At 64.7% G+C, this 57,671-nt stretch carries 38 protein-coding genes, 2 tRNA genes and 4 pseudogenes (2 of these 44 cut by a window edge); 32 read left to right on the top strand and 12 right to left on the bottom strand.

The window, feature by feature from the left end; all coding sequences use genetic code 11:
- Positions 1 to 2,272, bottom strand: the 5' portion of a protein-coding gene (locus tag F6S87_RS02785; RefSeq protein ID WP_163227111.1) for a nitrilase-related carbon-nitrogen hydrolase. The gene continues 74 nt to the left of window position 1, outside the view; 2,272 of the gene's 2,346 nt are visible here — the first part of the coding sequence; its start codon is at positions 2,270 to 2,272; its stop codon lies beyond the left edge, outside the window.
- Positions 2,273 to 2,598: 326 nt separating this feature from the next.
- Here F6S87_RS02785 and F6S87_RS02780 point away from each other — a divergent pair, with 326 nt between their 5' ends.
- From F6S87_RS02780 to F6S87_RS02760, 5 genes are all read left to right on the top strand, one after another.
- Positions 2,599 to 3,282, top strand: coding sequence for a nitroreductase family protein (locus F6S87_RS02780; RefSeq protein ID WP_163227110.1), 684 nt, complete (start codon positions 2,599 to 2,601; stop codon positions 3,280 to 3,282).
- A gap of 632 nt (positions 3,283 to 3,914) precedes the next feature.
- On the top strand, positions 3,915 to 4,529 hold the full coding sequence (locus tag F6S87_RS02775) for an MptD family putative ECF transporter S component (protein WP_163227109.1): 615 nt from the start codon (positions 3,915 to 3,917) through the stop codon (positions 4,527 to 4,529).
- Positions 4,526 to 5,383, top strand: coding sequence for an energy-coupling factor transporter transmembrane component T (locus F6S87_RS02770; protein WP_163227108.1), 858 nt, complete (start codon positions 4,526 to 4,528; stop codon positions 5,381 to 5,383). The genes F6S87_RS02775 and F6S87_RS02770 overlap by 4 nt, the downstream gene beginning before the upstream one ends.
- A gap of 111 nt (positions 5,384 to 5,494) precedes the next feature.
- A complete protein-coding gene (locus tag F6S87_RS02765) occupies positions 5,495 to 7,000 on the top strand; it encodes an ABC transporter ATP-binding protein (RefSeq protein ID WP_163227107.1) in 1,506 nt (501 codons plus the stop codon).
- 103 nt (positions 7,001 to 7,103) lie between these two features.
- The gene (locus F6S87_RS02760) at positions 7,104 to 8,045 is read left to right on the top strand and encodes a helix-turn-helix domain-containing protein (protein WP_163227106.1); all 942 of its coding nucleotides are present in this window, start codon (positions 7,104 to 7,106) and stop codon (positions 8,043 to 8,045) included.
- Positions 8,046 to 8,072: 27 nt separating this feature from the next.
- Here F6S87_RS02760 and F6S87_RS02755 read toward each other — a convergent pair whose 3' ends face one another.
- Positions 8,073 to 8,807, bottom strand: coding sequence for a hypothetical protein (locus F6S87_RS02755; protein WP_163227105.1), 735 nt, complete (start codon positions 8,805 to 8,807; stop codon positions 8,073 to 8,075).
- 487 nt (positions 8,808 to 9,294) lie between these two features.
- On the opposite strand from F6S87_RS02755, the gene F6S87_RS02750 reads away from it, so the two are divergent.
- The 15 genes and pseudogenes from F6S87_RS02750 (at position 9,295) to F6S87_RS02680 (ending at position 26,544) form a co-directional block, all read left to right on the top strand.
- Positions 9,295 to 10,209 carry a DUF4190 domain-containing protein gene (locus tag F6S87_RS02750; RefSeq protein ID WP_163227104.1) on the top strand — a complete coding sequence of 305 codons (915 nt, stop codon included), beginning with the start codon at positions 9,295 to 9,297 and terminating at the stop codon, positions 10,207 to 10,209.
- 128 nt (positions 10,210 to 10,337) lie between these two features.
- Positions 10,338 to 10,411 (top strand) — tRNA-Asp (locus F6S87_RS02745).
- 33 nt (positions 10,412 to 10,444) lie between these two features.
- Positions 10,445 to 10,520: transfer RNA gene (locus tag F6S87_RS02740), tRNA-Phe, on the top strand.
- 414 nt (positions 10,521 to 10,934) lie between these two features.
- Complete coding sequence (locus F6S87_RS02735; protein WP_231129310.1) at positions 10,935 to 12,347, top strand: sugar porter family MFS transporter; 1,413 nt, start codon at positions 10,935 to 10,937, stop codon at positions 12,345 to 12,347.
- A 138-nt stretch (positions 12,348 to 12,485) separates the two neighbouring features.
- Positions 12,486 to 13,406, top strand: a pseudogene (locus F6S87_RS02730) (glycosyltransferase); the annotation flags it as partial.
- 263 nt (positions 13,407 to 13,669) lie between these two features.
- On the top strand, positions 13,670 to 15,331 hold the full coding sequence (locus tag F6S87_RS02725) for an AI-2E family transporter (protein WP_163227103.1): 1,662 nt from the start codon (positions 13,670 to 13,672) through the stop codon (positions 15,329 to 15,331).
- Position 15,332: 1 nt separating this feature from the next.
- Positions 15,333 to 16,553 (top strand): annotated as a pseudogene (locus tag F6S87_RS02720) (glycosyltransferase family 2 protein); the annotation flags it as partial.
- A gap of 255 nt (positions 16,554 to 16,808) precedes the next feature.
- A complete protein-coding gene (locus F6S87_RS02715) occupies positions 16,809 to 17,630 on the top strand; it encodes an ABC transporter ATP-binding protein (protein WP_163227559.1) in 822 nt (273 codons plus the stop codon).
- Positions 17,627 to 19,363: a hypothetical protein gene (locus F6S87_RS02710; protein ID WP_163227102.1), complete on the top strand. Its 1,737-nt coding sequence runs from the start codon at positions 17,627 to 17,629 to the stop codon at positions 19,361 to 19,363. The genes F6S87_RS02715 and F6S87_RS02710 overlap by 4 nt, the downstream gene beginning before the upstream one ends.
- A 216-nt stretch (positions 19,364 to 19,579) precedes the next feature.
- Positions 19,580 to 21,001 carry a D-alanyl-D-alanine carboxypeptidase/D-alanyl-D-alanine endopeptidase gene (gene dacB, locus F6S87_RS02705; RefSeq protein WP_163227558.1) on the top strand — a complete coding sequence of 474 codons (1,422 nt, stop codon included), beginning with the start codon at positions 19,580 to 19,582 and terminating at the stop codon, positions 20,999 to 21,001.
- Positions 21,002 to 21,064: 63 nt separating this feature from the next.
- Positions 21,065 to 22,242 (top strand): annotated as a pseudogene (gene tilS, locus F6S87_RS02700) (tRNA lysidine(34) synthetase TilS).
- Positions 22,205 to 22,768, top strand: a complete 564-nt coding sequence (hpt, locus tag F6S87_RS02695) for a hypoxanthine phosphoribosyltransferase (protein ID WP_163227101.1) — start codon at positions 22,205 to 22,207, stop codon at positions 22,766 to 22,768. Before tilS ends, hpt begins: the two are co-directional and overlap by 38 nt.
- Complete coding sequence (ftsH, locus tag F6S87_RS02690) at positions 22,765 to 24,897, top strand: ATP-dependent zinc metalloprotease FtsH (RefSeq protein ID WP_163227100.1); 2,133 nt, start codon at positions 22,765 to 22,767, stop codon at positions 24,895 to 24,897. Before hpt ends, ftsH begins: the two co-directional genes overlap by 4 nt.
- 80 nt (positions 24,898 to 24,977) lie before the next feature.
- Complete coding sequence (locus tag F6S87_RS02685) at positions 24,978 to 25,925, top strand: hypothetical protein (RefSeq protein WP_163227099.1); 948 nt, start codon at positions 24,978 to 24,980, stop codon at positions 25,923 to 25,925.
- A gap of 100 nt (positions 25,926 to 26,025) precedes the next feature.
- Positions 26,026 to 26,544 (top strand): DUF3180 domain-containing protein, encoded by a 519-nt coding sequence (locus F6S87_RS02680; RefSeq protein WP_163227098.1) that lies wholly within the window; start codon positions 26,026 to 26,028, stop codon positions 26,542 to 26,544.
- A 143-nt stretch (positions 26,545 to 26,687) separates the two neighbouring features.
- Here the strand turns inward: F6S87_RS02680 and F6S87_RS02675 are convergent, their stop codons facing one another.
- The gene (locus F6S87_RS02675) at positions 26,688 to 27,632 is read right to left on the bottom strand and encodes an acyl-CoA thioesterase (RefSeq protein ID WP_163227097.1); all 945 of its coding nucleotides are present in this window, start codon (positions 27,630 to 27,632) and stop codon (positions 26,688 to 26,690) included.
- Between the two features lie 509 nt (positions 27,633 to 28,141).
- Between F6S87_RS02675 and ettA the strand changes: the two genes are divergently transcribed.
- Entirely contained in the window at positions 28,142 to 29,818 is a 1,677-nt protein-coding gene (gene ettA, locus F6S87_RS02670) for an energy-dependent translational throttle protein EttA (protein ID WP_163227096.1), read from the top strand.
- 279 nt (positions 29,819 to 30,097) lie between these two features.
- Here the strand turns inward: ettA and F6S87_RS02665 are convergent, their stop codons facing one another.
- The gene (locus F6S87_RS02665; RefSeq protein ID WP_163227095.1) at positions 30,098 to 30,526 is read right to left on the bottom strand and encodes a peptide deformylase; all 429 of its coding nucleotides are present in this window, start codon (positions 30,524 to 30,526) and stop codon (positions 30,098 to 30,100) included.
- Positions 30,527 to 30,541: 15 nt separating this feature from the next.
- Positions 30,542 to 31,882, bottom strand: a complete 1,341-nt coding sequence (locus tag F6S87_RS02660) for an O-acetylhomoserine aminocarboxypropyltransferase/cysteine synthase family protein (RefSeq protein WP_163227094.1) — start codon at positions 31,880 to 31,882, stop codon at positions 30,542 to 30,544.
- Between the two features lie 833 nt (positions 31,883 to 32,715).
- Here F6S87_RS02660 and F6S87_RS02655 point away from each other — a divergent pair.
- The 3 genes from F6S87_RS02655 to F6S87_RS02645 all read left to right on the top strand — a co-directional run bounded on the left by F6S87_RS02655 (position 32,716) and on the right by F6S87_RS02645 (position 38,140).
- A complete protein-coding gene (locus F6S87_RS02655; RefSeq protein WP_163227093.1) occupies positions 32,716 to 34,191 on the top strand; it encodes a sugar porter family MFS transporter in 1,476 nt (491 codons plus the stop codon).
- A gap of 538 nt (positions 34,192 to 34,729) precedes the next feature.
- Positions 34,730 to 36,079 carry a xylose isomerase gene (xylA, locus tag F6S87_RS02650; protein WP_163227092.1) on the top strand — a complete coding sequence of 450 codons (1,350 nt, stop codon included), beginning with the start codon at positions 34,730 to 34,732 and terminating at the stop codon, positions 36,077 to 36,079.
- A 345-nt stretch (positions 36,080 to 36,424) separates the two neighbouring features.
- On the top strand, positions 36,425 to 38,140 hold the full coding sequence (locus F6S87_RS02645) for a glycoside hydrolase family 43 protein (protein WP_163227091.1): 1,716 nt from the start codon (positions 36,425 to 36,427) through the stop codon (positions 38,138 to 38,140).
- A gap of 80 nt (positions 38,141 to 38,220) precedes the next feature.
- Here the strand turns inward: F6S87_RS02645 and F6S87_RS02640 are convergent, their stop codons facing one another.
- Entirely contained in the window at positions 38,221 to 39,297 is a 1,077-nt protein-coding gene (locus F6S87_RS02640; RefSeq protein ID WP_163227090.1) for a LacI family DNA-binding transcriptional regulator, read from the bottom strand.
- 460 nt (positions 39,298 to 39,757) lie between these two features.
- Here F6S87_RS02640 and F6S87_RS02635 point away from each other — a divergent pair, with 460 nt between their 5' ends.
- The 6 genes from F6S87_RS02635 (at position 39,758) to F6S87_RS02610 (ending at position 47,755) form a co-directional block, all read left to right on the top strand.
- Entirely contained in the window at positions 39,758 to 41,035 is a 1,278-nt protein-coding gene (locus F6S87_RS02635) for an extracellular solute-binding protein (protein ID WP_163227089.1), read from the top strand.
- Between the two features lie 159 nt (positions 41,036 to 41,194).
- On the top strand, positions 41,195 to 42,253 hold the full coding sequence (locus tag F6S87_RS02630; protein ID WP_163227557.1) for a carbohydrate ABC transporter permease: 1,059 nt from the start codon (positions 41,195 to 41,197) through the stop codon (positions 42,251 to 42,253).
- Between the two features lies 1 nt (position 42,254).
- Positions 42,255 to 43,187 (top strand): carbohydrate ABC transporter permease, encoded by a 933-nt coding sequence (locus tag F6S87_RS02625; RefSeq protein ID WP_163227088.1) that lies wholly within the window; start codon positions 42,255 to 42,257, stop codon positions 43,185 to 43,187.
- A gap of 162 nt (positions 43,188 to 43,349) precedes the next feature.
- The gene (locus F6S87_RS02620; protein ID WP_163227087.1) at positions 43,350 to 45,002 is read left to right on the top strand and encodes a glycoside hydrolase family 43 protein; all 1,653 of its coding nucleotides are present in this window, start codon (positions 43,350 to 43,352) and stop codon (positions 45,000 to 45,002) included.
- A 3-nt stretch (positions 45,003 to 45,005) separates the two neighbouring features.
- The gene (locus tag F6S87_RS02615) at positions 45,006 to 46,955 is read left to right on the top strand and encodes a sialate O-acetylesterase (RefSeq protein ID WP_163227086.1); all 1,950 of its coding nucleotides are present in this window, start codon (positions 45,006 to 45,008) and stop codon (positions 46,953 to 46,955) included.
- A gap of 188 nt (positions 46,956 to 47,143) precedes the next feature.
- Entirely contained in the window at positions 47,144 to 47,755 is a 612-nt protein-coding gene (locus F6S87_RS02610) for a sugar O-acetyltransferase (protein ID WP_163227556.1), read from the top strand.
- 3 nt (positions 47,756 to 47,758) lie between these two features.
- Here F6S87_RS02610 and F6S87_RS02605 read toward each other — a convergent pair whose 3' ends face one another.
- Positions 47,759 to 48,982: an ROK family protein gene (locus tag F6S87_RS02605; protein WP_163227085.1), complete on the bottom strand. Its 1,224-nt coding sequence runs from the start codon at positions 48,980 to 48,982 to the stop codon at positions 47,759 to 47,761.
- 289 nt (positions 48,983 to 49,271) lie between these two features.
- On the opposite strand from F6S87_RS02605, the pseudogene F6S87_RS02600 reads away from it, so the two are divergent.
- A pseudogene (locus F6S87_RS02600) lies at positions 49,272 to 50,804 on the top strand (xylulokinase); the annotation flags it as partial.
- Between the two features lie 251 nt (positions 50,805 to 51,055).
- On the top strand, positions 51,056 to 51,706 hold the full coding sequence (locus F6S87_RS02595; RefSeq protein WP_163227083.1) for an ECF transporter S component: 651 nt from the start codon (positions 51,056 to 51,058) through the stop codon (positions 51,704 to 51,706).
- A gap of 214 nt (positions 51,707 to 51,920) precedes the next feature.
- Here F6S87_RS02595 and F6S87_RS02590 read toward each other — a convergent pair whose 3' ends face one another.
- From F6S87_RS02590 to deoC, 5 genes are all read right to left on the bottom strand, one after another.
- Positions 51,921 to 53,336, bottom strand: a complete 1,416-nt coding sequence (locus tag F6S87_RS02590) for an MFS transporter (protein ID WP_163227082.1) — start codon at positions 53,334 to 53,336, stop codon at positions 51,921 to 51,923.
- 242 nt (positions 53,337 to 53,578) lie between these two features.
- Complete coding sequence (locus F6S87_RS02585; protein ID WP_163227081.1) at positions 53,579 to 54,877, bottom strand: pyrimidine-nucleoside phosphorylase; 1,299 nt, start codon at positions 54,875 to 54,877, stop codon at positions 53,579 to 53,581.
- A gap of 87 nt (positions 54,878 to 54,964) precedes the next feature.
- Complete coding sequence (deoD, locus tag F6S87_RS02580) at positions 54,965 to 55,678, bottom strand: purine-nucleoside phosphorylase (RefSeq protein WP_163227080.1); 714 nt, start codon at positions 55,676 to 55,678, stop codon at positions 54,965 to 54,967.
- Positions 55,679 to 55,733: 55 nt separating this feature from the next.
- On the bottom strand, positions 55,734 to 56,948 hold the full coding sequence (locus tag F6S87_RS02575) for a phosphopentomutase (RefSeq protein WP_163227079.1): 1,215 nt from the start codon (positions 56,946 to 56,948) through the stop codon (positions 55,734 to 55,736).
- 76 nt (positions 56,949 to 57,024) lie between these two features.
- Positions 57,025 to 57,671, bottom strand: the 3' portion of a protein-coding gene (gene deoC / locus F6S87_RS02570; protein ID WP_163227078.1) for a deoxyribose-phosphate aldolase. 58 nt of this gene lie beyond the right edge of the window; the window shows 647 of its 705 coding nt (coding positions 59-705); its start codon lies beyond the right edge, outside the window — the gene reads right to left on this strand; the stop codon is at positions 57,025 to 57,027.

Genomic DNA, 57,671 nt, shown 5'->3' with positions numbered 1-57,671 from the left:
CGGCGGACGCGAGGCGCGGACCGTCGGGCAGGCTCGAGCGGCGGAACTGCGTGGCGAAGTAGCGGCGCAGGAACAGTCCGAGCCAGTCGCGCAGCTGGCCGGCGTCGTAGTCATCGCCGAACGCCGCCCGCGCGAGCCGCAGCGTCTTGCGTGGCCGGTAGTGGCCGCGCAACATCCCGTCGACGAAGAAGTCGGCGACTTCGACCGGCATCAGCGTGAACGATCCGTCCGCCATGGCGTTGCCGTCGTCGGGAATCTCGAGCATGCCGGCCGTGCAGTCGAGCGACTCGAGCAGCACGCGGACCGTGTGGTTGCCGTCGGTGACGGCGAGCCGCTGGACGACCGGGCCGACGAGCGTGCGCGCCATCTGGCTGTTGACCATGTACGCGAATTCGTTCGGCAGCGGCGGATGCGGCGTCGGGATGCCGAACGCGAGCTTCGTCATGTCGGCCGGCAACACGACGAGCGGATGGGTGCCGTCGAACGGCCCGTGGCCGGGACCGTGGCCCGGGCCGTGGTCCGGACCGTGACCGCCATGCGGAGCCGCGCCGTGCGCCGGGCACGTCGGCGGCTTTGGCGCGCCGGCGTCCCGGGCCCCGTGGTGGCCACCGTGTGGCATCGGGCCATGGCCCGGCTTCGGCAGCTCCCTGAAGCCGCAGCCGAGGGCGTGCGAGAAGCTCGCGAGGAACTTGGCGGCGTCGGTGTCGACCGAGTCGGCCGGAGCCGGCGGTTCGGGCGGGGCGAGCACCGTGACGGCGTCGGCGTCGAGGCCGGCGAGCGCGGCGGCCCTGACCGTCGCCAGCACTGCGAGCGCGATGCCGGGCAGGTACGAGTCGTGGCCGGCGCCGTCGACGACAATATGGTCCACCTTCTGGTTGCGGATGCGGGCGAGCAGACCGTGCACCTGCATCTGGAACGCGAGGTCGCACACGTCGGCGCGCACTGTCACGCTGCCGGTCACGCCGGTCGGATCGCCGGTGACCGGCGGCACGAACGGCGTGCGCGAGACCGGCCTGACGAGGCCGGCGCCGCGGGCCGGGGCAGTGGCGTGCGAATCGTCCGAGCCGCGCGAATTGTCCGAGCCGCGCGAATCGCCGGTGCCGGAAGAATCGTCCGAATCGTTCGAATTGCCGGCCGCGCCGCCGATCGTCATGTCGAAGTCGACGACGTGATAGCCGGCGTCTTCCGGCGTGCCGGCGACGTGGAACGACGACATGCCGCGGCGCGCGCCGACGAGCGACTCGACGTCGACGTCGGCGATCGCGTAGCCGGCGCCGAACGGCTTCGATTCGGCGAGGATCGTGCCGTTGTCGCAGATGAGTTCCTGGCCGCCGACGGTGACGTCGCCGGTCGAGTCCGCCTGGCCGGAGCTCACGTAGACGTAACTGGCGAGCAGGCGCGCCGACTGGCCGGAAATCAGGCCGCGGCGATAGATGTCCTTGTCGAGGCTCGCGTTCGACGCCGAACCGTTGACGAGCACCGTCGCGCCGGCCAGCGCGAGCCTGATCGACGGCGGCTCCGGCGACCAGATGTCCTCGCAGATTTCGTAGCCGACCGTCAGCGCCGGCTCGCCGGCGCAACGGAAGACCTGGTGCGAACCGAACGGCACGCCGCGCTGGCCGGCGACGTCGACCGGGCAGACGGCGGCCGGGCCGGACTGGAACCAGCGGCCCTCGAAGTCGACGCCGTACGTCGGGATGAACGTCTTCGGCACGATGCCGAGAATCCGTCCGCGGTGGCAGACGGCGAGCGTGTTGTAAGTCTTGCCGTTGACCGACAGCGGCAGGCCGACCGAGAACAGCACGTCGAGATCGGCCGTCTCGCCGGCGAGCCACGCCAGCGACCGTTCGGCCGACTCGAGCAGCAGCGGCTGGTAGAGCAGGTCGTCGGCAATGTACGACGTCATCGCCATCTCCGGAAACGCGACGATGTTCGCGCCGTCGCCGGCCGCGCGGCGCAATGTCTCCAGCATCAGCCGCGCGTTACGTGGCGGGTTCGCCACCCGCGACATCGGCGACGCTGTCGCGATCCTGACAAAGCCGTCGTTCATCGTCGCCGTCGAGAACGGGCCGCCGGTCGCCGTCTGCGGTTCCGCTGCCTGCGTCGCGGTTGCCTGTGTGGTCGTTGCCTGCGTGGCCGTCGCCTGCGGTTTCGTCTCCTGCGTGGCCGTCGCCTGCGGTTTCGTCTCCTGCGTGGCCGTCGCCGCCCGCGTGGCTGATTCCGCTTTCGTTTCCGTTTCCGTTGACTGTGCCGCTGTCTGCATCGTCGCCATTTGTCCGCACGATCCTTCCGCCGATTGCCGCTCGTATTCGCACACCAACGTAGGAGTCGATGCTCAAAAAGCGGCGGAAAGCGGGGCGATTTTACGACCTGCGAACACGGCGCGGCACCCCGGCGGCCAGCGGCGGCCGTCGGCGGCGGCGTTGGCCGTGCGGCCAGCGGAACATGCCGGTGCCCGTACCCAGTGTCCTCGCAGGAACCGGGCTATGATCGGGAACAGGATGACTTACGGAAGCGTAAGTTACGGAAGCGTACGGCCGCTGCCCGCGATGACTGGCCGGGCCGGCCGCACGTTTCCGGGAAAAGCGAGGGTTGCTGATGAATGAAGCATTGAAGACCATGGAACTTCGCCATTCTGTGCGCAAGTTCGCCGACGAGCCGCTGACGGCCGACGAGATCCGCGCCATCGAGACGATGATCGCCGACATCAACCGCGAGTCCGGACTCCATTTCCAGCTCATGGTCAACAGTCGCGTCTCGTTCCTGTCGGTCATCGGCGCGGCGACGTACGGCGCGTTCCGCAACGTGCGCAACTACATCGCGCTCGTCGCGCGGCCGGTCGGCGACCAGCTCGAGCGACTCGGCTACTACGGCGAACGGCTCGTGCTCAAGATGACGGAGATGGGACTGGGCACCTGCTGGGTCGGCGGTTCGTTGTCGAAACGGTTCACGCCGGCGGACGTGCGGCCGGGGGAGCGGCTCAACTGCATCGTCATGGTCGGGCACATCGGCGTGCCGGGCCGCCCGCACCGCTCGAAGACGATCGGCGAGATGTGCGAACTCAACGGCCGGCAGATGCCCGACTGGTTCCACCGCGGCATGATCGGCGTGCAGCTCGCGCCGTCGGCAATGAACCAGCAGCGCACCGTCTTCGAACTGCTCGACCTGAACCAGGTCCTCGTCCACAAGACCACGCGTCCGTTCGGCGCCGTCGACGCCGGCATTGCGAAGTGCCACTTCGAACAGCTTGCGGGCAAGGAGAACTTCGTCTTCGTGGGATGATCCGGCACCCTCCTTCCAGCAGGGGAGACGAACTGGAAGAAAAGTATCGTCCGGAGTGCCGAACGGAACACCTTTCTTCCAGCCGGGAGACCCAGCTGGAAGAAAGGTTCGGTTATGGACCGGAGAGACGGTACTTTTCTTCCAGTTGGGAGACTCGGCTGGAAGGAAGGTGCGGTTGTGCGCCGGGGAGACGGTACTTTTCTTCCAGTTGGGAGACTCGGCTGGAAGGAAGGTTCGGTTATGGGCCGGGCGGACGGTACTTTTCTTCCAGTGATGGGCGCGTGCTGGAAGGAAGGTGCGGTTGCGCGCCGGGCGGACGGTACTTTTCTTCCAGTGACGGGCGCGAGCTGGAAGAAAGGTGCGGTTATGGACCGGAGAGACGGCACCTTTCTTCCAGTGACGGGTGCAAGCTGGAAGAAAGGTGCGGTTGCGGGCCGGGGAAGTGATACTTTTCTTCCAGCTTTGTGACGAAACTGGAACGATTCGCGCGCCGCATCGGCCGCGGGGTTGCAATGAATCCGATTTATTGGTGAATTGGATTAGTCGGATGTGAAATGGAGCGGACGGACGAATCGTTCCGTCCTACAGTGACGACCGATGACCTCGACTTTCCAGACTTTCAGGAGCCTCGCATGACCGCGACCACCAACCCCACCGTTTCCGTCTTCGGGCGGCTCGGCGCCCGCGACTTCGTCACGACCGGCGTCTTCACGACGATCATGTTCCTCGTGACGGCGCTCGGCGCGCCGCTGAGCATCGTGCCGGTGCTGCTGCCGCTGATGGCCGTCGTCATGCCGATCTGCGGCGGCATTCCGTTCATGCTGTTCGCCGCTCGCGTGCGCCGCTTCGGCATGATCACGATCATGGGTACCGTGCTCGGCACGCTGCTCGCGCTGATGGGCCACGGCATCTTCGTCTTCGCGACAGGCATCGTGTTCGGCCTGCTCGGCGACCTCGTCGCCGCGGCCGGCCGCTACCGCTCGCTGAAATTCAACACGCTCGCCTACGGCGTCTTCTCGATCTGGCTGCTCGGCAACTTCATGCCGATCGTGCTCACGCGCGACGCCTACTACGCCAAGCTCGCCTCCGGCCGCCGCGGCGTCGGCTACGCGGACCGGCTGATGGCCGTCATGCCCGACTGGTCGCTCGCCCCGCTTGCCGTCGCCTGCTTCGTCTCCGGCCTGCTCGGCGCGTGGCTCGGCCGCGCCATGCTCAGGAAGCATTTCGAGCGCGCGGGACTGGCATGACGGCGACGATTCCCGCGACGGCACGCCGCCCGGGGACGGAATCCGGCGCGCCACCGACAGCGACGATAGCCGGCGCGAACACGACGCGCCGGCTACGGCTCGATCCGCGCACGAAAATCCTGCTCGTCGTGACGATCTCGACGATCGTCATCGCCGGCGGCGGACGTCCCGGCATGGAAATCGTCGCGCCGGCGCTCGCGGTGATCCCGTTCGTGCTGCTGCTCGCGGCTGGCCGGCGCCGGTTCGCGGCCGCCTACGCCGCGCTCTACGCCGGCACCTTCGCCGTCGACGCCGGCATCGGCTGGCTCGTCGGGCCGGCCGGTCCGCTGTCGGCGGCCTACGGTACGGCAACCGGCGGTGCGGCGGCCGGCACGGGCGTCGCCGTCGCCGTGCTCGACACGGTGCGCATGACCTACTGCGGCGTGTTCGCCGCCTGCATGCCCGGCATCGCCGCCGGCGTCGTCCTCGTCTCGACGACGACGGTCGGCGAGTTCATGGCGGCGATGGACCGCTGGCGGGTACCGTCCTCCGTCACGATCCCGCTCGCCGTCGTCTTCCGCTTCCTGCCGACCGTCGCCGAGGAACACGCCGCGATCGGCGATGCGATGCGCCAGCGCGGCATCATGCTCGGCGGCTCGCGCCCGTGGAAAATGCTCGAATACCGGCTCGTGCCGCTGATCGCCTCGTGCGTGAAGATCGGCGACGACCTGTCGGCCGCCGCGCTGACCCGCGGCCTCGGCGCGCCGGTACGCCGCACCTCGCTTGCCGACGTCGGCTTCCGCGCCGCCGACATCGTCCTGCTCGGGCTGTGCGCGGCGGCGTGGGCGGCATGGATCGTGCTGTTGCTGTCCTGACTTCCGGGAGACGAGAGAACACCGGAGGACGCCAAAGGACCGGGACAAGACCGGCAAGAAGGAACCTGAAGAAGAGCCCTGGAAGAACGGAAGAACGGAAAGGAGGACGCGATGATCCGGATGGACAACGTGAGCTTCACGTACGCCGGCGTGGACCGGCCGTCGGTGACGGGAATCGACCTCGAGATTCCGTCCGGCCAGACGGTGCTGCTGTGCGGCAGGTCCGGCTGTGGCAAGACGACGGTGACCAGGCTGGTCAACGGCCTGGCACCGCACTTCCACGACGGCGAGCTGAGCGGATCGGTGTCCGTCGCCGGCATCGACGTCGCCGCGACGCCGCTGTACGGGCTGGCCGGCACCGTCGGATCGGTCTTCCAGAATCCGCGCAGCCAGTTCTTCAACGTCGACACGACGTCGGAACTCGCGTTCGGCCCGGAAAACCTCGGCCGCTCCCGCACCGACATCGAGGCCGCCGTCGGGTCGGTCGCCGACGAACTCGACCTGCACCGGCTGCTCGGCCGCAGCATCTTCCAGCTCTCCGGCGGCGAAAAGCAGCGGATCGCCTGCGGCTCGGTCGCCGCGCTCCGGCCTCCCGTCATCGTCCTCGACGAGCCGACATCGAACCTCGACTTCGCCGGCATCGCGCTGCTGCGCCGCTGCCTCGAGCACTGGAAAGCCGCCGGCCGCACCGTCGTCGTCGCCGAGCACCGCCTCCACTTCCTCACCGGCCTCGCCGACCGCGCGATCGTCCTCGAAAACGGCCGGATCGCCGACGACATCGCCGGCGACGACTTCTTCTCGCGGCCGCCGGCCTGGTTCCGAGCCCGCGGCCTGCGCCAGCCATCGCTCGCGAAGCTGGACTGGCACGATTCGTCCGCCACGGTTCCGGTGCAGGAATCGCTGGGGCTGTCCGGACTGCGCTACCGCTACCGCGGATCGAAGCAACTCGCGCTCGATGTCGACGGACGCGGCCTGCCCGGGGGCGTGATCTGCGTCATCGGCGAGAACGGCGCCGGCAAGACGACGCTGGCGCGCACGCTGTGCGGACTCGACCGCCGCGGGCACGGCACCGTCGAATTCCGCGGCCGCCAGCTGACCCGCCGGCGCCGGCTGCGCGAGACGGCGCTCGTCATGCAGGACGTCGACCGCCAGCTGTTCACGGAAAGCGTGCTCGACGAGGTCGTGCTGTCGATGACGGACGGATCGTCCAAATACCTTGACGGTGCGGCCGCCGGCGACGTCGAGGGCCGCGCCCTCGGACTGCTGGCGACGCTTGACCTGGCCGACTGCCGCGACCGGCACCCGCTGAGCCTGTCCGGCGGACAGAAACAGCGGCTCGCGATCGCGTCGGCGCTCGCCGCCGGCCGCCAGCTCGTCGTCTTCGACGAACCGACGAGCGGCCTCGACTACGATCATATGAAGACGATGGCCGCCGAAATCCGGCGGCTGCACGACGACCACGGCGTCACGTCGGTCGTCGTCACGCACGATCCGGAGTTCATCGCCGCCTGCGGCACGTACGTGCTGCACGTCGACGGCGGCAGGATCGTCGACGACTATCCGATGGACGACGACGGGCGGCGCAGGCTGACCGCCCACTTCGCGGCGGCAAGCTAGCAAGCTGGGCTGCCAGACCAAAACAAATCACGTGAAACAAAAACCGACAGTCGGCCGGCCACGCCGACCAAGCCACGGGGAACAGCCGAAGGGAGCCGCGCAGATGGGCATGCATCCGAAGACAAGCGAGCAGGACGCCGGCATGGGCCTCGTCTGCGAAAGCGTCGATTGCGCGCTGTTCCAGATGCGGCCCGAACGCGACCTGACCGACCACGAAATCATCCCCGGCGTCTACGTCTTCCACCGCGACACGACGTTCGAGACGACGGGACTCGGCGGCCGCGACGACCTGTTCGTCGTCGACCACTGCCTCGAGGGGCGGATCGAGTGGGAGTCGACGCTCGGCACGTGCCAGTACCTCGAATCCGGCAACGTCGCGCTGTCGACGAAGGAAAGCTACGGTGCGCTGCAGTTCCCGCTCGGCCTGTACCGCGGGCTGTCCATCGTCTTCGACATTCCGCGCGCCCAGCAGTCGCTCAACCGCATGATGCCGGGCTGGAGCATCGACCTGCTGCGCCTCAGGGCGAAGTTCTGCGGCGACGGCGAGACGCTCGTGCTGCGCGACGCCGCCGAGCTCAACCAGCTGTGCTGCGAGATGTACACCGTGCACCCGCGCATCCAGATGCCGTATTCGCAAGTCAAGGTCATGGAGCTGCTGTTGCTGCTCGAGGTCGCCGAGCCGCCGTCGAACGTGCGCGAGCCACGCTACTTCCGCCGCACGCAGATCGACAAGGTCAAGGACATCGCGACGCTGATCACGTCGGAACTCGACCGCTGGTACACGCTCGCCGAGCTGTCCGAACGGTTCGACTTCCCGCTGACGAGCATGCAGCAGTGCTTCCGCAACCGCTACGGCGTCTCGATCGCCGCCTACATGAAGGAATACCGGATGAACGCCGCGGCCGTGCGGCTGCGTAATTCGGACGATCCGGTCATCGACATCGCCTCCGAGGTCGGCTACTCGAATCCCGGCAAGTTCGCCGCGGCGTTCCGCTCGGTCATGGGCAAGACGCCCACCGAATACCGCAGCTCGGCGAGAGTGTAGCTCCGGCATCCTCCTCCCGGGCGGCAATCACGCCGGCACGAGCAGGCGGTCGAGCCAGCGGCGCGGGGGAGGCGTGACCTGGTGGTCGAGCAGGCGACGCTCCATGAAGCCGACGACAATCCGCTGCTCGGTCAGCTCGTCGGCAGTCAGCTCCGACGGCCGCTGGTCGCCGTGCAACCGGACGATGCGCCGCGCCAGCGGCATCATCGCGGCCTTGAGCCGGCCAAGATCGTGCGACGTCGGCGACGGCGACAGGTCGCGCACGGCATCGGAGAAATCGCGGCGCATCATGCGCCAGACCCAGACGTCCTCGAGCAGGCCGCGCGGCGCGCCGCCGGCCGCCCGGTCGACGGCCGTGAACGAACAGACGGCGAACGCCTCGAACCGCTTGCGATTGTGCAGCCAGTCGGCGCTCATGATGCTCGCGCAGTCGGCGATCAGCGCCGCCGCCTTCGGATGCCGGTCGATGACGTCGCGCCACGTCGGCAACGAGGAGAATCTCGCCATGCTGGTCAGGTGCCAGCCGTGGCAGTCGGGACAACGGTAGTAGCGGCACTCCTGCCGGTCGCCGTTGGCCGTCGCCGACTGCATCGACGCCAGCGCCAGCCGCGCCGCGATCGCCGACGGATAGCGGATCTTGCCGCACGACGGCTCGACGGGATGGGGCTCGGCATGGCCATGGCGGCGCGCCTCCTGGCGGACATGGCGGTCGTGACGCGCGGCACGGCGCGTCTGGCCGTCGGACAGGTCGAACGACTTCATGATGCTCGCCTCCAACCATCGTCATCATCTGTCGCCATCGCGCGCGCCGGTTACCGGACGCCGCGTCATCGCCCGCTTTCACCCTTGGGGCCGACTGTACTGCCGAATCCGCAAACCGCGCCGGATGCTTTTCTCCGCGCCGAATACGCCCGCGGCGCATCGCCGTTGTCGGGTCGGACCATGCTCCCGCTGTCGTCACAGAGTCTCCCGCGGTGTCGCAATTCCGGGACGACATCCCGGAATTGCGACATCCGCAAGAATAAAAATTGGCGGCAGGTTTAAAAAAATATACTGTCGGGAATAAAAACGATTCATGCGCAGTTGATGTCGAAATTGGTGCAAATGGGGTAGTGGAATGGCTTATTTTCCGCGGTTTTGCGCCTTGTGTACGAATCGTGCACGACTGCACAAATCCTTTGAAAATATCCAAACCAATTACCAGTTTTTTTCAAACTGGACCCAAGTTTCTTTTTTTACTATTTCAACCATGACGAACAACAAGACGTCCGACAACAAGAACAACAACGACTTCACCACGATCAACAAGGAGACCGCGATGAGCAACACCAACAACACCGTCAACAACACCGTCCCGAACAACGACGCGACCGAACAGTACACGCAGCCGATCGCCGCGCAGCAGCCGGCGGCCCAGCCGGAGACGACGGTGCTCTACGACCAGACCGCCACCTACTCGCAGCAGCAGCCGGTCGCCGACGGTGGCAACGGTGCCGTCCCGCCGTACGCGCCCGGCCAACCGGCCGGCGACTTCGGCCAGGTGCCGAACGGCAAGAAGGCCGGGAAGGCCAAGAAGAAGGACGACCGCAAGTGGGACGGCAACGCGATTGCCGGCTTCGCAGGCTCCTTCGTCTTCGCCCCGGTCGGCCTCGCCTTCTCGACGAAGTCGCTCGTCGACAACCACAAGAAGGAAAAGAAGGGCTGGGGCCTGGCGCTCGCCGGCACGATCATCGGCGGCATCGTCTCGCTCGGCATGTCGGTCGCGCTGTTCACCGGCGGCTTCGGCGCCATCGGCCACGGCAACTTCGATCGCGGCCTCGAGAACGGCAAGGGCTCGATCAGCCAGCAGATGGACGGCTTCGGCGGCTCCGACATGTTCGGCCTTGGCGGCTCGTCGCAGCTCGGCGGCTCCGGCAGTACCGGCGGCATGATGGGCATGCCGGGCGCCGGCTCCTCCGACGGCATGTCCGGCGAGCGTCCGGACTTCTCGAACGGCGCGCCGTCCGACGGCGACTCGACCGACGGCTCCAACTCCGACAAGTCGAACTCCGACAAGTCCGATTCCTCCGACGACAGCACGAGCTCGGCCTTCCGCGGCCGCGGCCAGTTCACGCCGGGCCAGTCCGCCCCGACCCAGTCGACGCCGGACACCGAGGAAGCCTGATCATAATCGGTCCGATGTGCCGAACGGAATGCGACTCCGACGTGACGACACGCCGGATTTGCGTTCCCGTTCGTAATCGGTAATATATACACCTGTTGCCGCGGAACGAGAGTTCCCCGGAAAACAACGGCCCCGTAGCTCAGTTGGTTAGAGCGCCGCCCTGTCACGGCGGAGGTCACCGGTTCAAGTCCGGCCGGGGTCGCTGGTTTTCCTTCTCATGTTGGGAAATCGACATGGCTCTGTAGCTCAGTTGGTAGAGCGAACGACTGAAAATCGTTAGGTCAGCGGATCGATGCCGCTCGGAGCCACCACGCGGAACCCCGCAAGCCTCCTGGCTTGCGGGGTTTTCTGTTTGTCGCACCGGTCGGTGGCGGGCGAATCGCACGCCGGCGATGTTCGCCGACAGGATAAACATAACATTTTCGATCATCCAAACGGAACAAATGCAAACAAATCGGCACCAAACGAAACGCCGACTGATTTGATAAAACGCTTCATGCCGCTTAGGCTGACCACTGCTTTTCGGAATCGAACGCTGACGGACATTGCCAGACGGCACTGAGGACCAAGCAGACAACGCCTGCCGACGCTCATCTGACTGGCCGGTGACGATCGGAAGAGGATCGTGACAAAACGAACATCGTTGTTGCACCGGCCTGCCAGGCGGAACGAGCCGCCCGGAAAACAGCTGAGGAAAGAACTGAATCCGACATAGGGAGGAACCAATGTCAGCACAGACAATGTCGCCTGTCAACGGCACGGCCGGCGGCAACACCGGCGTCGGCACACGCCAGGGTTCGATGAAATACGTCGTCATTCTCGCCGTCTCGGCGGGTCTCGCCGGCCTGCTGTACGGCTACGACACCGTCAGCGTCTCCGGCGCCGTCACCTACCTGACCGCGCTGTGGAACCTGAGCACAGGCATGCAGGGCCTGATCGTCTCGTCGATCATGATCGGCGGCGTCATCGGCGTCGGCGTCTCCGGCTTCGTCTCCGACAAGTTCGGCCGCCGCCCGGTGCTGATGGTCGGCGCCGCGCTGTTCTTTATCGCCGCGCTGTGGTCGGCGTCCGTCAACACGGCCGCCGCGCTCGTCGTCGCCCGCATCATCGGCGGCCTGGGCATCGGCCTGTCGTCGTCGCTCGCCATCACCTACATCACCGAATGCGCCCCGACGAAGTTCCGTGGCACGCTCTCGTCGATGTACCAGTTCCTGTGCACGATCGGCATCCTGCTGACCAACATCATCAACTACGCGATCTCCGCCAACGGCGGCGTCCACTCGTCGTTCGCGAACTCCGCTTGGCGCTGGATGCTCGGCATCGGCGCCATCCCGGCCCTCGTCTTCCTGATCGCCCTCGCCTTCATGCCGGAATCCCCGCGCTTCCTGCTCCAGAAGGGCAAGCAGCAGAAGGGCTTCGAGATCCTCGAGCGCATCGGCGGCACCGAGTCCGCGAAGCAGGAAGTCGTCGAGATCAACGCCTCCATCGAGGAAGACAAGAAGGGCACGTTCTCCGACCTGTTCAAGAAGCCGCTGTCCTACGCGCTGATCGTCGGCATCTTCCTGGCACTGTTCAACCAGTGGGCCGGCCAGAACGCCATCTTCTACTATGCGCCGACCATCTTTGAGAACATCTTCCCCGGCGGCAACACCGCGTTCCTGTGCTCGGCCGTCACCGGCACCGTCAACGTCATCGCGACGATCTTCGGCCTGTACATGATCGACCGCATTGGCAGGAAGCCCCTGCTGCTGTCCGGCACGATCGGCATGTGCGTGTCCTACATCCTGATGGGCCTGTCGATGATCCTCAACTGGAACGGCGTCCTGACGCTCGTCTTCTCCTGCATGGTCATCATCTTCTTCGCCTACTCGCTCGGCCCGATCACGTGGGTCATGGTCTCCGAGCTGTTCCCGACCTACATGCGTGGCCGCGCCGCCGGCTTCTGCACGATGTTCACCTGGGGCGCCAACTTCGTCGTCGCGCAGTTCACGCCGGCGATGATGAGCAACTGGGGTGGCGGCACGTTCCTGTTCTGGGCAGTCATGGACCTCGTCGCCTTCCTCGGCGTCAAGTTCCTCGTCCCGGAGACCAAGGGCCGTTCCCTCGAGGAGATCCAGTCCTTCTGGACGAAGAAGTGAACGATTCTCCCGTTTCCTGCTGATTCCCTGTTGATGTCGCGAACCCGGGCTTGCAAGCCCGGGTTCGCGACATTTTTGCCTGTTTTTCGTTCTTCCGGAGGAGGAGAACTGTACTGCCGGCTTTCTATGCTGGAAAGCATGCTGAAAGTCTCCATTATCATTCCGGCCTGGAACGAGGAAGGACGGATCGTCGACTGCCTGCTCAACGCCACGAGGCAGACGGTCGCGCCGCACGAGGTGCTCGTCGTCGACAATCGCTCGACCGACCGCACCTGCGAGCTCGTCCAGCAGTTCATCGACGAGCATCCCGGCACGCCGGTCAAGCTGCTGCACCAGAACGACGAACAGGGACTGATCCCGACGCGCAACTACGGTCTCGACCACGCCACCGGCGACGTCCTCGGCCGCGTGGACGCCGACTGCATGCTCAAGCCGGACTGGGTGGAAATCGTCTCCGGCATCTTCACCGAGGATGCCGAGGCAATGGGCGCCACCGGTCCGGTCACCTACTACGACATGCCGATCCACCGGATCTCGCTCAAGGGCGACGACGCCGTGCGCCGCAAGTCCTACCGCGCCGACGGCGGCCAGGTGCTGCTGTTCGGATCGAACATGGCGCTGCGCGCCTCCGCCTGGCACATCATCTCCGGCGAGGTGTGCGAGGACCGGGAAGACAAGATGCACGAGGACATCGACATCTCGCTGCACCTGCTCGGCCGCGGCATGAAGACCGTCTACTCGTCGCGCATGATCTGCGGCATCTCGGCCCGCCGCATGGACACGAAGTTCCGCTCCTTCCACGACTACATGCTGCGCTTCAAGAACACGTTCGCCGCGCACCCGGAACACTGGCGCAAGCGCAAGAGCGAGCACACGCTGTACCTGATGTATCCGTGGCTGCACGCGCTGTACCCGATCTACCAGCAGTACCTCGAGCACAAGGACATCAACCCCGCCGTCCGCATCTGGTTCAAGGAGCAGATCCGGCTGGCGCGCAAGTCGGGCGAATCGCTGGACGACCTGTCCGGCGCCGCGGAACTCGCCGACGAGGAGGACGACGACGAGGAGAAGGCCGCGGCCGCCGCCATCGCTTCCGGCGACGATCCGCACGTCGACGGTGCCGACAGCGACGGCCTCGACGAAATGGACGCCATCATCGCCGGCCCCGCCACCGACAAGGTCGGCAACAATACAGCCAAGGTCGGCAATGATACGGCCAAGGTCGCCAGCAACACGGCCAAGGCCGCCCACGATACCGCCGCCTGACAACCAGGTCGAATTGTTCCGAAAAGGATGAGGTCCCTTCGCTACAATGGGGCCTCATGACCGACCAACGCAAACCGATCGTCGAGGAGGAAGCGAACACCCCCGACGAACAGAAATTCGACCTCGACTCGCTGTTTCCCGCCAAGGGCGACGCGCGCCGGCCGCCGGAGTGGTACAGCCGCGCGCTGATCTACGCGGCGATCGCCGTGTTCGTGGCGTGGTTCTGCTATACGTCGTGGTTCAAGATCTCGTACATCGTGCTCGACGTCGTCGTCGCGATGTTCCTCGCGCTGGCCGTCGAGCCGATCATCATCCGGCTCATCAAGCACGGCTGGCGCCGCGGCGCGGCCGCCGTCGTCTCGCTGGCCGGCCTGCTCGTCATCATCGTCGTGCTGTTCTACCTGTTCGGCAACCTGTTCGTCCAGCAGATGATCTCGATGGTCAAGGGACTGCCGGGCCTCTACGCCCAGCTGGCCGACAGCGTGGAGCAGTACGCGCATTTCAAGCTGCCGGAAATCAACGACCTCGGCAACGAGCTGCTGAAGTCGCTGCAAAGCATCCAGACGAGCTCGCTGAGCGACTTCGCCGGCCAGGCCGTCTCGACGCTCGTCGGCCTGCTCGGCGGCCTGCTCGAAGTCATGACGGCGCTGATGGTCGCCTTTTACATCGCGATCGCCGGCCCGCGCCTGCGCCGGTCGCTCTGCCAGTGGCTCGCCCCGAAGGCGCAGCGCAAGTTCCTGCTCATCTGGACCGTCGTCCAGGAGCAGATCTCGAGCTTCCTGTTCTCGCGTTCCATCCTCGCCGCCTGCTCGGCGACCTGCATGTCGATCTTCCTGATCATCATCAAGGTGCCGTACTGGCTGCCGCTGGCGCTGTTCTGTGGCATCGTCTCGCAGTTCGTGCCGACCGTCGGTACCTATATCGGCGGCGCGCTGCCGGTCCTGTTCGCGTGGGGCGACCGCGGCATCTGGTATGCCGTCGGCGTCGTCGTGTTCATCACCTGCTACCAGCAGATCGAGAACCTGCTGCTGTCGCCGAAGATCTCGGAGAAGACGATGGACCTGAACCCCTGTGTCGCGTTCCTGTCGGTGCTCGTCTTCGGCTCGATCTTCGGCGCGCTCGGCGCGTTCCTCGCGCTGCCGATCACGGCCGCCATCCAGGTCATCATCAAGATCTACACGCGTCGCTACGAGCTTGTCGACGTGCCGTTGATGAACGATCCGACGCCCAGGCGCAAGTCGAAGATGATGGCCGTCGGCGACGCGATCGCCAGCCACGCCCCGCGCGCCGCGAAGGGGTCGAGCGGCCACGTCACGTTCGACGACGAGATCCGCGCGCTGCAGCAGGCCGCCTACCAGCTGCCGCCGGACAGCGCGCAGGAGACCGAGCGGCAGCGCGAGGACTCGCCGACCGTCGCCATCCCGAAGCACATGCTCGACCACGTCGACAAGAAGGACGGCCTGACGATGCTCAAGGGCGTCGGCGGCGACGATTCGTCCGGGACCGCCCCGGCCGAGGACAACGCCGTGTCCCCGGACGGCGGCCATGCGGCCGCGAACGGCACATCGACGGGCGAATCGTCACCGACATCCGCCGATGCCGCGCCGTCAGCCGGCCGAGTAGACTTGAACGGATCCGATAACCAACCCGACCATCGCGACGACGACGGCGCGACGACGCCGCCGAACGCCGCCAATCCGAGGAGAAACTGGCGCTGACATGGCACTGCTGAACGTTCTCGATGTCCTGCTGGTCGTAGTGGGCGGCATTGGCATGGCCTACCAGGGCCTGTGCATTGTCGTCTCGCTGTTCGCCAAGCCGATCACGTTTCCCGACGCCCCGATGGACAAGCGGTACGCCGTCCTGATCTCGGCACGCAACGAGGAAGCCGTCATCGGCAACCTGATCGGCGACATCAAGGCGCAGACCTACCCGTATTCGAAGGTCGACATCTGGCTCGTCGCCGACAACTGCACCGACAACACGGCCGCACTCGTCCGCTCGCTCGGCTGCCACGTCGTCGAGCGCTTCGACCAGACGCAGGTCGGCAAGGGCTTCGCGCTGACCTACCTGCTGGACACGATGATCGAATCCGGGGCCGCCGACGACTACGACGCGTTCTTCGTCTTCGACGCCGACAACCGGCTCGACGCCAACTACATCGCCGAAATGAACAAGGCCTTCCACGCCGGCTTCCGCATCCTGACGAGCTACCGCAACTCGGTCAACCTCGCCGAGAACTGGGTGTCCTCCGGCTCGGCGCTGTGGTTCATCAGGGAATCCAGGTTCCTGTCGGCGTCCCGCATGGCGATGGGCAACTCGTGCCATGTCGGCGGTACCGGCTTCATGTTCTCCCAGTCCGTCATGCGGCGCAACAAGGGCTGGAAGTTCCACCTGCTCACCGAAGATCTCGAGTTCACGATGGACTCGGTGCTGCACGGCGACCGCATCGGCTACGTCGGCACCGCCGTCCTCTACGACGAGCAGCCGGTCACGTTCGCGCAGTCGTGGCGCCAGCGCCTGCGCTGGAGCAAGGGCTTCCTGCAGGTGTTCCGCTACTACGGCTCGGCGCTGATCCGCCGCGCCATCCAGGAGCGCGACTTCGCATGCATCGACTTCACGCTGCTGCTGTGCCCGTTCACCGTGCTCGCCTGCATCCGCATTGTCATGGGCGCGTTGTTCGCCGCCTGCGGCTTCGTGTCCTGGACAAGCCAGGGCGCGTCGCTGATGAGCTGGGCGAGCGGCATCGTCATGTCGTGCCTGGCGATGATGGCGCTCGCCGCGCTGACGATCGTCGTCGAGCGCGACCAGGTCGGCGCGACGAACAAGGAGCTCATCGCCTACGTGCTGAGCTTCCCGATCTACATGTTCAGCTATGTGCCGATCTCCTTCCAGGCCATCTTCTCGAAGGCCCAGTGGAAGCCGATCGTCCACAGCGGCGGCGACGGCGAAGTCGGCGCCGGCGGCCAGGACGACACCGATGCCTCCGGCGGCCGGACGGCTGCCGACAAGACCGTCGCGGCCGACGGGACCGTCGCCGCCAACCGGGCCCTCGTTATTGGACAGCGCGACCAGCATTTTTCGAGATGCCGCCCGTCCGGCCTCCATTGCGGCCATATGCTCGGGGGCATGAGGGAAATCACAGAAGAGAAGGGCGGCATTGCGCCGTGGCCCGCCGCCGGTCCGCGGGCCGGCATGGCCGGTGCCGCATCCGCCGCATCCAGCGCCGTGTCCATTCGCGGACTCGTCAAGGCCTTCGGCGACAAGGTCGCCGTCGACGGCCTGTCGCTCGACATTCCGGCCGGATCGTTCTACGGCCTCGTCGGCCCGAACGGCGCCGGCAAGACGACGACAATCATGATGATGACGGGCCTGCTCAAGCCGGACGCCGGCGACATCGCCGTGCTCGGCATGCCGGTATGGCCGGATCCGGACGCCGTCAAGCGCCGGATTGGCCTGATGCCGGACTCCACGCAGATCTTCGACCGGCTGACGGGACGGCAGCTGCTCGTGTACGCCGGCATGCTGCGCGGCATGGACCGCGGCGAGACGGTGCGGCGCGCCGACGACCTGCTGACGGCATTCGACCTGACCGAGGCTGCCGACAAGATGGTCGTCGAATACTCGGCCGGCATGACGAAGAAGATCTGCCTGGCCACGGCGATGATCCACAGCCCCCGGCTGCTCGTCCTCGACGAGCCGTTCGAGTCGGTCGACCCGGTCTCGAGCGCCAATATCCGCGACCTGCTCGCCGAATACGCCGCGAGCGGCGGCACCGTGCTGATCTCCTCGCACGTCATGGCGATGGTCGAGAAGATGTGCACGCACGTCGCCGTCATCGACCACGGCCATGTCGTCGCCGCCGGCACCGTCGACGAGGTCGCGGCCGGCGAGGACCTCGAGGACCGCTTCCTCGAGCTCGTCGGCGGCCGGCGCGAAGCCGCCCGGCTCGCCTGGCTCGACGGCGCCGCCGACCCCGACGGCGGCGATTCCCGTTCCGGGAGCGCGGACCGATGATCGGCACGCTCGTCCGGCTCAAGTGGACGCTGACGCTCTCGACGCTGCGCAAGTCGACGGCGCAGCTCGTCGGCTACATCCTCGGCTGCGTCCTTGGCGCCGCCGCCGTCGTCTCCGCGACGGTCACCGGCTGCTTCTCCGGCATCGACGGGCTGTCGGGGGCGTTCGGCCTGCCGGCGCAGGACTCCGTCGCGCTGGCGCGCACCGTGCTGCCGCTCTTCGCGACGCTCGCCATCCTGTACGCCGCCATCGTCCAGGCGGCCTACCTCGGCGAGTCGAGCACGCTCGGCGTGCGCAAGTTCGCCATCTACGGCATCCCCGACCGCAAGCTCGTCGCGGACCTGTTCGTCGCCGGCCTGACCGGCGTGCCGGCAGTCTGCGCCATGCTGGCGCTGACCGGCTGGTCGCTGGCCTACCGCAGCCTCGGTGCCGCGGCCGTCGTCGCCGGCATCGTCTCGGCGTTCCTGTTCGTCGCCATCGCGATGATGTTCTCGAAGATGCTGCTCGCGCTCGCGACCATCGCCGTGCGCACCGAGCGCGGCAAGACCCTGTTCTATTTCCTGAGCTTCGTGCTGATCTTCGTCGCCGCGGAGCTGCCGAACGTCCTCCAGCCCTCCCTCCCGTCGATGCTGGAGGCCGTTGGCGGCGCGGGCTCGGCCATCTCGACGACGGCCGGCGTGCTCGGATGGCTGCCGTTCGGCGCGCCGATGATGCTGCCGTTCGCCGTCGCGTCCGGCGACTGGCTCGACGTGGCCGGCCGGCTCGCCGTCATCATTGCCGGCTGGCTGCTGTGCTTCGCCGTCAACGTGCTGGCGATCCGTCACGACCGGCTGCATCCGGTCTCCGGCTCGTCGGCACCGGACCGGACGGCGCGCCGGCATGCGGCCCATGGCGCGCGCCTGGGCCTGTTCGGCATTGTCTCGAACTCGCCGGCCGGCGCCGAGACGGCGCGCGTGCTGGCATACCTCAAGCGCGACGCCCGCCAGGCGCCAATGCTGATCATGCCGATCCTGTTCCTCGTGCTGTTCACGTTCGACGGCCTGCAGATGGGGAACCTGAACGACCCGGACGGCGCCCCGGTGACGCTCGGCAACATGGACGACGCCGCGATGCTGCCATGGATGAGCCTGCTGTTCGGCGGCCTGATGATCGCGCTGACCGAATGCAACGGCCTGTCCTACGACGGCACCGGCTACACGATGGAGGCCATCGCCGGCATGCGCGGCATCGACAACCGGCGCGGCCGCCTGAAGGCCATGCTCGGGCCAATCCTTGTCATCTTCCTGGTGTGCGGCATCGCGACGTTCCTCGTCACCGGCGACTGGCGCAGCACCGACGGCATTGTCACCGGCCTGACCTGGTTCGCCGTCTCGGTCGGGCTCGCCCTCGCCGAACTCGGCGTGGCGCTCGTCATGTCGACGGTCGTGCTCGTGCCGGTCCAGCCGCTCGACCGCCCGTTCAGCTCGCCGCAGGGCCGCGCTCTGGCCTCCGCCTTCATGCCGCTGCTCGCGATGCTGATCGCCGCCGTCACGATGCTGCCGACCGGCCTGTTCGCGCTCGTCATCGCCGTCACGCACCACTGGATGGCGCTCTATCCCTGGCTGATCGCCATCGGCCCCGTCAACGGCGTCGCCATGCTCGTCACCGGCACCGTCGTCGGCGGCCGCCTGCTCGACCGCCGCCAGCTGCACATCCTCGCCACGCTGCGCCATTTCCGCTCGCTGCAGCAATAGCGGCGGACGGCCTGGAAATCATCGGGTTGCACGATTCGTCCGGTGGAATCGTCCGGCAAAAAATCGGGGGTCGGACGGCGTTCCGGCAGGACGATGCAGTATGATTTGCGACGGCAATCCATTCGCGACCGGTGACCAGCGCCCCGGCCGCGGTCACGACGGCGGAAAGGCGACGCAGTGCAGGTGCAGTACGACTCCGAGGACCTCGACCGGCGCATGCGGCACCTGCGCCGGCGGCGCACCGTCACCGTCGTCGTCAGCGCCGCCGTCACGGCGCTGCTGTGCGCCGGCTACGTCGTCGCCGACATCGCCGGCGTCGCGCCGGGCATCCTGACGACCGACCCGGTGACGATCCACGCGCTCGAGGCGCCGCTGACGAGCATCCAGGCCGCCGACATCGCCGGCGACGCCGACACTTCCAAGGCCATTGACAAGACGGCGGCCCAGCAGCTCGTCGACACGCTGACATCGACCGACGGCGTCGGCGACGACATGTCCGTCGCGATCGCGCAGGCCGACGGCACGATCGTCGCGTCGAGCGACACCGACACGGCCCGCGAGCCGGCGTCGACGATGAAGACGCTAACGGCGCTCGCCGCCGCGTCGGTCCTCGACATGGGCACGACGCTGTCGACGTCGACCTACCTCGTCAACTCCGGCGCCGCGCACACGCTGATCCTCAAGGGCGAGGGCGACATGCTGCTCGGCACCGGCGAAAGCGACCCGAACCACGTCAACGGTCGCGCCGGCCTGACCACGCTCGCCGAGGACACGGCCGAGGCACTCAAGGCCGAGGGCGTCACGTCGGTCTCGCTGAGCTACGACGACTCGCTGTTCGGCACCGACCGCTACCCGGCGAACATCGCCGAGAATAACGAAGGCTATTACTACTACACCGGCGTCTCGTCGATGGCGATCGACGGCGGTCGCCAGTGGGACGGCAACGCGCCGAGCGACCCGGACGTCTTCGAGGCGTATCCGGTCCTCTCGCAGACGACAGCCGCCGACACGGCATCGACGTTCGCCACGCTGCTCGAGAAACAGGGCATCACGGTGTCCGGCACCGTCTCGACCGGCACGGTGCCGGCAAACTCGACGCCGATCGCCAGCGTCCAGTCGGCGCCGCTGAGCTCGATCATGATGTTCATGCTGCGGCACTCGGACAACACGCTCGCCGAGGAATTCGGCAGGCTGCTCGCAATCGCCGTCGGCGACGACAACTCGCCGACCGGCGCGACGACGGCCGTCACCGACGAACTCGACAAGCTCGGTCTGTCGACCGACGGCCTCGTGATGGCCGACTGCTCGGGCCTGTCGCCCGGGTCGCGCGTGACGGTCCGCACGCTCGTCGAGGCGCAGGTCGAGAACCTCAAGGTCGGCAACGCCGTCGCCGCCGCCGAAGGCCTGTCGATCCCCGGCCTCGTCGGCACCGCCGTCGACCGGCTCGACTCGTCGTCGGCCGCCGGCCTGATGCGCGTGAAGACCGGCTCGCTCGGCACCGTCACGTCGATGACCGGCAACGTCTCCCGCAAGAACGGCGGCGTCGCCGCGTTCAGCGTCATCGTCAACAACCCGACCGACTACACGGCCGCCAAGGACGCCATCAACACGTTCATCGTCGGCGTCACGAAGCTGTAGGGGAGGGCCGGACGTCGTCCTCCGACGGACGCCGAACGCGCGGGCTGGCCTATCATGGGCAGCATGACATATTCGGCACAGGTCAAGGCCGGCGTCGGCGCCGTCCGGTCGGCGTTCGAGACCGCGGGCTTCGGCCGCCAGTCCGGCGAATTCCGCCGTCACGGCACGCACGCTCCCGCCGCCGACGCGCCGCTGCTGCTCGTCGCCTGCTCGGGCGGCCGCGACTCGCTCGCCCTCGCCGCGCTCGCCGCGACGGTCGGCGGCATGTTCGGCCTGCGGATCGGCGCCGTCGTCGTCGACCACCGCCTGCAGCGCGGATCGTCCGTCGTCGCCGGCCGCACCGCCGACAAGCTCGCGAAGCTCGGCCTCAAGCCCGTCGTCGTCAAGACCGTCAGCGTGGACGATTCGCTCGCCGCGGCCGAGGGCGTCGAATCGGCCGCCCGCGACGCGCGCTACCGGGCGTTGTGCGACGTCGCCCGCCACGTCGGCGCCGACGCCGTCCTGCTCGCCCACACGAAGAACGACCAGGCCGAGACGATCCTCATCGACCTGCTGCGCGCCGCCGGCACCGACGCGCTCGCCGGCATGCCGCCGGCATTCGTCCGCGACGGCGTGACGTTCCTGCGGCCGCTGCTGTCGCTGACGCGCGACCAGACGACGGCGATCTGCGAGACACTGGACCTCGAGTACTGGGACGATCCGACCAACGGCGACGACGTTCCGGCCGGCCATCCGCTGCCCACGGGCGCGCCGCTGCGCTCGCGCGTGCGCCACGACCTCGTGCCGTACCTGAACGAATTCGGCCACGTCGACATCGTCGGCCGGCTCGCGTCGGCGTCGGCGATCGCGCGCCGCGACGTCGACTTCCTCGACACATGCGCCGGCGAGCTGTTCGCGGAAGCGGTCACGATCCACGCGCCGGAACCGGATGCGCGAATCGTGCAAAATGACGCAGAATACCAGACGAAACCGGAGATTCTCGCGACGCTGTCGACGACACGCCTGGCGCGGGCCGACGCGGCCATCCGCTACCGGGCGCTCGCGAAAACGCTGCATGAATGCGGCATCCCGGCGACGAAGGCGAAACTCGACCGGCTCGACGGCCTGATCGTCGACTGGCATGGCCAGAAACCCGTGCGCCTCGCGGAAAACACGCGGGCGATCCGGTTGAAACACGTCATTCGCTTGTGCAAAGATTGACCCATGCAAATCGTCGACGTGCAGGACAAGATCGATCATGAGCTCATTTCCCATGACCAGATCGTCAAGAGGATTAATGAAGTAGCGGCCCAGGCAAGCAAGGACTACGCGGGCAAGAAGCCGCTGGTCATCTGCGTGCTCAAGGGCGCCATCCAGACGCTCTCGCGGTTCGTCAGCGCCCTGACCATCCCGATGGAGATGGATTTCATGAGCCTGTCGACCTACGGCGCCGGAACGTCCAGCAGCGGCAAGATCACGGTGCGTGCCGACCTGACGACCGACGTGAAGGACCGCGACGTCCTCATCGTCGAGGACATCGTCGACTCCGGCTTCACGCTCAACTGGCTCGTGGGCGAGCTCAAGAAGCGCGGCGCGAAGTCCGTCGAGATTTTCGCGCTGCTGGAGAAACCCGCGCGCCATACCGTTGATGTTAAGTTGAAGTACACCGGATTTGTGATTCCGGACGAGTTCGTGGTTGGCTTCGGACTCGACTTCGACGAGGAGTACAGGAACCTCAACTCCATCGCGGTGCTCAAGCCGGAAGTGTACGAAGGGGAGATTTCATGAGTTTTCAGGGGCCGAACCAGCCCAACGGAAACGGCAACAACAACGGCAACAACCCGTTCAATCCGTTCGGCGGCAACAACAACGGCAACAATGGCCGCAACGGCCGCAATGGCAACGGCGGCAACGGACCGAAGTCGATCTGGCGCTCGCCCTGGCTGTGGGGCATCCTCGTCGTGCTGATCCTCGCCGCCGTGTTCATGCAGTTCTCGAACAACGGGGCGCAGACGATCACCACCCAGCAGGGCCTCGAGATCCTCGAGAACAACGCGAGCAACGTCGAGTACGCGACGATTGTCGACAACACCCAGCAGGTGGAGCTGACGCTGAAGAGCGACTACACGGCCAAGGACTCGAACGGCAACAGCAAGAACTACGGCACCGACGTCCAGTTCTACTATGCCTATGCCCAGAGCGCGACGGTCGTCAAGGACATCGAGAGCGCGAATCCGGCCAACGGCTGGACGACGACGATGAAGTCGACGAGCATGTGGTCGTACCTGCTCACGTCGATCCTGCCGTTCATCATCTTCTTCGTGCTGATCTGGTTCCTGATGAGCCGCATGGGCAACGCCGGCGGCATGCTCGGCATGGGCGGCAAGAAGAACTCCGGCAAGCTCAATGACGGCCAGATTCCGCACACGAAGTTCGCCGACGTCGCCGGCGAGGACGCCGCCGTCCAGGAAGTCGAGGAGATCAAGGACTTTCTCAAGGATCCGTCGAAGTACAAGGCGCTCGGCGCCCGCATTCCGCGCGGCGTGCTGCTCTACGGCCCTCCGGGCACCGGCAAGACGCTGCTTGCGCGAGCCATCGCGGGCGAGGCGGGCGTGCCGTTCTACTCGATGGCGGGCTCCGACTTCGTCGAGATGTTCGTCGGCCTCGGCGCTTCCCGCGTCCGCGACCTGTTCGACGAGGCGAAGAAGAACGCCCCGGCCATCATCTTCATCGACGAGATCGACGCCGTCGGCCGCAAGCGCGGCTCCGGCATGGGCGGCGGTCACGACGAGCGCGAGCAGACGCTGAACCAGCTGCTCGTCGAGATGGACGGCTTCAACAACGACACGAACCTCATCATCATCGCCGCGACGAACCGTCCCGACGTCCTCGATCCGGCCCTGCTGCGTCCTGGCCGTTTCGACCGGCAGGTCGCCGTCGAGGCTCCGGACCTCGAAGGCCGCGAGGCCATCCTGAAGGTCCACGCCAAGGGCAAGCCGTTCGTTCCGGACATCGACCTGCGCTCGATCGCCGTCCGCACGCCGGGCTTCACCGGCGCCGACCTGGCGAACGTGCTCAACGAGGCCGCGCTGCTGTGCGCCCGTGTTGGCGCCCAGCTCATCGACAACCGCGCCATCGACGAGGCCATCGACCGCGTCATGTCCGGTCCGCGCCGCCGCTCGAAGGGCATGGCGCTCGACGAGCTGCGCAACACCGCGTACCACGAGGGCGGTCACGCGCTCGTCGCCGCCGCGCTCAACAACACCGATCCGGTCACCAAGGTCACGATCCTGCCGCGTGGCCGCGCCCTCGGCTACACGGCCGTCATGCCGACCGAGGACCGCTACTCGCAGACGCGCAACCAGCTGCTCGACCAGATGGCCTACGCGATGGGCGGCCGCACGGCCGAGGAAGTCGTCTTCCACGATCCGTCCACCGGCGCCTCGAACGACATCGAGAAGGCGACGAACATCGCCCGCACGATGATCGGCGAGTACGGCTTCTCGAGCGAGCTCGGCGCCGTCAAGTGGACGAGCGAGGACGACCAGTCCGGTCTCGACAGCCTCAAGCCCCGCGAGTACTCCGAGGAGACGGCCCGCAAGATCGACGATGAAGTGCACCGGATGCTCGAGAACGCCCACACCGAGGCGTGGACGATCATCACCGAGAACCGAGCCATCCTCGACGAGCTCGTCCGCCAGCTGCTCGTCAAGCAGACGCTGAACGAGAAGGAACTCCAGGCCATCTTCGCCGGCATCAAGAAGGCGCCGCAGCGCGAGATCTGGCTGAGCAACCCGAACCGTCCCGACTCCGACCTTCCGCCGGTTCCGATCCCGGAGGCCCTGAAGAAGAGCGTCGGCGTCGAGCAGGTCCCGAGCGAACAGCAGGAAGACAAGGGCCCCGCCCCGCAGGCGTGATCCATTCGCTGGAAGCGGTCCCCGGCAGCGGGGACCGCTTTTCATATTCGTTCGTCCATATTCGTAAAGGAAGCATCATCATGACTACCCAGGCATTGCAGGGCATTGCCGGCCTGCGGGCCGGGCTGACCGTCGACGTCGAGTGGACCGGTGCCGCGTCGGCGGCCGACGTCGCCAGCGCGATCGCGAGCCTGATGGACCTGTGCGTCGACGACGACGTCGAGCGGCTCGCCAACGAGGTCGCCGACCTGCTGCGGCGTCGCGTGGGCGCCGACTCGGTGACGGTGACGGCCACGCAGCGGCTCGCCGATCTCGACGGCGACGATCCACGCGACAATCCACTTATTGTTGCGCTGCGCGAAGCCGACCTGACGGCCGCATCGGTCTCGGCGACGGCCACCGCCGCGGCGCCCGCCGCGGCGGCCGCCGCGGAACACGCGACGGCGCGCGGGGGATCGAATGGAACCGCGGACCGGATGCCGTCGCGCGAATCGTTCGACGGGGAGGCCGGACCGGCGCAACCCGTGGCGCAGGCGATGCCGCTGGAGCAAGCCGGACGGCACGTCGCCGTCGTCGCGCTCGAGTCGTCGGCACCAAACGCCGAGGACCTGTTCCGCGCGTCGATCGTCGCCGTCGACTCGATTCCCGGCAACCAGGTCGAGGGCATCTCGCCGCTGTACCATGCCGGCTCGCTCGACGGCGCCGACAGCCTGACGGCGATCCTGCAGGTCGCGACGACGATGAACGCGACCGAACTCGTCAAGGCACTGCACGCCGTCGCGATGGCGCACGAGGGCATCGTCAGGATGACGGTGCTCGGCTTCGACGGCCGGTCGGTCGCCGGCGTGGCCGGCACCGTCGCCGACGACCGCGAGCCGCGCACGCGCGCCGCGTTCCTGTCGCCGTGGCTCGACATCGACCCGACCGCCGAGCTCGACGGCGACCCGGTCGCGTTCCTGCTCGCCTCCGCCCTCGACGCCCCGTTCGTCGGCCAGCAGTCCGACCACTGGATCCTCGGCGGACGGTGACATGTCCGATTCCCGCCGGCGGGACCGGACATGTCCGGATATATTGACCCGCGCTGCGGGTACTGTTGGACGGGAAGCATAGGCAAGCAGGAGGGCTGTCATGGGAGCACGACGGACACCGTGGTGGGTGTACGCGGCCGGCATCGTCGTCGGATTCGCCGCCGGGGCGTTGGTTGCGCTGTTCGAGGAAACGCACAGCCTCGGCCTGCTCGGCGCGCCGTGGTTCGTCTCCGCCATCCTGGTGCTGCTCGGCGTCGTCGTGCTGTACCTGGCATTCCAGGTCCACAAGTACACGACGACCGATCCGAAGAAACGCGCCGAATTGAAGACGTTCGAGCCGGAGCGGGCCGTCAACACGCTCGTCATGGCGAAGGCCCTCGCCGTCGCCGGCGCCATCCTGCTCGGCTGGTACGGCGGCCAGCTCGTGCTGTGCCTGCGTCACGCCGAGGCGAGCTACTATCACGGCATCATCGTCGAATGCGCGATCGCCTGCGGCGCCGCGCTGTTCGACATGATCATCGGCATCGTCAGCGAATGGCTGTGCATGCTCCCGCCGACCGAGGGTCCCGACCATCCGAAGATCAAGGAAGCCCGTCGCCGCCAGCAGTTCGCGCACTAATACCACGAGGAGCTCCCTGGAAGGGAGCTGTCGGCGAAGCCGACTGAGGGTCGACTTACGGAACGCACATGGTTACGCTCCGAAAGTCGACCCTCAGTCTCGCTACGCTCGCCAGCTCCCTTCCAGGGAGCCTTTGACAGGACTCAGATTCCCGGAACCCTGATCATCGCTTCCTGGACCATGCAGGCGGCGAGCTTGCCGTCCTGCGTGTAGACCTTCGCGGTGCCCAGGCCGCGGCCGTGCGCGGCGGTGGGGGAGTCCTGCACGTACAGGTGCCACTTCGTGACGTCGATGTCGCGGTACCACCACATCGAATGGTCGATCGACGCGTAGCTCATGCCCGGCGTCGAGATCGACAGGCCGGCGCGGCGCAGCACCGGTTCCATCATGACCTGGTCGCAGCCGAGCGCGAGCAGCGCGCGGTGGATGACCTGCGGCATGTCGAGATCGCCGTCGGCGCGCATCCAGACCATCTGCTTGCCGCTGTCCGCCTCGTGGCTCGCCTTGTCGGGCTTGATCATGACGGTCGGCGTGATGTGGCGGATGTCGAACGGCGACTTGCTCGCATAGTAGTCCGCGAACGGCGAGAGATCCTTGAGCGGCGTCATCAGCTCCTTCGCCGACATCAGCGACTCGGGTTCCGGCAGACCAGTCGGCATCGGATCGGCGAAGTCGACGCCGGTCTGGCCGCTCTTCTGGAAGCTCGCGATCGCGGTGAGGATCGGTCCCTCGGCCTGCGTGACATTGACGCGGCGCGCCGAGAACGAGTGGCCGTCGCGCAGGTTCTCGACGTCGAACAGCAGGTCCTGGTGGATGTCGCCGGGGGCGATGAAGTAACCGTGGATCGAGTTCGGCTCGCGGCCCTCCGGTACCGTCTTGCTCGCCGCGATCAGCGACTGCGCGATGACCTGGCCGCCGTAGACGCGCCCGGTCGGGAAATACATGCTCTCGCCATTGATATAGGTATGGCCGCGGTATTCGGACGGGTCGCCGAGCCGCAGCACGTTGACGAGGCGCCTGAGCCTCGCGTTGGCTTCCTCCGCGCCATTCGTCGCCGCTTCGTCGTTGATGGGCCGCTGATCGCTCATGATGATTCGGTTCCTTCCATGCTCGCTTCGTCCCGGGTAACGAGAGAACAGTCTACCGAGTCGGCGTGAATGCAAAACGAACGGCATGTAACGATTCCTCCGTCGGAAGAATCGTGCGAATTGTCCCGTTGTCATGGCTCCGGACGATCCGGACGACGAAATCCCTTGCCGGGACGCAAGGCGAACCAAGAAAGGAAGGGGCTCCGGAACTGCGAGAAAGCGAGGGAAATCGCCGAAACATGAAAGGGGTTCGCGGTCCCGGAGCCGATCGGAAATCCGTCTTTCCTTGCCGGATTTCCGCTGGGTACCAACCTACCGAATCGTTTCCGCCGACGCAGCATCCATCACGATTCCCTTGCATTTTCATGACAAAACCTTGACATCCGTCTAAAACCTCCCCAAGGCGAACGGCCGGAATAGAACGGCGTGACGGCAGTTGAACTGTAGACTCCCTTTGGAATAATGGAGACGTTTGTGACCACTGGACTTTTCGATAGATCGGATAGACATTGGCTGAGTTTATTTATCAGATGATCAACGCGCGCAAGGCGTACGGTGATCGCGTCATTCTCGACAACGTGACGCTGAGCTTCCTGCCCGGCGCCAAGATCGGCGTCGTCGGCCCGAACGGCATGGGCAAGTCGACGCTGCTCAAGATCATGGCCGGCCTGGACACCGTCAGCAACGGCGAGGCGCAGCTCACCCCCGGCTACACCGTCGGCATCCTGCAGCAGGAGCCGCCGCTCGACGAGGACAAGACCGTCGGCGAGAACATCAAGATGGCGTTCGGCGACATCGCCGCGAAGGTCGAACGATTCAACCAGATTGGCGAGGAGATGGCGAATCCGGACGCCGACTTCGACGCGCTGATGGAGGAAATGGGAACTCTCCAGACCGAGATCGACGCCGCCAACGGCTGGGATCTCGACTCGCAGCTCGAGCAGGCGATGGACGCGCTGCAGTGTCCGGATCCGGACACGCCGGTGTCCGTCTGCTCCGGCGGTGAACGCCGCCGCGTGGCGCTGTGCAAGCTGCTGCTGGAAGCCCCCGACCTGCTGCTGCTCGACGAGCCGACCAACCACCTCGACGCCGAGTCGATCCTGTGGCTCGAGCAGTTCCTGCACAAGTATGAAGGCGCCGTCATCGCTGTCACCCACGACCGCTACTTCATGGACAACGTGGCCGAGTGGATCTGCGAGGTCGACCGCGGCCAGCTGTACCCGTACAAGGGCAACTACTCGACGTACCTCGAGACGAAGGCCAAGCGCATGGAGATCCAGGGCGCCAAGGACGCCAAGCTGGCCAAGCGCCTGAAGAGCGAGCTCGAATGGGTGCGTTCGTCGCCGAAGGCCCGCCAGGCCAAGAACAAGGCCCGTCTGGAGCGTTACGACCAGATGGAGCAGGAGGCGCGCAACTCGAAGAAGCTCGACTTCTCCGAAATCCAGATCCCGCCGGGGCCGCGCCTGGGCTCGACGGTGCTGGAAGCTGAGCACATCCACAAGGCGTTCGGCGACCGCGTCCTCATCGACGACCTGTCGTTCACGCTGCCGCGCAACGGCATCGTCGGCGTCATCGGCCCGAACGGCGTCGGCAAGTCGACGCTGTTCAAGACGATCGTCGGCCTCGAGGAGCTGTCCGGCGGTTCGCTGAAGATCGGCGACACCGTCAAGATCAGCTACGTCGACCAGAACCGCGCCGGCCTGGACCCGAACAAGAACCTGTGGGAAGCCGTGTCCGACGGCCTCGACTTCATCGAGGTCGGCGGCGTGGAAGTCCCGACGCGCGCCTACGTCGCGTCGTTCGGCTTCAAGGGCTCCGACCAGCAGAAGCTCACCGGCGTGCTGTCCGGCGGCGAACGCAACCGCCTGAACCTGGCACTGACGCTGAAGCAGGGCGGCAACCTGCTGCTGCTCGACGAGCCGACCAATGATTTGGACGTCGAGACGCTGGAATCGCTGGAGAACGCTTTGCTCGAGTTCCCCGGCTGCGCCGTCGTCATCTCGCACGACCGCTGGTTCCTCGACCGCATCGCCACGCACATCCTCGCGTGGGAAGGCGACGACGAGCACCCGGCCAACTGGTACTGGTTCGAGGGTAACTTCCAGTCCTACCAGGAAAACAAGATCCAGCGCCTCGGCGAGGATGCCGCCCGTCCGCACCGCCTGCACCGCAAGCTGACGCGATAGTCCTCCGACAGACTCCCTCTTGAGAGGGAGTCGAAAATCCGAAGGATTTTCGGTGGGAGTAGCGAAGCGACCGAAGGTCGCGGAGCGTAGAACGCAAGTGGGCTGGAACGTAACTATCGTCGAGAATAATTACGTTCCAGCCCACTTGCGTAGGCGCTTCGCGGCTTCGTCGCTACGCTACTCCCACCGGCTCGAGCTTCGCTCTCGCCGACTCCCTCTGAAGAGGGAGTCTGACCACCTGAAGAGAGTGTCTGACCAGCTCAAGAGGGAGTCTGTGTGTCAGATCAGCACGCCGTCGCAGTGGTCGACTTCGTGCTGGATGATCTCGGCGGTGAAGCCGGAGAATCGGGCGTGACGCTGGCGGCCCTTCGGCGAGACATAGTCGACCTCGATCTGCCGGTAGCGCGTCGTCGTCTTCTGGCCCGGCAGCGACAGGCAGCCTTCCTCGGCTTCGTAGCGGCCGGACTTCCCGGTGATGACGGGATTGAGCATGACGACCGGCCGGCCGCCCATCTCCTCGTCGGCGACGACAATGATGCGCTTGCGTTCGCCGATCATGTTCGCGGCCATGCCGACGCACGTTTCGTGGTACATGGCCAGCGTGTCGACGAGATCGGCGGCGATCTGCCGGTCGTCGGCGCTCGTCGGATCGGCTTCGATCGACGGCGCCGACAGCACGGCGGTGTCCTTGCAAATGGTTCTGATCATGCCGTCATTATAGGGTCACCCGAACACCTTCGTCAGTGCCTGGTCAAGGTCGGCGATCAGGTCGTCGGCGTTCTCGATGCCGCAGGACAGGCGCACCAGGTCGATGCCGACGCCGGCCTCCTCGAGCTGTTCCTCGGTGAGCTGGCGATGCGTGGTGCCGGCGGGGTAGAGCGTGCAGGAGCGCGCGTCGGCGACGTGTGTGGCGATCGAGATCAGCTCGAGCGAGTCGAGCACTTCGGACACCTTCTCGCGGCCGCCCGGCACGCCGAACGAGATGACGCCGCAGGTGCCGTGCGGCATGTACTTCTCGGCGAGTTCGTGGTATGGATCGTTCGGCAGACCGGGGTAGCTGACCCACGAAATCCGCGGGTCCTGATCGAGCCATTCGGCGACTTTCTGCGCGTTCTCGCAGTGCCGCTGCATCCTGACGCCGAGCGACTCGAGATGCATGCCCATGATCCACGAGTTGATCGGGGCCGGCGTGGAGCCGAAGTCGCGCATGAGCTGCGCCGTCGCCTTCGTGATGAACGCCGCCTTGCCGAAGTCCTGCGCGTAGCGCACGCCGTGGTACGAATCGTCCGGCTGCGTCATCCCCGGGAACTTGTCGGCGTGGGCGAGCCAGTCGAAATTGCCGGAGTCGACGATCGCGCCGCCGACGCAGCTGCCGTGACCGTCCATGTATTTCGTCGTCGCGTGGGTGACGATGTCGACGCCGAATTCGAACGGCCGGCAGTTGACCGGCGTCGGGAACGTGTTGTCGACGATGAACGGCACGCCGTGCGTGTGCGCCGCCGTCGCGAACTTCTCGAAATCAAGGACGATCAGCGCCGGATTCGAGATCGACTCGCCAAACACCGCCTTCGTGTTCGGCCGGAACGCCGCGTCGAGTTCCTCCGGCGTGCAGTCCGGATTGACGAACGTGCATTCGATGCCCATCTTCGCCATCGTCACGTTGATCAGGTTGAACGTGCCGCCGTAGATCGCCGACGACGCGACGATGTGGTCGCCATTGTTGCAGATGTTGAACAGCGCGAAGAAATTCGCCGCTTGGCCGGAGCTCGTCAGCATCGCCGCGGCGCCGCCCTCCATCTCGCAGATCTTCGCGGCGACGGTGTCGTTCGTCGGATTCTGCAGGCGGGTGTAGAAGTAGCCGCTCTCGGACAGGTCAAACAGCCGGCTCATCTGCTCGCTCGACGTGTACTTGAACGTCGTCGTCTGGATGATCGGCGGCGTGCGGCTCTCCCCGTTGCCCGGCTCGTACCCGCCGTGCACGCAGATCGTGTCGATGTCCTGCCCGCGGTCCTGCCTGTTGTCTCGTCCGTCCTGCTCGCTGTTCGGCTCGTGTTCTCCGGCCATGGAAACTCCCGTCATCGTGAAGGCTGCTCGTTGCCGTCACGCTATCACGGCTGCATATTTCGACGAACGATCCGTCCCAAAACGGCGCCGCAAAGACAGGCTGGGACTTCCTGGCGTTGCTCGGCGTCCGGACGGGGCGGGAAAGGACAAGTAGTCACGATTCCAGTCACGGGAATGTTACGAAACATCCGGATTGGTCGAGACGGGACGATTCGTAACGTTTTTGTGGCGGGAATCGTTACTAAATGTACGGAAGTTTTGGAGACGGACGATTCGTAACGATTCCGGCCGCTGGAACGTTACAAAGCGTCCGGATGGGCCGGAAAGGGACGATTAGTAACGATTCCGGCCACCGGAATGTTACAAAACGTCCGGATAAGAAAGGACGGGACGATTCGTAACGGTTCTGCCGAAGAAAACGTGACCAGACGTACGGATGGAAAAAGATTGGACGATTGGTCACGTTCCAGTCGACGAAAGTGCCCGTGTACCACGCCATAGTCGTGTTCGCCGACGGTAAACAACGAAAGTTTCGGGCTAACGAATAATGGCGAGAATCGTTGGAATTGCAAGGATTAACTGTTTTTGTTTAACGATTTGACAATGTGAATGGCGCGGCTTTACCATGCAGTCCAGTTGGTTTGGTTCACAGCTGAATCGAACATAACGAGACGGCGACCACTGGCATGAGGTGAATGCGAGCGGCCGTCGCTCTCGGAGCCGGGAATCGTTCCCGGTCCGCATGAACATCATCATCTGCGCGGCCCAGTGCGCGGAAATGCCGTCAATGGCGACGTCTTCCGTACCGCGACCGGCGGCGAAAGGAAAGAATCATGGCAAGGAAGACCGGTCGACTGCCGAAGGGAGTCGTGTACTTCTTCGGCGCGCTGGGCGGATTGCTGTTCGGATATGACACCGGCGTCATCTCCGGAGCAATCCTGTTCATCGAAAACCAAATGAATCTCGGATCCTGGCAGCAGGGCTGGGTCGTCTCGGCGGTACTCGTCGGCGCCATGCTCGGCGCGGCGTTCATCGGCCCGCTGTCCGACCGTCTCGGTCGCCGCAAGCTGCTGCTGATCGCCGCCGTCATCTTCGTCGTCGGCGCACTCGGCTCGGCGTTCTCTCCGGAATTCTGGTCGCTGATCCTCTTCCGCATCATCCTCGGCGTCGCTGTCGGCGCCGCCTCCGCCCTGATCCCGACCTACCTGAGCGAGCTGTCGCAGGCAAGCAAGCGTGGCACCGTCTCCGGCCTGTTCCAGCTCATGGTCATGACCGGTATCTTCCTGGCCTATGTCACCAATTACGCCTTCTCCGGCCTGTATACCGGCTGGCGCTGGATGCTCGGCTTCGCGGCCATCCCGGCCGTCGTGCTGTTCGTCGGTGGCCTGTTCCTGCCGGAGTCGCCGAGGTTCCTCGTGCGCGAAGGCAACATGGCCGAGGCCCGCAGCGTGCTTTCCGGCATCTATGATGACGGCGACGCCGCCGACAACGAACGCAAGGTTTCCGAAGAGCTCGCCGACATCAAGCGGCAGGCGACGATCGAGGGCAAGAGCGGCGGTTATCGCGAGCTGTTCAGCAAGGGCGTGCGCCCGGCGCTCGTCATCGGTGTCGGCCTGGCGATCTTCCAGCAGATCATGGGTTGCAATACCGTGCTCTACTACGCCCCGACCATCTTCACCGACGTCGGCTTCGGCGTGGCCGCCGCGCTGCTCGCGCACGTCGGCATCGGCATCTTCAACGTCATCGTCACGGCAGTCGCCATCGCGATCATGGACAAGGTCGACCGTCGCACGATGCTGATCGTCGGCGCCGTCGGCATGGGCGTCTCGCTGTTCGTCATGAGCATCGCGATGAAGATGAGCTCCGGCTCGCAGGGCGCCGCGATCGTCTGTGTCGTCGCGCTGACCGTCTACATCGCGTTCTTCTCCGGCACGTGGGGTCCGGTCATGTGGATCATGATCGGCGAGGTCTTTCCGCTCAACATCCGCGGTCTCGGCAACTCGGCCGCCAGCGTCGTCAACTGGGCCGCCAACGCCCTCGTCTCCGTCACGTTCCCGTACCTGCTCGACCTGTTCGGCACCGGCAGCCTGTTCATTGGCTACGGCGTCATCTGCTTCGTCTCGATCTGGTTCGTTGTCAAGTATGTCTTCGAGACGCGCAACCGCTCGCTCGAGGACATCGAGGCCGACCTGCGCGCCCGCGCCGGCGTCACCGGTGTTTCCGATGCCCGCGCCGTCGCCGAGATCGATGCCGACGACGCCGTCGAGATGGCTGCCGATCGTCACGAGGAAATGAGCGCCGTGCACTGAGTGTTCCGTAGCTGGAAGTTCAGTCTGGACGATTCTCGCGTGTATCTGCCTGTCGCGATTCCGGGATCCGATCTCGGAATTGCGGCAGGCATGTTTATTGCCGGAAATTCCTCCCGTTGCGATGTTGTGCGGACGGGGCGCGTGAGGGGAGTGGAAAAATGAAAGGCGGCGGCCGTCTCAAGGTGAAAGCGGGATGGCCGTCGTCGAATCGTCCTCGCGGAAGCGGCTACACGGCGTCGCTCCGGAAGACAGTTTCATTGTATGGAGCGGCGGTTGGCGGCTGGAACGATTCGTTCCTCCGGCGTAATCGCCCACGGCAAACTGCACATCCCGGTCCTTCCGACCGGCTTTTGCATGTCGCGATCCCGTGATCCGATCGCGGAATTGCGACATGCGGAAACATGCAACTTCAGACAACATGAAAAACAGCGGATTTCCAATGAACACGCCGATTAATTCGATGAATTGACATATTTAGTTAAACGGTTTTATTATTGGAACCAGCCAAACACACTACAGATCAACAAAGGAGTGATCGATGGGACTGTGGGATATCGACAAGATCGAGTACGTCGGCCGCGGTAACGGCCCGGTGGAGGGCCTCGGCTTCCAGTATTACGATGCCGACAAGGTTGTCGCCGGCAAGAAGATGAAGGACTGGTGCCGCTTCGGCGTGGCCTGGTGGCACACGTTCGACCAGGAGCTCGTCGATCCGTTCGGCGTCGGCACCGCCCGCCGTCCGTGGGACGGCAAGTACTCCGATCCGATGGACAACGCCCTCGCCAAGGTCGACTACGCGTTCGAGTTCTTCCAGAAGCTCGGCGTCGAATACTTCTGCTTCCATGACCGCGACATCGCGCCGGAAGGCGAGACGCTGCGCGAGACGAACGCCAACCTCGACAAGGTCGTCGACAAGATCGCCGAAAACATGGAATCGACCGGCGTCAAGCTGCTGTGGAACACCTCGTCGCTGTTCACGAACGCGCGCTTCGTCGAGGGCGCCGCGACGTCGCCGAACGCCAACGTCTACGCCTACGCCGCCGCGCAGCTCAAGAAGTCGCTCGAGATCGGCAAGCGCCTCAACGGCGAGAACTACGTCTTCTGGGGTGGCCGCGAAGGCTACGAGAACCTGTGGGTCACCGACATGAAGCGCGAGCAGGAGCACATGGCGAAGTTCTTCCACATGTGCGCCGACTACGCGAAGGAAATCGGCATGGGCGCCCAGTTCCTCATCGAGCCGAAGGCCAAGGAGCCGATGACGCACCAGTACGACTTCGATGCCGCCACCGCCTGCAACTTCCTGCGTGCCTACGATCTCATCGACACGTTCAAGCTCAACCTTGAGGGCAACCACGCCAACCTCGCCGGCCACACCTACCAGCACGAGATCCGCGTCGCCCGCGACAATGGCGTGCTCGGCTCGCTCGACGCCAACCAGGGCGACATGCTGCTCGGCTGGGACCTCGACGAGTTCCCGACCAACCTCTACGAGGCCACCTCGGTCATGTGGGAAGTCCTCGACGAAGGCCAGATCGGCCCCCACGGCGGCCTGAACTTCGACGCCAAGCCGCGCCGTTCCTCGTTCGCCGCCGAGGACCTGTTCCGCGCCCACATCGCCGGCATGGACACGTTCGCCGCCGGCCTGCTCGTCGCCGCGAAGATGCACGAGGACCGCTACATCGAGGATCTCGTTGCCAACCGCTACTCGACGTTCGACTCCGGCATCGGCGAGACCGTCGAGAACGGCACCGCCACGCTCGCCTCGCTCAACGACTACGCCATCGACATGCCGCAGTCGAAGATCCTCGAGTCCGTCAAGCCGGATCACCTCGAGGACGTCAAGGCCACGATCAACAACTACATCGTCGACGCGCTGGCCAACGCCTGAGTCGACGTGGGTTGACGTCACGGGTCGGTAGTCGGCCGGCTTTCCGGAATGGTTCCGGAAGTCGGTCGACTTCGACTCCTGGACCGACGGCTGCCCGTGGACGCGGTTTTCCGGAAAGGCGGCTCCTTTCCTCCGCCGTTCTCTCTTCTCTGCAACCACCTTGTCGGCGGGCAGCTTCGGCCTGAACCTACTCATTCGTACTTTTACTGTTCACTTACCTCTTTCCTTCCCTCATCTTCGAACCCGGGGAGCCGCGCTGGCGGCTCCCTTCGTTTTTGTCAGAACGATTCTTCCGGGAATGTCGTTTCCAAGAGAGAGGATCTCTTCTTCCGAAAGGCGTCAACGATGACGATTTTCAACCCGATTCTTCGCGGTATGCACCCCGACCCCAGCTGGATCTGGGATGAGACCAGGAATCAAGCCGTGCTTGTTAACTCGACATTTGAAATGACACCGGGACTGCCGCTGCACGTCTCCAACGACCTGGAACACTGGACGCTGGTTGGTCATGCCGTTGACGACGACATGGCGAGGCGTCTGTTGCTGCCATACGTCGAGGATTCCGGCGGACTGTACGCGCCGACACTGCGCGTGATCCATGGCCGCTACGCGATCGCCTGCACGGTGTCCCGACTCGATGTGGACAAGGCGCGCGCCGCCGGTGTCGACGAGGCCTCTCTCGAACGATTCCGCAGGGCCGAGGGCAACTTCGTCATCGAGGCCGATCACCTCGAGGGCCCGTGGCGTGGGCCGTACTGGATTAGCGGCGCTCGCGGTGCCGACCCCGACCTGTTCGAGGATATCGATGGCTCCGTATTCTGGACGCAAACGGCGCTCGCGCCGTTCCCGAAATGGCCGGGTCAGACCGAAATTACGATGCATCACATCGATCCCGAGCGTTGGAGTTTTACATGTTCGCAGCTTGAAGACGACCATATCGACGGCACGATCATCTGGAACGGCGAGATGATCGGCGGCGTCTGGGCCGAAGGGCCACACCTGATTCGCCGCGGCGACTACGTCTACCTGATGACGGCCGAAGGCGGCACCAGCCGTGACCATTGCGAAATGGCCATGCGAGTCTACGCGCCGAACGGCCTGTGGAACGCCGTCGACGATTTCGTGCGCCACGGCGGCGGCGACATGCGCTCGGACAGCGAACTCGATGTGACCGGACCGGCGCGCCGCCTGTTCACGCCAGACTGCAAGAACCCCATCCTGACCCACCGCCACCTCGGCAACCGCTACCCGGTCCAGTGCGTCGGTCATGCGGATTTCATTGAACACCCCACGCTCGGCTGGTGGCTTGTCTGTCTTGGCACGCGCCAGACGGCAATGGCCGACGGACGCTCGCTGAACTTCGTCGGACGCGAGACGTTTATCGCGCCCGTCGAATGGCAATCGGATGCCGAGACAATGTTCGCCCCGCCATTGTTGCCCGACGTGCCGCATGACGGTGATCCCGATCGTGACAAACTCTGTGCCTCGTGGCCTGTCGTCGCTCCGGGGTTGGGGCGGTTGCCTTTCGTGATACAGGCAGAGGGGGAGTCGGTGGCAACCGACGTCATGGCGGTCGCGAACGCCGAAGCCACGGCAACGACAGGTGATCCGATGTTGTTTACGCCATGGACTTCAGACGAGCCCTCATTGCGTGTGCGACTTGATCCGGATTGGAGATACTGGCGCCTGAGCGATGACGATGTGGTGGTTCCCCTCGAAGAGGGTCGTTCGATCAGGTTCCGCCTCGATGACAGTCACTACGCCGAATTCACGTCGACATCCCCGCAGGTCGAATCGACTAGGTCGAGGGAGGGGAACGACGGAGTTGCGGATACTGGCAGGATTTCATCGCGTGCTGTCGAATGGACCGTCGCGAACGGCAATGATATCGACCGTGGCACGCTGGTTGTCGACGATCCAGTCACTGTGCGATTTGGTAGTGGTCTGCTTTCGCTGGCCGTATCCGACCGCCAGTGGAACTGCCTGGAATGGGACGGATCGTTCCTGTCCACTGAATCCGGTGACAGTTTTACCGGCATCCTCGTCGGTATTCCGGGTTGAACTGAAAACTCCTTGGAAGAGAGCCGCCGGTGAAGTTGGCCTTTAGTCTCGCCGTACTCGGCGGCTCTCTGCCAGAAAGCTCAGTTTTCTTGATTCGCGACAGCCTGCGTGCTGTTACGAACGACGAGATTGGTGGGGAGGATGATGTGCTTCTGCTCGAGATTGTGCTCGGAGGCGTCAAGCACGAGTCGTGTAGCGCACGCCGCCATCTCCTGTAGCGGTTGCCGGACCGTCGTCAACGCCGGTCCAAGATAGGCCGATGTCTGCACGTCGTCGAAGCCGACAACCGAGACGTCCTCCGGAATGCGCAGACCGAGCTGGCGTGCGGCCTCGTAGACGCCCATTGCCTGCAGGTCGCTGCCGGCGAAGATGGCTGTCGGGCGGTCGGGCAACGCGAGCAGTTCGACAGCCTGGGCATAGCCACCCGGTGTCGTGTAGTCGCCCTCGGTGATGTAATGGTCCGGCGGAACGATGCCGTGCTCCTTGAGCGCCGCGCAGTAGCCGTCGAATCGCGCACGGGAGCACATCATCTCGTCGGGCCCGTTGATGATCGCGATCTTCGTGTGTCCGAGTGCCAGCAGGTGGCGCGTCGCGATGACGCCACCGGTCCAGTTGTCGGCTTGGACCGAATACTTGCTCTCGGTCGGGTCGCCGGACGGATCGAAGATGACGTAGGGGATGTGTTGGGACTCGAGTTTTTCCTTCTCGATAGTTGTCAAGTCCGAGAAGATCAGGATGGCGCCAATCGGTCGGCGCTTGAGCAGCGCGTCCACCCAGGAGGAATCGGGATGCTGCCGGTCACCGCTTTCAGTCGTGACGACGCTCAGGTTGTGTTGTTTTGCCTCGTCGAGCACGCCGCGGAGCACTTCGAGCGCCCAGAGCGTGTCGAAGTCCTGAAACACGACCTCGATGAGCTGCTGGCGGTCGTCGACATTGCCTCGTTTGACGTAACCGTGTTTCTCGAGGGCGGCATTGACGATTGTCCTCGTCTCCTCAGCGACATCGGCACGACCGTTGACGACCTTGGAGACTGTCGCGAGCGAGAAACCTGTTTCGTCGGCGATGTCGATCAAGCGGATCTTGCCAGCGGGGTGTCCTGCATTGCACGTCCTGCTTGTGCCGCGCTTGCCGACTTCGGCGGAGCGTGCCGTCGTCATGTCTCCCATCGCGGACGCAGTCGTCGCATTTGCCGTGGTATTCGTGGTGTTGGCCATTGCCGTCGCCGCCCTTCTCGTGCGGAAATCGTTGCCGGCGGAGGCGGTCCGCGGTCGGTTCCGATGGCTCTCAGAATATCGAAAGTTTCGAATTTCTTCAATTTGACGTCTTGTGGCGTGTTGTCTAACGAGAATCGTTGAAAATATTGAGAAATGAAAGAAACGTTCTGCCGGTTACTTAATTTGACAGTTTAACTAAGTGAGGTTATTGTAAAGATATCGAAAGTTTAAGAATAAACTTTCGAAATATTTCGGAACTGAAGATGAGGATCGTCATCGATGATGATCCTTGTCCGGCTTCGCCGGGAACTCTCCACTGATCGGTTCTTCCACGACAACGCAATCCGGTTCCGGATATCCACAGGACCGCCAACGACGGCGACTTCCATGGACAGGAGTAGAGATGAACAAATTCAAGACGGTGCTGGCGGCGGCCGTGGCCGCGGCAACGATGATCGGCGTGGGTGCCTGCGGCAGCACAAGCAATGCCGATGACACGACGATCACGTTCTGGCATAACGCGACGACCGGCGATGGCAAGCAGTACTGGGAAGACCTCGCCGCGTCGTTCGAGAAGGAACATCCCGGCGTTACCGTCGAGATCCAGGCCATCCAGAACGAAGACCTTGACGGCAAGCTGCAGACGGCCATGCAGGATCCCTCGAGCGGTCCGGACGTATTCCTGCTGCAGGGCGGCGACAAGACTAAGGACCTCATCGATGCCGGCGATGTCATGGACCTGACCGACAAGATTTCCGATACCGTCAAGACCGACATGTCCAGCGTGCTGAGTTCCGCGACATTCGATGGCAAGGTTTACGGCGTGCCGGTGGCGGTGGAACCGGGCGGCATGTGGTATTCGAAGGACCTGTTCGAGCAGGCCGGCATTTCCGGCGTGCCGTCGACGTGGGATGAGTTCCTCACGGATGCGAAGCAACTCAAGGAATCCGGCATCGATGCAATCGCGCTCGGTGCGAAGGATGCGTGGCCGGCCGCCCACTGGTACTACTGGCTGGCGCTGCGCGAATGCTCGGCGGATGTCTACAACGACAGCATGACCAACAAGGACTTCTCCAATTCGTGTTGGGTGACGGCTGGTGAGAAGCTGCAGCAGCTCAATGAACTCGGTGTCTGGAACGATGGCTACCTGACGACGACGGCCCAGCAGGGTGCCAACTCGTCGGCCGGTCTGCTGGCCAACCACAAGGCCGCAATGGAACTGATGGGCGCCTGGGAGCCGGGCGTCGTCAAGGACCTGACGTCCGACCAGAAGGCGATGTCCGACCTCGGCTTCTTCGCCTTCCCGAGCGTTGATGGCGGAGAAGGCGATTCCAGTGCCATGATGGGCAGCGTGGCATTCTTCTCGGTCAATGCCTACGCTCCGAACATTGCCGTCGACTTCGTTAACTACATGGGCGAGCAGAAGAACCAGGAGAACTACGCTACTGCGTTCTCCACGATCCCGGCTTCCGTGCCGGCCCGCTCGGTCGTGACGGACGAATCGCTCAAGCAGATTATTACCTACCTTGATAAGTCGTCGGAAATGGAACTGTGGATGGATACGTCGCTCGGTACCAACATCGGTAACGCGCTCAACTCCGCCGTTGTCAACATGCTGTCCGGCAAGGGTACGCCGGAGGACATTGTCAAGGCGATGCAGGACGCCGCTGACAAGGGCTGACGGAACAGGTATTCAACACAAATCGTGCGTGGCTGCCGCTGTACCGGTGGCCACGCCATGTATCACCACATTCGACACCATGGATTATTGCTGCGGGCCACAGGCCGGCTATCACAGGCGGGGAGAGGAACTGCAATGAGCGCAAATGGAGACGCGGTGATGATATCGCCGCTAAAAAACAGAAACCGGACCAGAATCATGAAGAAAAGCAAGAATAGCGGAAAGGCGCGCAACAATTTCGAGATCTTCGTCTTGTCGGCACCCGCGATCATTATTTTCGTCTGCTTCGTTATCCTGCCGATCATCCTCGGCGCCTACTACGGCCTGTACAAGTGGAAGGGCTTCGGCAGCCCGTCAGTCAACGGTACGTTCGTTGGCCTGCACAACTACATCGTCGCGCTGAAGGATCCGGAGTTCCAGGCCGCCATCGGCCACACGTTCCTGATCATGATCGGATCGCTGATCGTCCAGGGTCCGCTTGCCGTGCTGTTTGCGCTGCTGCTCAACCAGAAGTTCAAGGGTCGCGGCCTTATCCGCACGCTGATCTTCGTACCGTACGTCGTTTCCGAAGTCATTGTCGGTACCGGCTGGAGCCTCCTGTTGCAGAAGACCGGCGCCGTCAACCAGATCCTCAACTCGATCGGGCTGCCGAGCATCGATTGGCTGGCCGACTCGAAGATTGCAATCTGGACATTGCTGGCCGTCATCAGCTGGAAGTACATCGGTTTCGCCGTCATCCTGATGCTCGCCGGCATGCAATCGATTCCGGAAGACCTCTATGAGGCCGCCAAGGTGGATGGCGCGAGTTTCTGGCAAATGCAGAAGAGCATCACGCTGCCGTTGCTTGCGCCAACGCTGCGCATCTGGGCATTCCTGTCAATGATTGGCTCGCTCCAGCTGTTTGACCTCGTTTACATCATTTGGGGTGAATACGTCTCGTCGACGGCCGGTGTTTCCACGATGGCAACCTACATGGTGCGCGAGGGACGTGGTGCCAGCAACTATGGCTATGGTTCTGCCGTCGCGTTGATCATCTTCGTCATCTCGATGGTGATTGCCCTCGTCTACCAGCACTTCGTGCTCAATCGTGACCTGGACGGCGCGCTCGCCGAGGAGAAGAAGCTCAACAAGCGCAAGGCGCGCGAACTCAAGCGTCGCGCCAAGGAAAACGAACTGGCGCAGATTGCCGCCGCCGAGGACGAAAGCGTGGTGAAGTGAGATGACGACCGCAACACTGGGTGCGAAGACGTCGCGCCATTCCAACCGCAAGAACAACAAACCAAATCGCCAGACGAAGAAGTATCTCAAGCAGCATGGCTATCGTGTCTCGTCGAAGTCGCCATGGGGTAACCCAATCGTCTACTTCTTCTCGCTGATTCTCGTCGCGATCTGCGTGACGCCGGTGCTCTACATCATCTTCGGCGGTTTCCGCACGAACGCGCAGATCACGAATGATCCTGCCGGCATGCCGAATCCGTGGGAGGTCAGCAATTACGTCGACGTATTTACGAGTCCCACCTTCTGGCAGGAACTCGCCAACTCGCTGATCGTGGCGGTTTGCACGATGGTCGGCGTTGTCGTCCTTGGCATCATGGTCAGCTTCGTCATTGCCCGTTATCACTTCAAGTACTCGAAGGCGATGTACGCGCTGTTTTCGGCAGGCCTGATGTTCCCGATGACCGTCGCTATCACGCCGCTGTACCTGATGGTGCGTAACCTCGGCCTGGCCAACTCGCTGCTCGGTATCATCCTGCCGCAGATCGCGTTCGGTCTGCCCCAGACGATCATCATTCTGGTACCGTTCCTGCAGTCGATCCCGCTCGAACTCGAAGAAGCCTGCATGCTGGATGGTTGTTCGCGACTTGGCTTCTTCTGGCGCATGGTCATCCCGCTGGCCATGCCCGGCGTCGCCACTGTCGGCATCCTGACGTTCGTCAGCAGCTGGAATTCGTACATGCTGCCGTTGTTCGTGCTCAGTTCGGAAAACAACTACACGTTGCCGCTGGGCGTGCAGATGTTCAGCTCGCAGCACTCGGTCGACACCGCGAAGGTACTTGCGTTCACGTCGCTTGCCATGCTACCAGCCCTGATCTGCTTCACGATCTTCCAGAAGAGGATCGTCGGTGGCCTGACCGGCGCCGTCAAGGGCTAGTCGCTACTCACCTCAGGCGACTATTTCATGATGCCCGCGTTGTTCTTGCACCGCGACGGCCGAATCATGTCCTCGGCTCTATACTCGGTGGTGGTGCAACGCGGGAATCATGTAAATCGAGATTGTATAACCGATTAACAAGAAGATGAAAGAGAGTCAACGATGACGATCTCCAACCCGGTACTGACCGGCTTCTATGCAGACCCGTCGATGATCCGCGTCGGCGACCGGTATTACCTGGCGACGTCCACGTTCGAATGGTGGCCGGGCGTCACGCTGCACGAGTCGACCGACCTCGCGCACTGGACGCCGCTGCCGTCGCCGCTGAACCGCACGACGCAGCTCGACATGCGCGGCAATCCGGCCGGCGGCGGCATCTGGGCGCCCGACCTGTCCTACGCCGACGGCAAGTTCTGGCTCGTCTACACCGACGTCAAGGGGATGAGCGGTAACTTCACCGACCTCGTCAACTATCTCGTGACGGCCGACGACATCCGTGGGCCATGGTCCGAACCGATCCGGCTCAACGGCGTCGGCTTCGACGCGAGCCTGTTCCACGACGCCGACGGTCGCAAGTATCTCGTCCAGCAGACGACCGACTTCCGCGAATGGCGGCACTCGTTCAACGGCATCACGATCACCGAATACTCCGTCAAGGAGCGCCGGCTGCTGCCGGAAACGATGCGCACGCTGTGGGAAGGCACCGACGTCAAGGTCGTCGAGGGACCGCACCTGTACCGGATCGGCGACTGGTACTACCTGTTCTGTGCCGAGGGCGGCACGAGCTGGGAACATCAGGAATCGGTCGCCCGCGCCCGCACGCTCGACGGGCCGTTCGAGACGATGCCCGGCAACCCGTTCATCTCGAACTTCACGACGCCGGACTTCGGCCTGCAGAAGCAGGGTCACGGCTCGCTTGTCGAGACTCCCGAGGGGGAGTGGTACTACGCGTCGCTGTGCGGACGGCCATGGCATCATCCGACCGAGCCGGTGCACGGCACGCGCGGCTGGTGCACGCTCGGCCGCGAGACTGCCATCCAGAAGGTGACCTGGGACAGCGACGGCTGGCCGCGCATCGTCGGCGGCCCGGCCGGCATGATGACGGTGCCGGGGCCGGGGGAGAGTGCCGGGAACGATTCGTCCGCCAGCATGGTCCCCGCCAGCGTAACTGTCGCCGAACCCCGCCACTTCCACGACTCGTTCACGGACGACTCGCTCGAGATCGGCTGGAACACGCAGCGCGTGCCGTTCGCGCCGACGATGGGCGAGACCGGGCAGGGCAGGCTCAAGCTGGTTGGACAGGGGTCGCTGACGGACAGGTTCGACCTGTCGCTCGTCGCGAGGCGCTGGCGCGACTTCGCGTTCGACGCGCGGGTCTCCGTCGAGTTCCGGCCGACCTTCTACCAGCAGATGGCCGGCCTGACGAACTACTACTCCGACCTGTTCTGGTCGTGGATCTACGTCACCTGGGACGCCGAGCGTGGCTGCCGCGTCATCGACGTCGCGCAGAACGACTTCCACCAGTACACGACGTTCCTGCGCGACAAGGCGATTCCGGTACCCGACGACGTCGAGCGCGTGACGTTCCGCACGCGCGTGCGCACGCAGACCTACACCTACGACTACTCGTTCGACGACGGCGCGACCTGGCAGCCAACCGGCATCGGGCTCGACGCGAAGATCCTCTCGGACGACTACGTGATGAGCAAGTACTGGGGCTTCTTCACCGGTGCCTTCGTCGGCATGGCCTGCGTCGACATGACCCGCTACGGCCAGGCCGCCACGTTCCGCGATTTCGACTACAGGGCGGTATGAATCATGCGGTTGTCGTCGCTGTTCGCTGACGGATGCGTGCTCCAGCAGGGCGTACCAGTGCCGGTCTGGGGTACCGGCCACCCGGGGAAGCGGTTCGTCGTCACGGTGCAGGGTGGTTCTGTCGAGGACGTCGTCAGCGAGGACGGACACTGGCGCGTGGAGATCGGGCCGCTTGATGCCGGAGGTCCGTTCGTGCTGGATGTCATGGTGGATGGCGCCGTCGTTGCCGAGCGTGTCGTGTACGTCGGCGAGGTGGTGATCTGCGCCGGTCAGTCGAACATGGAACTGCCGGTGAGCTGGGTTGCCGCCGACTATCCATCGATGTTGCGTTGCGACGATCCGCTGTTGCATCAGTGCAAGATCGGCGTCGCCTACGATTTCGATGGGCCGCGAGACGAGCCGGTAAGTGCTCCCTGGACGTCGTACGAGGGTACGGCTCGCGGTGACTTCACGGCCGTCGGAGCTTACGTCGGGTTGGCGTTGCGCCGGTGGCTCGGCGTGCCGGTGGGACTGATCAACATGACTCTCGGAGGCTCGCCGGTCGAATCGTGGCTCGACCGGCCGACGGTGGCCGCCCATCCCGAATTCGCCGAGCTGCTCGCGACCTACTCGTCGACAGCCGAAGCGAACCGGCTGAGCGCCGAGAGCCTCGAGGCGCAAGGCGAGTGGCGGCGCGAGGAAGAACGTCGCCGCCGGCCGGCCGACATGCTGGCATGGTCGGCCGTGCGCTTGCCCGGCGACCTCGCCGCCCAGCTGCCGGAACTGTCGGGATTCCACGGCGAACTGCTGCTGCGGAAACGATTCACGTTACCTGCCGACCGCGAGAACTGGCCTACGACGACGGGACTGATGCGGCTCAGCACGATGACCGACCGCGACGAGACCGCCGTCAACGGCGTTGTCGTTGGTTCCAGCGGCGACCGGTACTGCCTGCGCGACTATGTCGTGCCGGCCGGCGTGCTGCGCGGCGGTCTCAACGAGATCACCGTTCGCCTGTCGATCGATGGCGACGATGCCCGTGTGGCGCTCGGCAAGCGGATGACATTGGCTGTGCGGGGTGACGAATCTGGTTGCTGCTGTGCGTGCGGTGGCGACGACATGGTCATTGACCTCGAGGGGCCGTGGGAGTGCGCCGTGCTAGCCTCGATGGATGAATCGTGCCCAGCCGAAGACTTCGTGCGCTGGAAGCCGACCGGCCTGTTCAACGCGATGACGGCACCGGTCGCCGGCTACGCGGCACGCGCCGTGCTGTGGTACCAGGGCGAGTCGAATACCGGCGAACCGACGAGCCGGATCTACGGCGAGCTGCTCGCCGACCTGACGACGCTGTGGCGCCGCGAATGGGGCCAGTCTCGACTGCCGTTCGTCGTCGTCCAGCTACCCGAGCTCGCCATCGACGTCGCCGACGACGGTGGATGGCCTGCCGTGCGCGATGCCCAATGGAAGGCATCGCTGACGCTCGACGATGTCGCGACCGTCGTGACGCTCGGCCGTGGCGATCCATACGATCTCCATCCGGTCAACAAGCAGGATGTCGCCGCGCTGGTCTTCGAAGTCCTGCGCGACCTCGCCTACGGCGACAATCACGGCCGCCCGATGCCGTACGCTTACGGCGCCGAGCTGGCGACGACGGCGGATGGCGAGTGGCAACTGATCGTCAAGTTCGCCGAAGTGACATTCCGCGGCGGCCGGCGAACCGTCAACTCGTTCGCCGGCACGCTGACCTCGCTCGACGGCTGCGGCCGGTGCGAGCTGATGGTTAGCTATGCCGACCATCAGTCGCGCCATGTTTCAGCGTCTGTTGCCGGCGACAGCCTGCATGTTCGCTGGCATGACGACGGTGCGGAAGCGCCGGTAGAAGTTGCCTATAACTGGATTAACAATCCGCATGACAATCTGGTGGCCTCGCAGGACGGCATGATCGTCCCACCGTTCCGGCTGTCTATTCCGTAGCCGTATCCCATGCGGTCATGAATGACTCACTTTGAGCATGTCACAATTCTGAGATGAAATCTCAGAATTGTGACATGCTTTGCTGTGTGGCACTGGAGCGCGGGCGGCTATACTCGAACCTTGGATTGTTGAGTCAGTGAACAAAGGAGTCGAGCTTGGACAATCAGCGGGAGAATCGTGTCAGCGCAATGATCGAGCGGGCGCTCGCGGATTATCCGGGGGACGAGGACTTGCGCAAGCTGTTTGCCGGCGAGGCGACGCAGTACCGCAAGTCGACGACGCTGCCGGGGCATGTCGCCGACGCGGCGCGCTCGTGCGCCGAAATCAACCGGCTCTACTACACCGATCCCGACGAGGCGTACCGACTGTTTCACGAGCTCGTGCCGGGTGCCGAGGACGGCGTTCAGATCACGCCGCAGTTCGAGATCGAGTACGGCATGGCGCTGTTCATCGGCGCCAACACGTTCCTCAACAAGGATTTCATGATCTGCGGCGGCGGCATCGTCACGATCGGCCATGATTGCCTGATCGGCCCGCGCTGCACGATCAACACGCCGAACCACGCGCTCGACGCGGCTAATCGCCTCGACGGCTGGGAGCATGCGCTACCGGTCACGATCGGTTCGAACGTGTGGTTCGGCGCCTGCGTCACCGTCTGTCCCGGCGTGACGATCGGCGACAACACGATCATTGGCGCCGGTTCCGTCGTCTGTCACGACATTCCCGCCGACTCGATCGCCGTCGGCAACCCGTGCCATGTCATCCGTCCGCTGCCCGACGTCGATCCGTTCTTCGCGTAGCTTCTACTGCTGCAGGAACGGCAGCGGGTTGTCGATGAAGCGACGCAGGCCGACCTCGGCGGCGCCGAGCAGGGCCGGTCGGGTGGTCGAGTTGGCGCGCAACACGCGAATGTTCATGACGTCGCGCGCAAGGACCTGGTCCTGAATGCCGTCGCGCATGCGTCCGAGGAACTCGTCGTCGATCTGCGCCCACAGGCCACCGATGATGACGGTGTCCATGTCGGACAGGTTGATCGTCGAGACGATCGCCGAGACCATCGCGTCGAAAGCGAGACCGATGATTTCCTTCACTTCGGGGTCGCCCTCGCGCCACAGCCGGTCGAGTTCGCGGACGGCCTCGTCGCTGGCGCCGTCCTCGCCAAGCGCAATGCCGGCGGCCTCGACCATCGAGCGGCGGCCGGCATAGACCTCGAGGCAGCCGTGCCGTCCGCACTGGCACAGCGGACCGTTCATCTGCACCGACATGTGGCCGAGTTCGCCGGCGAAGCCGCGGTCGCCGATGACGACCTTGCCGTCGCGCACGAGCGCGCCGCCGATGCCGATGTCGGTCGAGATGTAGATGAACGACTCGTTCGGCTGCAGGCTCGCCTCGCCCGCGCACAGTGCACCGTAGCCGGGCAGCTGCGCGATTGCCGACATGTTGGCTTCGTTGCCGGCGATCGCGTCGAGCCGGTCGACGAGCGCGAACTGTGTCAAGTCGAGGTTGTCCCATCCGAGGTTGCGGGCGACGAGTAACTGCCGGGTGTCGGTGACGAGGCCGGGCAGCGCCAGGCCGGCGCCGGCGATCGTGTAGCCGCGCGACTGCAGCGCCGCTTCCTGGTCGACGAGCATGTCGTCGAGCTTGCCGAAGATCGCGACCGGATCGGCATGCTGCAGGTCGCCGGAAATCCACCGTTCGGCGACGACGGTGCCGTCGAGATCGAGGACGAGGTAGCCATAGCCGTCGGTGTTGATCTGCACGCCGATGCCGCACATCGTGCCGCCATTGATCAGCAACGGCGTGCTCGGACGGCCGTAGACGGACTGCACGAGCGGCACGCCCTCCCGCACGATCCTGTTATTGATCAGCAACGTCACGAGCAGCGACATCGTCGCCTTCGTCAATCCGGTCTCCTTGGCAAGATCGGCCCGCGACTGCGGGCCGTCCGCGTGCAGCATCGCGTTGAGCACCACCGACAGGTTGTGGGTTCGCAAGTCATCCTGGTTCATGCGTTTCATGGCCGCCATCGTTTTTGTCCGTTTCTCTTTCGTCCGCCGCGGCCCCTGCCGTCGGCCCTCCTCGTTGCGCCTCGCCATCGGTCACGTCGCCGGATTGTTCCGACATCCCCGTCGGAACGGCGACTGGAATGGACACGATTCATGCTCCGTCGCGAACGATGAAATTATGATACACTAATTCTAGATAGTTTATTCATTAAACTAACTAATTTGTCGACGGAACGATTCTTCCGCAACAAGGCGGCACGGCGGCGACAGGACAATACTGAACACATCTATATAAATAAAAGGAGCAGCAATGAAGCTGGTGGCAGGCGTGGACACGTCCACGCAATCGTGCAAGGTGCGCGTGACGGACGCCGGGACGGGCGCCATGGTGAGATTCGGGCAGGCGCGCCACCCGGACGGATCGTCCATCAATCCCGACTACTGGTGGACGGCGTTTCTCGAGGCGGCCGAGCAGGCCGGCGGCCTCGCCGACGTCGAGGCGATTGCCGTCGGCGGCCAGCAGCACGGCATGGTGCTGCTCGACCGGCAGGGCCGCGTCATCCGCGACGCGCTGCTGTGGAACGACACGAGCTCGGCGCCGCAGGCCGCCGCGCTGATCGACGACCTCGGCAGGCTGCCGTTCGCCGACGACGAACTCGACGACCCGATTCTCGCCGGCATGGTCGCCACTGTCCTCGCCGACGGGGGCGACGACGCGCTCGACGATCCCGCCGTGCGCGGCCGCCTGCGCTGGGTGAGGGCGGTCGGATCGTCGCCGGTCGCGTCCTACACGCTGACGAAGGTGCGCTGGGTGGCCGAGCACGAGCCGGAGAATGCCGCGAAGATCGCCGCGATCTGCCTGCCGCACGACTGGCTGACGTGGCGCATCGCCGGCTACGGGCCGGTCGCCGACGGCGAGGAGGCCCGGCTCGACCGGCTCGTCACCGACCGCTCCGACGCGTCCGGCACGCTGTATTTCGACGCGGCGAGCGGCGAGTACCGCCGCGACCTGCTCGCGATGGCGTTCGGCACCGACCCGGCGACCGGCCGGCCGACTGACGAGGCGCTGGCGATCGCCGGGAGCATCGTGCTACCGGCTGTCCTCGGGCCGACTGCCGTCGCCGGCGTCATCGGCGACGATTCGCACGAGGAAGTCGCGCCGACGGTGCCCGGCGCGGCCGTCAACGACGTCGTCATCGGCTCCGCGACGACGCACGGCTGCCTGATTGGGCCGGGCGGCGGCGACAACGCGATGGCGTCGCTGGGCCTGGGCATGGAAGTCGGCGACGTCTCGATCTCGCTCGGCACGTCCGGCGTCGTCGCCGCCGTCTCGCCGACGCCAGTCTACGATCCGAGTGGGTCGGTCTCCGGCTTCGCCGACTGCACTGGCCATTTCCTGCCGCTCGCCTGCACGATCAACGGCTCGAAGATCATCGACGCTGGCCGCGCCGTCCTCGACGTCGACTACGCCGAGTTCGACAAGCTGGCGCTGTCGTCGCGACCCGGCGCCGGCGGCCTGAAACTCGTCCCGTACTTCGATGGCGAACGCACGCCGAACCTGCCCGACGCGACCGGCACATTGTCCGGCATGACGATGGCGAACATGAACCGGCCGAACTTCGCGCGCGCGTTCGTCGAGGGCATGCTCGGCTCGCAGCGCTACTGCCTCGACCTGATCCGCTCGCTCGGCGCGCCGATCGACCGGCTGCTGATGATCGGCGGAGGCGCCCGCGGTGCCGCCACGCGCTCGATCGCCCCGCTCGTCTTCGAGATGCCGGTCGAGCTGCCGCCTACCGACGAATACGTCGCGATCGGTGCCGCCAAGCAGGCCGCGTCGCTGCTGTAAGGTTCGGCCAGTCTGTTTGCCTGCTTTTCATGTCACAAGCCCGGGCTGCCAGCCCGGGCTCGTGACATGAAAAAGGGACGGCCGCAACGTGACCTTTTGCTGGCCGCCCGGCGTGGCCGCTGCTAGGGTAGGGCTCGGCGATCCGCCCGGGCTGCGCAGGTCAAGGATCGCCGGCCATGTTTCCCAGACCGTGCGCAGCGGCGGCGCCGGACGATCCGGGGCCGACTGAGCGAAAGCAGGCGCGAGCCATGTCTACGCAGATTTCCGTATCCAATCGTTCTTCCGAGGCACAGGTCCGTGTCTCCGGCCGTCGCCGCCTGCGCTGGCGACCGGCCGACATTGCCGTCGGGGCGGCGCTCGGCGTCGCCTGCGGCGTCATTTTCTGGGGATTCAATTTCGCCTATTCGTCGATCTCGCCGGTGCTCGGCGCGTTGCTGCCGGGCTGCGCGAGCGTGCTGCATGCCGTCTGGTATTTCTCCGGCACGCTCGCCGTGCTGATCCTGCGCAAGCCGGGCGCCGCCGTCTACGTCAACCTCGTCGGCTGCTTCGCCGAGATGGTCATGGGCAACCAGTTCGGCTTCGGTTTCGTCTTCGTTTCGGCCATCCTGCAGGGCCTGTTCGCCGAGCTGCCGTTCGCCGTGACGAGATACAGACGATTCTCGCTACCGATGGCGATGCTCTCCGGCCTGTGCGTGGCGCTCGAATACGGCGTCTACCTGATGCTGTTCCAGTATCAGGGCGTGGCGTTCAATAGCCCGCGGGGAATCGTGCACATGATCAGCGAGACGATCGGCGGCGTGCTGATCGCCGGCGTCGCCAGCTGGTTCCTGTTCGTCGCGATCGCGAAGACCGGCGCTCTCGACCACTTCGCCAGCGGCCGCGAAATCCGTCGACGGTAGCTACCGTTCTTCCTTTCCTTTTGGACGTCATTTCCCTTTTTCATGTCGCAGACCCAAGCTTGCCATCTCTTGCTTGTGACATGAAAAAGGTCAGCAGATAAAAACGCTGGTGGGGTGTCACGAGACCGTGATCAAGTCACGGGACGTGACACCCCACCAGCGCATGGTTGCGTTATTCGTGGCTACTTGAAAATATGACTCCCTGGCGTGCTCCTTACTTCTCGATGTCCTGATAGAAGCTCTTGTGGTGCAGCTGCATCCAGATGACGCCGAAGAGGACGATGACGGCGTAGATGACGAGCAGGATCATCGCGTTGGCGCCGGAGCCCTGCGTGCCGAGCAGGTGCAGCGAGGCGAACGGCTGGTCGGCGATCGGGCCGCCGAACAGCGCGATGCCGATTGCGGCGGAGCCTTGCATCGCGAGATCGTTCATGCCGACGCCGCGGCCGGTCTGCTCCGGCGGCAGCGTGCCGAGCACCGTGTCGACGGTCGGGGAGTAGATCGTGGCCATGCCCGAGTAGAAGAAGACGATCATGATGCCGAACGCGATCGGGCCGAGGCCGATCGTCAGGCCGGCAGCCGCGAGGCCGAACGCCATCAGCGAGCCACCGACGATGACGGCGTGGTGCTTGCCCAGGCTCGTCGCGATCTGGCCCGAGCACACGCCGGTGATCGTCGCGATGATCAGCGCCGGCAGCAGCATGAACGAAATCTGCGACGAGGACAGGCCGAAGACGTCGGCGCCGAAGCTGTTGACGAGCGGCGTGACCGAGTAGTTGACGAAGTAGAAGATGAAGATGAGCAGGACGGCCTTGCGCCAGCGCACGTTCTTGAAGAACTCCGGCGTGATGAACGGATCCTTCGCCTTCGAGATGTAGACGGCGAACAGCGTGAAGAACGCGATCGAGACGACGAGCATCCACCAGTACAGCATCGAGAAGAACAGCGTCAGGAACAGGATGCCGACGCCGAACAGGCCGAAGCCCGGCACGTCGATGTGGGTCTTGCCGCCGGTCGCGCCCGGCAGGTTCTTCATCAGCGTCGGGACGAGAACGATGACGACGACCGGGATCAGGAACAGGATGGCCCAGCTGATCGTGCTGAAGATGCCGGCGCACAGCACGCCGATGGCCGTCGCGAACTGGTAGTCGGCCGTGAAGATGCCGAAGTAGAGCAGCTTGCTCTTGAGCGGCAGGTACCGCGCGACGATGACGAGGTAGACGGAGCCGGCCGTCTGGTAGCCGATCGTCTGGATGATGCGGAACAGGATGACGAAGATCAGGTTGCCGTGGATCAGGAAGCCGCAGACCGAGCCGAGCACGAGCGCGGCGATGCCGAACATCGTCATCTTGCGCAGCGACGCGAAGTCGCCAAGCGAGCCGTAGACGAAGCAGACAATGCCGAGCACGACGCCCGGAATGGCGGTGATCAGCGACGCCTGGTTCGGCGCGCCGACGTCGGTGCCGATCTTGTCGAACACCATGTTGAAGGCCTGCAGGCACAGCACGCCGACAAAGTAGATGACCAGCAGCGGAATCAGCGTGCGCTTCGCCTTCCGTGCCGTTTCCTCGAACGATTCGCGCGACGCCGCGCTGGTCCGTTCCTCTTTCACATTCCCGCTTGTGCTCATGTTCTCTCTCTGGACGAAGTGATATTCGACGGTAATGCCCCTCGGGGTGGTGTGTCTAACGGGGAACCAAAGCGTGAGGCTCAAATGAAAACTAGGAGATAAAACGTTTTATCGTCTTACCTCCTAGAAGTATACGGGGTAGTTGCGACAGGCTGTGGACGCGGCCTGTCTATTGGGATTGCCAGGCATGCCGGACCGGTCCGACACGCCCGGCTGGCCTGGCATGCCGGACCGGGGCGCCGCTACTCGATGACCTTGTGGATCAGCGTGATCGGCTCGGCATGGTCGCCGATCAGGATGTTCTCGCGCAGCAGCCGCTCGATGTCGGAAACGTCCTCGCGGTCGGCGTAGATCGTCAGGATCGACTCGCCTTCCTCCACGTGGTCGCCGACCTTCTTGTCGAGCATGATGCCGACGGCGTAGTCGAGCTGGTCGTCCTTCGCCGCGCGGCCACCGCCGAGCAGCATCGACGCGATGCCGACCTCGTCGGCCTTCATCATCGTGATGACGCCGCTCCTGTCGGCGAGGAACGGAATCCGGTACTTCGCCTGCGGCATCAGCGTGTAGTCGTTCACGACGTCGCCGTTGCCGTGCTGCGCCTCGATCATCCTGCGGAACGTCTCGAGCGCCTCGCCGTTGGCGATCTGCGCTTCCAGCATCGTGCGGGCCTCGTCGAGCGTCTCGGCCTTCTCCGCCATGACGACCATCTGCGAGCCGATCGTCAGCACGAGATCGACGAGATCGGCCGGTCCGTTGCCCTTGAGCACCTCGATCGACTCCTGGATCTCGAGCGCGTTGCCGATCGCGTTGCCAAGCGGCTGGTTCATGTCGGAAATGACGGCCATCGCGTTAAGGCCGGCGCCGCGGCCGATGCCGACCAGCGTGCGCGCCAGCTCCTCGGCCTGCTCGTCGGTCTTCATGAACGCGCCGGCACCGGTCTTGACGTCCATCACCAGCGCGTTCGTGCCGGAAGCCAGCTTCTTCGACATGATCGATCCGGCGATCAGCGGGACGGAGTCGACGGTGTCGGTCACGTCGCGCAGCGCGTAGATCTTCTTGTCGGCCGGGGCGATGTTGCCGGTCGCGCCGGCGATGATGCAGCCGACGTCGCGCAGGATCTGCTTGAACTCGTCCTCCGGAATCTCGACCTGGAAGCCCGGAATGGCCTCGAGCTTGTCGAGCGTGCCGCCGGTGTGGCCGAGGCCGCGCCCCGAGATCATCGGGACGACGATGCCGAGCGACGCGACGAGCGGCGCCAGCGGAATGCTGACCTTGTCGCCCACGCCGCCGGTCGAGTGCTTGTCGACCTTGATGCCGGGGATGTCGGACAGGTCCAGTTCGTCGCCGGAGTGCAGCATGTCCATCGTCAGCCGCTGCGTCTCCTCGGCGTTCATGCCGTTGAAGTACGTCGCCATCAGCAGCGCCGACGTCTGGTAGTCGGGAATCGTGCCGTCGACGACACCGTCGATGAAGTAGTCGATCTGTTCGTCGCTCAGCACGCCGCCGTTGCGCTTCGTGTCGATGACATCTACCATGCGCATGGGAAACCTCCTCGTTTCCATGGTTCTCAATAGTTTGAACGATTCTTCCGGCAAGGCCGCCTCCCGCGCGGGGAGGCGGCCCCGGTGTCACTTGACGGCGATCGCCGTCTCGAGGGCGAGCGTGATCATGTCGTTGAACGAGCGCTCGCGCTCCTCGCTCGTCGTGGAACCCTCGCCGAAGATCATGTCGGAGACGGTCAGGATGGACAGCGCGCGGAAGCCGAGCTGCTTGCCGAGCAGGTACAGGCCGGCCGATTCCATCTCGATGCCGAGCACGCCGTAGTCGCGCAGGCGCTCCATGTCGACGTTGTCGTTGTAGAAGCGGTCCGCGGCGTACACGTCGCCGACCTTCGTGGAGATGCCGAGCTCCTTCGCCTTGTGGTAGGCGGTGTCCAGCAGCTCGAAGTCGGCGATCGGCGCGTAGTGGATGCCCGGCTGGAACGTGTTCTCGATGACGGCCGAATCGGTCGTCGAGCCCTCGCCGAGGATGATGTCACGCAGCTTGACGTCCTTGCCGACGCCGCCGCACGATCCGACGCGGATGATGTTCTTGACGCCGTAGACGCTGGCGAGCTCGTGGGTGTAGATCGACAGCGACGGAATGCCCATGCCGGACGCCTGAGTGGAGACCGGCACGCCCTTGTAGGTGCCGGTGTAGCCCAGGCAGTTGCGCACGCCGTTGACCTGGCGCGCGTCGTCGAGGAACGTTTCGGCGATGTACTTGGCGCGCAGCGGGTCGCCGGGCATCAGGACGGTCTCGGCGTAGTCGCCGGGTTCTGCTTCGTTATGGGGAGTGGCCATGGGGTGGCTCCTTTCGTGTTCTTCGTTGAACGATGCTGTACTGTGCGGCTCCGTGCTAGGCGACGTGCGTCAGGAAGCTCAGGCCGTTGCCGTTGCCGGCGACCTGGAAGTTGTCGAGGATCGTCGCGCCCATGTCGGAGGCCGTCGAGCGGATGCCGAGCGACTGGCCGGGGTGGATCATCGACGGCGAGTAGGCGAGCAGCGGCACGTATTCACGCGTGTGGTCGGTGCCGGTGTACGTCGGGTCGTTGCCGTGGTCGGCCGTGATGATCAGCAGGTCGTCGTCGTGCATGTTCGCCAGCACGGTGCCGAGACGGTTGTCGAAGTCCATCAGCGCCTGGCCGTCGCCCAGGGCGTTCCTGCGGTGGCCGTACATCGCGTCGAAGTCGACGAGGTTGACGAAGCACAGACCGGTGAAGTCCTCGTTCATCGCCTCGTCGACATGGTCCATGCCGTCCATGTTCGACTGGTTGCGCCAGAACTTGTCGACGCCGTGGCCGGAGAAGATGTCGTAGGTCTTGCCGACGGTAAGCACGTCGATGCCGGCGTTGTGCAGGAAGTCGAGCGCCGTGTCCTCGGTGGGCTCCAGGCCGTAGTCGTGGCGGTTCGCCGTGCGCACGAAGTGATCCTTGTCCGGACCGACGTACGGACGCGCGATGACGCGACCCATGACGATCTCCGGGCCGTTGATCAGCGTGCGGGCGTACTCGCAGATGCGGTAGAGCTCGTCGACCGGAATGACGTCCTCGTGGGCGGCGATCTGCAGCACCGAGTCGCCGGACGTGTACAGGATCAGGTCGCCGGTCTCCATCTGGTGCTCGCCGTAGTCCTTGATGACCTCGGTGCCCGAGTACGGCTTGTTGACGATGACCTTGCGGCCCGAGAACTTCTCGAGCTTGTCGACGATTTCCTGCGGGAAGCCTTCCGGGAAGAAGGACATGTTGAACTTGACCGGCAGGCACATCATTTCCCAGTGGCCGTCGAGCGAGTCGTTGCCCCAGCTCGTGATCGTCATCTTGCCGAAGTCGCCGATCGGATGCTCGACCGGCTCGCAGCCGGGGATCGGATCGTCGGCCGGGCGGATGTTGCCCAGGCCGAGCTTCTGCAGGTTCGGCAGCTTCAGGCCGCCGTCGACGTTCTCGGCGAAGTACTTGCCGATGTGGCCGAGCGTGTCGGCGCCGACGTCGTTGAACTTCGCGGCATCCGGCGCCTCGCCGATGCCGATGGAATCGAGTGCGATGGCGAACACGCGCTTGTAACGATAGGTCATGATGAAAAACTTCTTTCGTCGTTGAAAGGTTGGTGGGGGCTCCCGCCCTAGGCGGGAGCCAGGATCCGGGTACGGATCAGTAGTTGCCGCCGGAGACGGCTTCGTCGGCGGAGTCGGCGTCCTGCTCGAGGATCGCGACGGCGGCGGAGACGCCGAGGCGCGTGGCGCCGGCCTCGATCATGTCGTAGGCGTCCTGCAGCGAGTGAATGCCGCCGGCGGCCTTGACGCCGAAGTCCTCGCCGACCGTCTCGCGCATCAGCGCGACGTCCGGCACGGTGGCGCCGGCCGTCGAGAAGCCGGTCGACGTCTTGACGTAGTCGGCGCCGCCGTCGACCGTCATCTTGATCGCGCGGATCTTCTCGTCCTCGGTCAGCAGGGCCGTCTCGATGATGACCTTGAGCAGCGCGCCCTTGGCGTGCGTGGCGTCGGCGACGGCCTTGATGTCGGCGAGGACGACCTCGTCGTTGCCGCTCTTGAGCTCGCCGATGTTGATGACCATGTCGATCTCGTCGGCGCCGTTGTCGATCGCGTCGTTCGTCTCGAAGACCTTCGTCGCCGTCGTGTTGGCGCCCAGCGGGAAGCCGATGACGGTGCAGGTGTTGACGTCAGTGCCCTCGAGCTCCTTGTGGACGCGCGGCACCCAGTACGGGTTGACGCACACGGACGCCGTGTTGTACTTCTTCGCGTCGGCGACGATCGCGTCGATCTGCTCCTCGGTCGCGT

The organism is Bifidobacterium choloepi (assembly GCF_010667615.1).
GTDB classification, from domain to species: domain Bacteria; phylum Actinomycetota; class Actinomycetes; order Actinomycetales; family Bifidobacteriaceae; genus Bifidobacterium; species Bifidobacterium choloepi.
Note: the sequence above shows the minus strand (reverse complement) of the source record. Positions and strands in the feature narration are given on the sequence as shown.

Bases quoted from the DNA above. Each gene is read 5' to 3' on its own strand.
- F6S87_RS02575 (WP_163227079.1), bottom strand. From the start codon at position 56,948: ATGACCTATCGTTACAAGCGCGTGTTCGCCATCGCACTCGATTCCATC.
- F6S87_RS02620 (WP_163227087.1), top strand. From the start codon at position 43,350: ATGACGATCTCCAACCCGGTACTGACCGGCTTCTATGCAGACCCGTCG.
- F6S87_RS02625 (WP_163227088.1), top strand. From the start codon at position 42,255: ATGACGACCGCAACACTGGGTGCGAAGACGTCGCGCCATTCCAACCGC.
- deoD (WP_163227080.1), bottom strand. From the start codon at position 55,678: ATGGCCACTCCCCATAACGAAGCAGAACCCGGCGACTACGCCGAGACC.
- F6S87_RS02660 (WP_163227094.1), bottom strand. From the start codon at position 31,882: ATGGCCGGAGAACACGAGCCGAACAGCGAGCAGGACGGACGAGACAAC.
- F6S87_RS02595 (WP_163227083.1), top strand. From the start codon at position 51,056: ATGTCTACGCAGATTTCCGTATCCAATCGTTCTTCCGAGGCACAGGTC.
- F6S87_RS02735 (WP_231129310.1), top strand. From the start codon at position 10,935: ATGTCAGCACAGACAATGTCGCCTGTCAACGGCACGGCCGGCGGCAAC.
- ftsH (WP_163227100.1), top strand. From the start codon at position 22,765: ATGAGTTTTCAGGGGCCGAACCAGCCCAACGGAAACGGCAACAACAAC.
- F6S87_RS02685 (WP_163227099.1), top strand. From the start codon at position 24,978: ATGACTACCCAGGCATTGCAGGGCATTGCCGGCCTGCGGGCCGGGCTG.
- F6S87_RS02750 (WP_163227104.1), top strand. From the start codon at position 9,295: ATGACGAACAACAAGACGTCCGACAACAAGAACAACAACGACTTCACC.
- F6S87_RS02590 (WP_163227082.1), bottom strand. From the start codon at position 53,336: ATGAGCACAAGCGGGAATGTGAAAGAGGAACGGACCAGCGCGGCGTCG.
- F6S87_RS02610 (WP_163227556.1), top strand. From the start codon at position 47,144: ATGATCGAGCGGGCGCTCGCGGATTATCCGGGGGACGAGGACTTGCGC.
- dacB (WP_163227558.1), top strand. From the start codon at position 19,580: ATGCGGCACCTGCGCCGGCGGCGCACCGTCACCGTCGTCGTCAGCGCC.
- F6S87_RS02765 (WP_163227107.1), top strand. From the start codon at position 5,495: ATGATCCGGATGGACAACGTGAGCTTCACGTACGCCGGCGTGGACCGG.
- F6S87_RS02645 (WP_163227091.1), top strand. From the start codon at position 36,425: ATGACGATTTTCAACCCGATTCTTCGCGGTATGCACCCCGACCCCAGC.
- xylA (WP_163227092.1), top strand. From the start codon at position 34,730: ATGGGACTGTGGGATATCGACAAGATCGAGTACGTCGGCCGCGGTAAC.
- F6S87_RS02665 (WP_163227095.1), bottom strand. From the start codon at position 30,526: ATGATCAGAACCATTTGCAAGGACACCGCCGTGCTGTCGGCGCCGTCG.
- F6S87_RS02770 (WP_163227108.1), top strand. From the start codon at position 4,526: ATGACGGCGACGATTCCCGCGACGGCACGCCGCCCGGGGACGGAATCC.
- F6S87_RS02715 (WP_163227559.1), top strand. From the start codon at position 16,809: ATGGCCGGTGCCGCATCCGCCGCATCCAGCGCCGTGTCCATTCGCGGA.
- F6S87_RS02635 (WP_163227089.1), top strand. From the start codon at position 39,758: ATGAACAAATTCAAGACGGTGCTGGCGGCGGCCGTGGCCGCGGCAACG.
- F6S87_RS02640 (WP_163227090.1), bottom strand. From the start codon at position 39,297: ATGACGACGGCACGCTCCGCCGAAGTCGGCAAGCGCGGCACAAGCAGG.
- F6S87_RS02615 (WP_163227086.1), top strand. From the start codon at position 45,006: ATGCGGTTGTCGTCGCTGTTCGCTGACGGATGCGTGCTCCAGCAGGGC.
- F6S87_RS02780 (WP_163227110.1), top strand. From the start codon at position 2,599: ATGAATGAAGCATTGAAGACCATGGAACTTCGCCATTCTGTGCGCAAG.
- F6S87_RS02760 (WP_163227106.1), top strand. From the start codon at position 7,104: ATGGGCATGCATCCGAAGACAAGCGAGCAGGACGCCGGCATGGGCCTC.
- F6S87_RS02675 (WP_163227097.1), bottom strand. From the start codon at position 27,632: ATGAGCGATCAGCGGCCCATCAACGACGAAGCGGCGACGAATGGCGCG.
- F6S87_RS02710 (WP_163227102.1), top strand. From the start codon at position 17,627: ATGATCGGCACGCTCGTCCGGCTCAAGTGGACGCTGACGCTCTCGACG.
- F6S87_RS02630 (WP_163227557.1), top strand. From the start codon at position 41,195: ATGATATCGCCGCTAAAAAACAGAAACCGGACCAGAATCATGAAGAAA.
- F6S87_RS02775 (WP_163227109.1), top strand. From the start codon at position 3,915: ATGACCGCGACCACCAACCCCACCGTTTCCGTCTTCGGGCGGCTCGGC.
- hpt (WP_163227101.1), top strand. From the start codon at position 22,205: ATGCAAATCGTCGACGTGCAGGACAAGATCGATCATGAGCTCATTTCC.
- F6S87_RS02585 (WP_163227081.1), bottom strand. From the start codon at position 54,877: ATGCGCATGGTAGATGTCATCGACACGAAGCGCAACGGCGGCGTGCTG.
- F6S87_RS02725 (WP_163227103.1), top strand. From the start codon at position 13,670: ATGACCGACCAACGCAAACCGATCGTCGAGGAGGAAGCGAACACCCCC.
- F6S87_RS02655 (WP_163227093.1), top strand. From the start codon at position 32,716: ATGGCAAGGAAGACCGGTCGACTGCCGAAGGGAGTCGTGTACTTCTTC.
- F6S87_RS02605 (WP_163227085.1), bottom strand. From the start codon at position 48,982: ATGGCGGCCATGAAACGCATGAACCAGGATGACTTGCGAACCCACAAC.
- F6S87_RS02680 (WP_163227098.1), top strand. From the start codon at position 26,026: ATGGGAGCACGACGGACACCGTGGTGGGTGTACGCGGCCGGCATCGTC.
- F6S87_RS02755 (WP_163227105.1), bottom strand. From the start codon at position 8,807: ATGAAGTCGTTCGACCTGTCCGACGGCCAGACGCGCCGTGCCGCGCGT.